Origin of the sequence: uncultured Sphingopyxis sp. (assembly GCF_900078365.1) — a bacterium.
GTDB lineage: Bacteria > Pseudomonadota > Alphaproteobacteria > Sphingomonadales > Sphingomonadaceae > Sphingopyxis.
In genome coordinates this window covers 2,557,886-2,614,744 of sequence record NZ_LT598653.1, presented here as the reverse complement: position 1 = coordinate 2,614,744, position 56,859 = coordinate 2,557,886, and the positions used below count along the sequence as shown (strand labels likewise).

Genomic DNA, 56,859 nt, shown 5'->3' with positions numbered 1-56,859 from the left:
TCGCCGAGCGCCGCGCCGAAGGCCTCGGCAATGCGTCGGCGGCGCGCGAGCTTTCCGCGCTGCGCGGGTTTCTGCGCTTCGTCGGCGGATCGAACGCGAGCGTGCCGCAGATGCGCGGGCCGCGCGTCAAGAAGGGCCTGCCGCGACCGGTGGCGCCCGCCGAGGCGTTGCAACTGGCGCAGGATGTCGAGGACAATGCGCGCGAGGGCTGGGTCGGCGCGCGCGATTTCGCGCTGCTGCTGCTGCTCTATGGCGCCGGGCTGCGCATCGGCGAAGCGCTGTCGCTGACCGGCGCGGCGCTGCCGCTCGGCGATACGCTGCGCGTCACCGGCAAGCGGGCGAAGACGCGGATCGTACCGATCCTGCCCGCCGTCTCGAAGGCGGTGTCGCGCTATGTTGCGGCTTGCCCCTGGCCGATCGCGAAGGAGACGCCGCTGTTCCTCGGCGCGCGCGGCGGGCCGCTCCAGCCGGGCGTGGTGCGGGCGAGCGTGCGCTCGGCGCGGCGCGCGCTGGGCTTGCCCGAACGCACGACGCCGCACGCGCTGCGCCACAGCTTCGCGACGCACCTGCTCGCGGGCGGTGCCGATCTGCGCAGCCTGCAGGAGTTGCTCGGCCACGCGAGCCTAGCCTCGACGCAAGTCTACACCGCGGTCGATGCCGCGCATTTGCTCGACATTTATCGCAGCGCGCATCCGCGGGCCTGAGGGCCGCTTCGGGGTGGGGAGCCGCCATTCCCCGCTTTCGTCATTCCCGCGAAAGCGGGAACCCAGTGCGCGCATAGGCTGATCCCGCACTGGGTTCCCGCTTTCGCGGGAATGACGAAACAATGAGATACTCAACGGCCGCTACCGGCCGATAGCGGCCGTCTTCGCCGCGGCGAGCGGCCAGTTCACTCCCCCCTTGTCTTCGGCTTCCAGGTGATCACGCGGTAGATATAGAGCGCGACCAGCGAGCCGATCGCGACCAGCGCGACGGGGCCGACAAAGGCGTCGAGGTTGGCGAATTGCTTGCCGAACCAGTTGCCGGCGCCCGCGAGCGCGGCGATCCAGATCGTCGAGCCCGCCGCGGTCCAGATCAGGAATTTGAGCTGGTTCATCCGCACCATACCCGCGGGCAGCGACACCATCGTCCGCGCGACGGGCATGAAGCGCGCGATGAAGACGATCGCGGGGCCATATTTGAGGAACCAGTTGTGCAGCCGCTCGACTTCGTCCCAGTCGAGCGTCAGCCAGCGGCCGTGGCGGTCGATGAAGGGCTTCAATCGTTCATAGCCGATCCAGCGCCCGATCGCGTACCAGATCCAGTTGCCCGCGGTCGTTCCCGCGACCGCGACCGCGACGAGCATCCAGAAATCGAAACGGCCCTGCGCGACGGCGATCCCGCCCAATCCCATGATCACTTCGGACGGGATCGGCGGGAAGACATTTTCGAGGAACATGAGGATGAAAATCCCCGCATAGCCCCAGCTCTGGATCAGGTTCAGGATGAAATCGGTCATGATTCAAAAAAACGCCTCGTCATTGCGAGCGGAGCGAAGCAATCCAGGGGTAGCCTTGTACCACTTTGGATTGCTTCGTCGCTTCGCTCCTCGCAATGACGCTTATCATGGCCTAACTGATGCGTCGCTTGATCGCGTCCCAGATCATGCCCGCCGTATCGCTGTTGTTGAATCGGTCGATCGCGACAATGCCGGTCGGGGAGGTGACGTTGATTTCGGTCAGCCATTCGCCGCCGATCACGTCGATGCCGACGAAGACCAGCCCGCGTTCGCGCAACGCGGGGCCGAGGACGTCGCAAATCTCCTGCTCGCGCGGGGTGAGCTCGGCCGCTTCGGCATAGCCGCCGACCGCGAGGTTCGAGCGGAATTCGCCTTCGCCGGGCTTGCGGTTGATCGCGCCCGCGACCGCGCCGTCGACGAGCACGATGCGCTTGTCGCCCTGGCTGACGCTCGGCAGGAACTGCTGGACCATGAAGGGTTCGGGCCAAACCTGCCCGAACAACTCGACGAGGGCGCCCAGATTGCCGCCGTCGGCGTCGATCTTGAACACTGCCTTGCCGCCGTTGCCGTGGAGCGGCTTGATCACCACCGCGCCATATCGCGCCTGAAAATCCTTCACCGCGTCGAGTTCGCGCGTCACCATCGTCGGCGGCATGAATTCGGGGAAGTCGAGCACGAAGACCTTTTCGGGGGCGTTGCGGACCGAGACGGGATCGTTGACCACCAACGTCTCGTGCCGGATGCGCTCGAGCAGCCAGGTGCCGGTGAGATAGCCGAGGTCGAAGGGCGGGTCCTGCCGCATCAGCACGGCGTCGACGTCGCGGCCGAGGTCGAGCAGCACTTCGTCGCCGAACTTGTAATGCGCGCCGGCCTCGCGCTGCGCCTCGACGATGCGATGCGCTTTGGTCGTCAGCCGCCCGGCTTCCCACGTCAGGCCGCGAACGTCATAATGATAGAGCTCGTAGCCGCGTTCGAGCGCCTTCAGGATCAACGCAAAGCTGCTGTCGCCCCCGATGTTGATATTGTCCATCGGGTCCATTTGTACCGCGGCGCGCAGGGTCATTCGTCTATCCTTCTCAAGCCCCTCCCCTTCAGGGAAGGGGTTGGGGTGGGGTCTGTCGAGGTAGCGCAAGGCCGATGGCCCCCACCCCGCTCGACTAAAGTCCCGGCTGGCGCCGGGCCAAGTCTCGCTGCCCCTCCCCTGAAGGGGAGGGGTTTGAATATTTAGACACCCTCACGGTTGCCAAACATGGACCAGATGGCGCGGCAGGCGGCGCGGCGCAAGGAGCATCACGTCGATCCGGATGTCGTCGCGCGGGCCCGCGAAGCGCGGGGCGAGCATTTCGGCGGCCGCGGCGACGCGGCGGAGGCGGTACGGATCGATCGCGAGGTCGAGGTCTTCGGGCCGGTCGCGCCATTTGACCTCGACGAAGGCGATCATGCGTCCGCGCCGCGCGACCAGGTCGACTTCGCCGACGGGGACGCGGAGGCGCTCGCCCAAAATGCGCCAGCCGTGGAGGCGGAGCCACCAGGCGGCGCGGCGTTCGGCCTTGCGCCCGCGCGCTTCGGCGGCGGCGCGGTTCAAGCCTGCTCTTTCAGCACGAGCGCGCGGGCGTAGATGTCGTGCCGGTCGAGGCCGAAGCGTTTGGCGACCGCCTTCGCCGCCTGCGCGACGGGTTTGTCCCTCATCGCGTCGCGGATCGCGGCGTCGAGCGTGGCGTCATCGGCCTCCTCGGCGACTGCTTCGCCCGGCGGGCCGACGATGACGACGATTTCGCCCTTGGGCGGCGCGTCCTCGTAGCGCGCGGCGAGGGCGCTCAGCGTGCCGGTGACGCATTCCTCGAACATCTTGCTGATCTCGCGTGCGACCGCCGCCTCGCGGTCGCCGAGCCCCTCGGCGAGCGCGGCGAGCGTCGCGGCGAGGCGCGGGCCGCTTTCGTAGAAGACCAGAGTTGCGCGCAGGCCCGCAAATTCGGCGATCGTGTCGGCGCGCGCCTTCGCCTTGTTCGGCAGGAAGCCCGCGAAGAGGAAGCGGTCGCTCGGCAGGCCCGACAGAGTGATGCCGGCGATCGCGGCGCAGGGGCCGGGCAGGGTGGTGACATGGCGCCCGGCGGCGCGCGCGGCGCGTACCAGCTTGTATCCCGGGTCCGAAATCAGCGGGGTGCCGGCGTCCGACACCAAAACGACAACTTCCTGTTCCATGCGCGCAACCAGCGCGGCGCGTATGCGTTCGTCGCTGTGATCATGATAGGGGGTCATCGGCACACGCAAACCCAGATGCGACAGCAGCTTCGCGGTCACGCGCGTATCCTCGGCGGCGATCACGTCGGCGCGGGCCAGGGTCCTGGCCGCGCGCGCGCCGATGTCGCCGAGGTTGCCGATGGGCGTCGCGACGATATAGAGACCGGGCAAGGGAGAATTTGAGATGTTCGAATCTGGCATGACGCCGAAAATGGCAGAAACTGCCCCAGACTGCCATGATGGCGCGCGCCAAAATAATGCGCCGCCGCGCCGCCAGATGCTGCGCGGGCTCGGCGTCATGGCGATGGCGGGCTTCCTCGCGGCGTGCCAGGTCGTGCCGAAGTCCGGCGGCCCGGCGACCCCGCCGCCGCCGGCGAACCCCGATGACAATGTCGGCCCCGGCCTGCCGACCGACACCGACCGCCACCGCGTCGCGCTGCTCGTGCCGAAGACGGGCGCCAACGCCGATGTCGGCACCGCGATCGCCAATGCGACGACGCTCGCGCTGCTCGATACGCGCACCGAGCGCGTGCGCATCACGACTTACGACACCGCGCTCGGCGCCGCCGCGGCGGCGCGGCAGGCGGTCGCCGACGGCAACAAGCTGATCCTCGGGCCGCTGCTCAGCGAGGACGTCTCGGCGGTCGCGCCGATCGCGCGCGCCGCGAAGGTGCCGGTGCTGAGCTTCTCGAACGACAGCAGCGTCGCGGGCAACGGCGTCTTCATCATGGGCTTCGTCCCCGGCCAGTCGGTCGAGCGCATCGTCGCCTTTGCGCGCGCGAAGGGGCATCAGCGCTTCGGCGCGCTCGTGCCCAAGAATGTCTATGGCGATCGATCGGCCGCGGCCTTCCGCGCCGCGGTCGCCGAAGCGGGCGGCACGCTCGTCGCCGTCGAAAGCTATGACCGCAGCGCGACCGCGCTGTCGGGCGCGGCGCGGCGGCTCGCCAATGCGGGCGCGATCGACGCGGTGCTGATCGCCGACAGCGGCGGCAATGCGATCCGCGCCGTCCCGGTGATCAAGGAAGCGGGGGGCAAGCAGATTCTCGGCACCGAGCTGTGGAACACCGACGCGGCGCTGGGCAGCAACGCCGCGATGCGCGGCGCCTGGTTCGCCAGCGTCTCCGACGGGCTTTATAGCCAGCTCGCGACCAAATATCGCACCCGTTTCGGCCGGCCGCCGTACCGGCTCGCCAGCCTTGGCTATGATTCGGTGCTGCTGACGGTGCGCATCGCGCGCGACTGGAAGCCGGGGAGCAATTTCCCGACGAGCCGCCTGCTCGCCGCCGACGGTTTCGGCGGGATCGACGGCATCTTCCGCTTCAGCAACCGCGGCATCGCCGAGCGCGCGCTCGAGGTCAGCGAAATCGGCGCCGGCGGCTTTCGCGTGATCGACCCCGCGCCCACCAAATGGTGAGTCGCGGTTGACAGTGGCAGACCGGCCACAGTTGGCCGAAAAGCGGTATCGGAAAAACGCGGCGGTCTTTACGCCCGCCGCGCGATCACTATATGACAATCGCGCGTGTTCCGGCGTCGATGCCGCACGCCTTTTTTAGACGTTTCAGGAGATACAGCTATACCACCGCCCATGACCCGTCGCCCGATGGCACCGCTGCCGCCCAAGAACGGCCCGCGTTACAATGAATTCATCGCCTCTCCCAAAGTCCGCGTGATCGACGAGGAAGGCGAAAATCTGGGCGTCATGCTAACGGCCGAGGCGATCGAGCAGGCGGCCGAGGTCGGGCTCGACCTGGTCGAAGTATCTCCCAACGCCGATCCGCCGGTGTGCAAGTTCCTCGACGTCGGCAAGTTCAAATATGAGGCGCAGAAAAAGGCGAACCTCGCGCGCAAGAGCCAGAAGACGCAGGAAATCAAAGAGATCAAGATGCGTCCGAACATCGACGATCATGATTTCGACGTGAAGATGAAGAAGGTCTTCGACTTCCTCGAGGAAGGCGACAAGGTCAAGATGACCATGCGCTTCCGCGGCCGCGAGATGAGCCACACCCAGCTCGGCCTCAACGTGCTCCAGCGCGTCGCCGAGATGACCGCCGAGGTCGCGAAGGTCGAGGCGCATCCGCGCACCGAGGGCCGCCAGATGCTGATGGTGCTCGCGCCGAAGTAAGCCATTCGATCCTCCCTGCGGCGTAGCCGTGGGGAGGGGGACCGCCCGCGTAGCGGGTGGTGGAGGGACTGCGTTACAGCCCCTCCGTCAGCGCTTCGCGCTGCCACCTTCCCATCGCTTCGCGACAGGGAGGATTTAGGAACCGATATGAAATTCGAGGGCGGTCGTTCCAGCGGGACGGCCGCCCGCTTCGTATCGGTGCTCGGTCATTCGGGCCCGGCCGTCCGCTGAGATCAGGGCGAGTGTCGAGGCGCGCGTGCCATAGATATCGCCGCGCAGGAACAGCGCGGGGTCGTCCTCGGCCATCAGCATGTCAAGCAGGCTGGCGGGATCGGCGCCCGCCGCAACGACGGTTTCGAGCGCGGCGCGCAGCCGCTCGGCGCGCGGGCAGGGGGCGTCGACGGGCTCGTTGGCGAGCGCGTGGACGCCGGGCTCCAGCGGCACGATCAGCGGCACCGGCCGGTTGGTCAGCAGCCGCGCCGCGCCGCCGTCGACCGCGAACAGGTTGAAGGCGTTGAAGCGCGGCAGGTCCTCGGCCGACGGGTCGGCGAAGCGCCCTTCGCCGCGCAAAAGGTCGGAGACGAGCGCGCCGCGCGAGTCTTTCGCGGGGTCGGGCATCGCGCCGCGGACGTTGGTGACGACGACGGTGCGGCCGCTCGGGCCATGGACGCCGAGCCACGTTCCGCCGGCCTGCAGGTCGCGCCCCGCGACGATGCCGCTGCCGTCCTCCCACGCGTGGAGCGGCGCGGCGGCGCGTGCGTGAAACTCGTCGCGGTTGCCGATGAGGATGAGCGGCCAGTCGGCATGGACGCGATGGGCAAGGGCAACGACACACATGCCGCCGCATATCGGGGTTGCCTGCCGCCTTGCCAAGCCTGTTGCGGCGGTTTTCCACTGTATTGTATGGATAAATCACCTCATTGCCGGAGCGGGCAAAGAATGATAGCTTTCCATGATCTTCTGAAGGGGGAGATGATATGAACGAAGCTGTGAAAACGCCGTGGCACCTGTGGGCCGTCGGCATCCTGTCGTTCCTGTGGCACTGCATACCGGTCTCCGACTATATCGGTTTCAAGACCAAGGCGGCCTGGTATATCGAAGGCGCGGGGCTGAAGCCCGAGCAGATCGCGTGGGTCGAGGCCTATCCGGTCTGGGCCGATCTGGGCTGGGCGCTCGGCGTATGGGGCGCGATGGCAGGATCGCTGCTGTTGCTGCTGCGCAGCCGCCATGCGGTGACCGCGTTCCTCGTGTCGCTGATCGGCCTGGCGATCATGAGCATCTATCAGGTCGGGATGCAGGCGAGCGAATATCAGGCGCTCTTCGGCGAGGGCGTGCTGATGTTCCTGGGCCTGATCTGGATCATCGCGATCGCGCTGTTTCTTTACGCGCGGACGATGGCGGCAAAGGGCGTGCTGCGGTAGATATGTCGGCTTTGGGATAGGGAGCTGCCATTGCGATCCATCAAGCCCCTCCCCTTCAGGGGAGGGGTTGGGGTGGGGGCCATCGGCCTTGCGCTAGGCCGATAGCCCCCACCCCACTGCGACTAGGCAGCAAGCTGCCAAGTCTTCGTTGCCCCTCCCCTGAAGGGGAGGGGCTTGACTAGGAGAGGTCCGCAATCGGTCGCTAGCGACCTTTCCTACCGGCCTCTGATGAACGCCCGCACATCGGCCGACAATTTATGCCGGTCCTCGTCGCGGATATACATCATGTGGCCCGCTTCATAATAGGTATAGTGGATGCGGTCCTGCGGGATGCCGGTGCGCGACAGTGCATATTCGGCGGCGAAAAAGGGCGTCGCGAAATCATAATAGCCCTGCGCGACCAGGACTTTGAGTCCGCTATTCTCGCGGAGCGCTTGCCCGATATAGGGCGCGACATTCATATAGGCATTGCTGTCGCGTCCGCCGATCCGCCAGTCCCACTGGCCGCCGATCCGCCCGATAGACTGATATTCACGGGTCGTCTGAAAGCCCAGCGTGTCGCGGCTCCAGCTGTTGATCGCGGCGGTATAGCCCGCGTCGATGCCATAGAAGCTCGGATCATTGTCGGGGCTTTCGCCCGCGCTGTCATAATCCTTGCCCGTATAGCGGCTGTCGAGGCGGCCGACGGTGAGGCCGCGGTCGCGCAGCAGTTCCTTGTAGAAACGGCTCGGCGTGACGCGCAGGTCGGCGCTTTCGAGATAGGTTTCCGAAAGCCCGGTGAAACGCGACAGTTCGCGGCGGATTTGAGCGCGTTCCTCGCCCTGCAGTTTCTGGCCCTTGAGCAGCGCTGTGGCATAGGGACCGATGGCCCATTGCCGCGCCTCCTCGACGAATTGCTCGACCGACGGCGCGGTCGCCTTGCCGTGATAGAGGGCGGTCGCGGCCATCGAGGGCAGGTTGGTGATCGGCGACAGCTCGTTGCCCGGCGTGTCGGCGCCCGCCGCGAAATCGAGCACGGCCGAGATCAGGATGATGCCGTTCAAGGCGACGTCGTTGTACGTCTCGTTCATCAGCTGGTTGGCGACCGCGGCCGAGCGCGTCGTGCCATAGCTTTCGCCGCCGAGATATTTGGGGCTGTTCCAGCGGCCGTTTTCGTTCAGCCAGCGGCGGATCACCTCGGCGACGAGCTTCGCGTCCTGCGTGACGCCGTAATAATCCTTGGGGTCGGCCTTGCCGATCAGGTGCGAAAAGCCCGTGCCCGGCGGGTCGATGAAGACGACGTCGGTCACGTCGAGCAGCGCGTCGGGGTTGTCGACGATCGGATAGGGCGGGGCGCCGTCGTCGGTGCCGTTGCCGGGGATCGCGACGCGCTTCGGCCCGAAGGCGCCCATCATCAACCAGACGGTGCCCGATCCGGGGCCGCCGTTGAACAGGAAGGTGATCGGCCGGTTCGGGTCGCGCGGTTCCTTGATGTAAGAGGTGGTGACGACCGCGACCTCGGGCACGCCATCCTTGTTCTTGATGATCGTCTCGCCGATCGTTGCGGCATAGTTGATGCGCTGGCCGCCGAAGGTGCCGCTGAGCTTGGTGGTGCGGACCTGCGGTTCGTAGTCGGCAGGCTTTTCGGCCTTGGCCTTGTCGTCCGGCTTGTCCTCGGCATGGAGCGCGGCGGGCGCGGCGAAGGCAAGCGCCAAGGCGATGAGTGAAAGACCCGATTTCATAGATATATCTCCCCGATTGCGGGGCGACCCTATGCAGCGCGCGCGAGGGCGGCAAGGTTGCTCGTCGGTTACAGAGGGGCTTCGGTCGAAGCGCGCGCCTATTTCCGGAGCAGGCGCGGGTTCGCTTTGCCGAACCAGTATTTCCCGTCCTTTGGCGCCGACCAAGGATTGATGGCTTCCCAGCGCTTGCCGGAAAAAGTCGCCTCGTCGGGATTCGCTTCAAGCGCCTGCTTGGCTTTGTGCCGCAATACACGCGCGGCTTTTGCCTTCCACTCAGCGTCGGATTGTGCTGTGGTATGGCCTGTTATCGGCGTTTTTCGGCGAGAGCGAGACATGGCGGCACTTATCGCGCCGCGTAAATTGCCGGGCGATAGCGGGGCTCGGGGATCGGAAAACCCTTCTCCCGCGCAACCTCAAGCCAACCCTCGATCGCGTCGCGGATATTGGAGACAGCCTGCTCGCGCGTATCGCCATGCGCCGAACAAGGCCGCAGATCGGGGACATCGGCGATCCAGCATTTGTCCTCGCCGGACCAGAACAGGTTGATGTGGTAATGGGGCTCGTTCACTCGTCGATATATAGGCCATAGGTCTCGATGAGTTCAAGCAGTTCGCGGACCTGGTAGCGCTTGGCGTCTTTCGCTTCGGGCTGGACAGGAAAGGAGCGCGGCACTTTCGGGTGGACATACTGCCGGTGACTACCCGTCGTTCGCTCCCATTCAAATCCGAAGGCGCGCAGCAGGCGCTCGAAGTCGCGGAACGCCACCGTGCGGTTCGACGACTGGAGAAGCAGAACGTATAGTTTTGCGGGTTTGACCATCTACCGATCCTTGGACGAAAATCGGCGAACTAGATAACGTCATATTTGGGACATGTCACAAGATTGGATGTAAAAATAATGAAATAAAAATCTTGACTCGCCGAGCAGCGCGCAATTCCATGTTTTTGAAATTTATTGTATATTTTACATATGCTTAATTATTAGCGTCCCCACTTCGTCTTGCTCTGCTTCCCGAACCGCCCCTTGCGTGTCCCAGGCTTGCCCTCGTTCGAGCGCCCGACCCGCGGCGCGACCTGTTCGTCGGGGGGCAGGCCAAGCTCGTCGGCCTCCAGCTTGCGGATTTCGTCGCGCAGGCGGCCGGCTTCCTCGAACTCGAGGTCGGCGGCGGCGTCGCGCATCTTCTTTTCGAGCTCGGCGATATAGGCGCGCAGGTTGTGGCCGACCATGTGCGCGGGCTTGTCCTCGCCAATGTCGATCGTCACCCCGTCCTTCGACGCGACATGCGCGATGATGTCGCCGATGTTGCGCTTGATCGTCGTCGGGGTGATGCCATGCTCTTCGTTATACGCCTGCTGCTTCGCGCGGCGGCGGTCGGTTTCGCGCATCGCACGTTCCATGCTGCCGGTGATGCGGTCGGCGTAGAGGATGACGCGGCCGTCGACGTTGCGTGCGGCGCGGCCGATCGTCTGGACGAGGCTCGTTTCGCTGCGCAGGAAGCCTTCCTTGTCGGCATCGAGGATCGCGACGAGCCCGCATTCGGGAATGTCGAGCCCTTCGCGCAGCAGGTTGATCCCGACGAGCACGTCGAACACCCCGAGCCTGAGGTCGCGGATGATCTCGATGCGCTCCAATGTCTCGACATCCGAGTGCATGTAGCGGACCTTGAGCCCCGCTTCGTGGAGGAACTCGGTGAGATCCTCGGCCATGCGCTTGGTGAGCGTGGTGACGAGCGTGCGGTAGCCCGCGGCGGCGGTCTTTTTCGCCTCGGCGATGAGGTCGTCGACCTGCTCCTCGACCGGCTTGATCTCGACCGGCGGGTCGATGAGGCCGGTGGGGCGGATCACCTGTTCGGCGAAGACGCCCTGCGTGCGGTCCATCTCCCACGTGCCGGGGGTCGCCGAGACGCTGACCGTCTGCGGGCGCATCATATCCCATTCGGCGAAGCGCAAGGGCCGGTTGTCGATGCAGCTCGGCAGGCGGAAGCCATATTCGGCGAGCGTGATCTTGCGGCGATGGTCACCCTTCGACATCGCGCCGATCTGCGGGATCGTCTGGTGGCTCTCGTCGACGAAGAGCAGCGCGTTGTCGGGGAGATATTCGAACAGCGTCGGCGGCGGTTCGCCGGGGAGGCGGCCGGTGAGGAAGCGGCTGTAATTCTCGATCCCCGCGCAGCTGCCCGTCGCGGCGATCATCTCGAGGTCGAAATTGGTGCGCTGTTCGAGCCGCTGCGCCTCGAGCAGCCGGCCCTCGGCCTCGAGCTCCTTGAGGCGCTCGGCGAGTTCGTGGCGGATCGCCTCGCTCGCCTGCTTCAATGTCGGGCCGGGCGTCACATAGTGCGAGTTCGCAAAGACGCGGACATAGTTGAGGTTCGCGATCTTCTTGCCCGTGAGCGGGTCGAACTCCGTGATCTCCTCGATCTCGTCGCCGAAGAAGCTGACGCGCCACGCCATATCCTCATAATGCGAGGGGAAGATTTCGAGGCTGTCGCCGCGCACGCGGAAATTGCCGCGCGCGAAGGCCTGGTCGTTGCGCTTGTATTGCAGCGCGACGAGCTTTCTTATGATCTCGCGGCTGTCGGCGACCTGGCCCTTCTTCAGGTCGAAGATCATCGCCGAATAAGTCTCGACCGAACCGATGCCGTAGAGGCACGACACCGAGGCGACGATGATCACGTCGTCGCGTTCGAGCAGCGCGCGCGTCGCCGAGTGGCGCATCCGGTCGATCGCCTCGTTTACGCTCGACTCTTTCTCGATGTAGGTATCGCTGCGCGGGACATAGGCCTCGGGCTGGTAATAATCGTAATAGCTGACGAAATATTCGACCGCATTGTTCGGGAAAAAGCTCTTGAACTCGCCATAAAGCTGCGCCGCGAGGATCTTGTTCGGGGCGAGGATCAGCGCGGGGCGCTGCAGCTCGTCGATCACCTTCGCCATGGTGAAGGTCTTGCCCGATCCGGTGACGCCGAGCAGCACCTGATCGCGCTCGCCGGCGAGCGCCGTGTCGACCAGCTCCTTGATCGCGGTCGGCTGGTCGCCCGCTGGCTGATAATCGCTGACCAGTTCGAATCTTTTGCCGCCTTCGACCTTGTCGGGACGGGCGGGGCGGTGCGGGACATAGCCTTCGGCGGTGTCGATTTCGTCGAGCGAGGTGCGAATCTGGATTGCCATCGCTGCCAATATGGTATCGATTGCGCCCAACGACAAACATAATGGCTCGCAACCAAATGACCGCATCTGGGTTCCCCCATTTGCCCAACAGGAGGACATATTTTATGAAGAAATTTCTGACGGTCGCGGCCATCGGCGCGCTGGTCGCAGTTGCGGGTTGCAGCGGCGGAAAAACCGAGAACCAGAATGCCGGCGGCACGGTAAAGCGTGAAGCCGGTAACTGGAAGACCGACGTCAAGCTGGTGAAGTTCGAGGTTCCCGGCCTGCCGGAGGGCGCGAAGGACGCCATGTCGCAGCAACTCGCCTCGGCGAGCGGCATGGACCAGTGCTTCACGCAGGAACAGGTCGACAAGGAAGACATCGCATCCGAACTCGCCAAGGGGCCGAACGGCGGCGGCGAATGCACCTGGTCGAAAAAGGATGTCGCGGGCGGCAAGATCGACGTCGCCGGCACCTGCACCGCCAACGGCCAGACGGTCGAAATGGCGATGGCCGGAACGATGGAAGCCAAGAAGACCGACGTCACCATCACGACCAAGGGCAAGGTTCCGACCGGCGGCGATATGGAAATGGTCATGCAGATGACCAGCACCCATACCGGCCCGTGCAAGGCCGCGGCGACGACCTGAACCGCCCGCACATCTTTCGGTGAACGACAGGGGGCGTCAGTGGAAACTGGCGCCCCTTTTTTTGGGGCCGATCGCGAGACGGCGTCCGGATGCCGGCCGCGCCTTTTCGCATCGGTGGTGCCGCAAATCCAACGTCGCGCCCCGCTGCCGATGGGCGCGGGGCGAGCAGGAGAGAGAGGGAGGAGAGGAAAGTCGACTTGCCGGGCGACAGAACAGGTGGGGCTGTCGGGTCGCCCGGCGAAGTCTTGAAATGAAGCCTGAGGGGGATCGAAAGATGCCAGGGACCAGCTCGCACCCTTCGCCTTTCGGCTTCACACCGCATCATCGTAGGGATGACGCGACGCTGGAAAGGATGCCAGAGTTTCCCCTGTGCGGCAGTTACAAGGGGTCACATGGCGCAATGTTGCCGGTTGATAACCAATCCTTAACCTGATTTCGCGTTTTTCCTCGCGGATTGGCGCGGTGATTTTCTTCTGATATGGACCAAGGTTGCCGTGTTACCGTTACGTCAAAGTAACAACGGGTGGCCGCATGGGCCGATTGGCGTATCTACCGCACCGCCCGTCAGGGGTATTCGAGGGGTAGCATGGACCAGGCGAAAGCGAACGAGATACAGGATCCGGCCGAGGTCGACCGGATCATCGCCGCGGAGCTCGAGGCATTGCTCGATTCCCCGATGTTCACCCGTTCGCCGGTGCTGTCGCGGCTGCTGCAATTTCTCGTCGAGCACCGCCTGCGCGGCGGCCGGAGTTCGCCCAAGGCCTATGCGATCGCCACCGAGGCGCTGGGGCGCAGCGAAGATTTCGATCCCGCCGTCGACAGCTATCCGCGCGTCATGGTCGGACGGCTGCGCAGCCTGCTCGACCGCTATTATGCCGACACTCCCTGGATCCACCGCCTGCGCGTGCCGCAGGGCAGCTACGAGGTCGTGGTCCAATATCGCTCGGCGCCGCCGTCGGCGCGATCGGCGGACGATCCGGCGGAGGAAGGTGACGTCAAGGCCGCAACCGCTCCGGCGACGCCCGTCCATCGGCGCGCGCCATCGCGGCCCGGCGATCGCGGTTCGCGGTTCGGCCGGTGGATCGTCGTGCTCATCCTCCTCGCCCTCGCGCTTTTTACCTTGTGGACGCTTCGCGAAGGTCCGGGCCGTCTCTTCGCCGGCGATCCCGTGCCCGTTCCGCTGCTCGAAGTCAGCCCGCCGGTGGCGGGCAATCTGCCGCAGTCGCGGGCGCTGGCGCGCGCGCTCGACGGCAAGCTGCGTGACGGCTTGCGCCGTTTCGATATGGTCGACCTGCTGAGCGCGAAAGCGCCGGGCGGCGCGGCGGCGCGCACCGGGGATTATCGGCTCGACACCTCGCTGGTGCGCACGGTCGAAGGCGACACCGATGTCACCCTCGTCCTCAACCGCGTCGCCGACCAGCGCGCGATCTGGTCTCAGCAGATGCGCCTGACCAGCGACGAAACCCCCGAATTCACCGCGATCGAACCGCTGATCGCCCAGCTCGCCGGCGATTATGGCGTGATCGTGCGCGACCAGGTCCAGCGCCAGCCCGACAATTATGCGGCGGGTTTTCCCTGCCTCGCGCAGTTCAACCGGATGCGCCAGATGCGCAATGCGGCGACGGCGAAGCGGGTCGACACCTGCCTGCGCGCGACGATCGAGGCGAACCCGCGCGATCCGGTCGCGCTCACCGCGCTGTCGCTCGTGCGCTATGCCGACTGGCAGTCGCAGCGGCTGACGCCCGAGGGCCGCGAGGCGCTCGGCGAAGCACGCGCGATCGCGCTGCGCTCCTATGAAAGCAGCCCCAATTCGGCGCCGGGTCTGTTTGCGATGGCGCGCGCCAATTTCTATGCGGGCAATTGCGCCGGCGGCAATGCGATGGGCGAGGCGGCGCTCGCGCTCAACCCCTATGATGCCGACATGTCGGGCTTTCTCGGCCTGTTCAAGCTGGTGTGCGGGCAGGCGGAGGAAGGCGAGGCGCTGCTCCGCCGGTCGCTGCAGCTCGACTCCTCCTATCCCGGGGTTCCGGCGGTCACGCTCGCCTTTGTCCTGTCGCAGCGCGGCGAACAGGCGGAGGCGCAGCGGATCCTCGACCATATGCCGTCGCCGAGCAATCTGGAGCCGCAATATATGATGGTGCGCGCGGTCGTGCTCGCGCGGCAGGGCGACCCGGCCGCGGCGCGCGCGCAGTGGCGGCGCCTGCTCGCCTATACGCGCCAGCCCGCGGATGCGTCGCCCGAAACCGTGCTCGGCCGCTTCATGATCACCCCCGCGGTGATCGAGCGCGCCGCGGCGGCGCTGCGCGATTCCGGCGTCGTGCCCGCCGGGGCCTGACCCTGCGAGAGGCGAAACGCGGCGAACGGTTCGGTTCGGCCTTGAACGCGGCGGCGCGGCCCCCTATTTCCCGATCCAGGCGCCGAGGGGGCAGAAAGGGACGCATTCGGCTTATCACTGCACAAGAAGGACTGGCGGACGCCAGCCCTCTTGCCAGTCCCGCCCACGGGCTCTAGGGCAATTTTTAACATTCACGAACAGGTCAGAAAAAAGGAACTGTGCATGAGCGATTCGGCCGAAAAGGTTAAAAAGATCGTCGTCGAACATCTGGGCGTCGAAGCCGACAAGGTCACCGAGGAAGCGAGCTTCATCGACGATCTGGGCGCCGACAGCCTCGACATCGTCGAACTGGTGATGGCGTTCGAGGAAGAATTCGGCGTCGAAATCCCCGACGATGCGGCGGAAAAGATCGCCACCGTCAAGGACGCGATCGACTATATCGAAGCGAACAAGGGCTAAATCCCTGCGGTCCGGCCACGCCGGCGCCGCCTACGCGTTTCCGGCTTCCCGGTCCCGAGCGCTCGCGCGCAGTGGCCGGGAAGCTTTTTTTATGGATATAGCTCTGCACAGCGCTAAATCCGTCATCCCGGCGAAGGCCGGGATCTCACTGTTTCGGTAGTGGCAGGTCGAGAGGGCGAGGCCCCGGCCTTCGCCGGGGCGACGATAGAAATTGCATGACGCGGCGCCCCGCGGGGGCGGGGGCCGATGAAAGGAATGATTATGCGCCGGGTTGTGGTGACGGGTCTGGGTTTGGTGACGCCGCTGGGCGGTGATGTCGAGACCAGCTGGAAAAATCTGATCGCGGGCAAATCGGGCGCGGGCACGATCACCCATTTCGACGCGTCGGACCAGAAATGCACGATCGCGTGCGAGGTGAAGAGCCCGGGCCATGAATATGGTTTCGACCCCGGCAAGCGCGTCGACCACAAGGTGCAGCGCCAGGTCGACCCCTTCATCGTCTTCGGCATCGACGCCGCCGGGCAGGCGCTCGAAGACGCCGGCCTCATCGATATGACCGAGGAGCAGAAGGTGCGCGCCGGCTGTTCGATCGGCTCGGGCATCGGCGGCCTGCCGGGCATCGAAAGCGAAAGCCTGCTGCTCGCCGAAAAGGGTCCCGGCCGCGTTTCGCCGCACTTCGTCCACGGCCGCCTGATCAACCTGATCTCGGGCCAGCTGTCCATCCGCTTCGGCATGAAGGGGCCCAGCCACGCGGTCGTGTCCGCCTGCTCGACCGGCGCGCATTCGATCGGCGACGCGGCGCGGATGATCCGCGACGACGACGCCGACATCATGCTCGCGGGCGGCGCCGAGGCGACGATCTGTCCGATCGGCATCGCGGGCTTCGCGCAGGCGCGCGCGCTCAACATGAGCTACAACGACCGCCCCGAACAGGCGAGCCGCCCCTATGACAAGGACCGCGACGGCTTCGTGATGGGCGAGGGCGCGGGCGTCGTCGTGCTCGAGGAATATGAGCATGCCAAGGCACGCGGCGCCAAGATTTATGCCGAGGTCGTCGGTTACGGCCTCTCGGGCGACGCCTATCACGTCACCGCGCCCGACCCCGAGATGGACGGCGCGTACCGCTCGATGGCGGCGGCGCTCAAGAAGGCGGGCATGACCCCCGCCGACATCGACTATATCAACGCGCACGGCACGTCGACGATGGCCGACACGATCGAGCTCGGGGCGGTGAAGCGCCTGTTCGGCGACGCGATGTCCAATGTCTCGATGAGCTCGACCAAGTCGGCGATCGGCCATCTGCTCGGCGGCGCGGGCGCGGTCGAGACGATCTTCTGCATCCTCGCGATCCGCGACCAGGTCGTCCCCCCGACGCTCAACCTCGACAATCCCGACGAGGGCACCGAAGGCGCCGATCTCGTCCCCAAGGTCGCGAAAAAGCGCAAGGTGAAGGCCGCGCTCAACAACAGCTTCGGTTTCGGCGGCACCAACGCCAGCCTGATCGTCAAGGCGGTCGACTGATCCTGATCCTCCCTGTCGCGCAGCGATGGGGAGGGGGACCGTCGCCGCAGGCGATGGTGGAGGGGCCGCGCCGGTGCGTAATAGCCCCTCCGTCAGCGCTTCGCGCTGCCACCTCCCCATCGCTGCGCGACGGGGAGGATTAAACCCTCTTTCCTACATTGCGCCGCCATGCTCTATCGCCTTGTCGTCGGCTTCGGCTTAAAGCGACAAAGGAGACAATTTAGGTCCGCACGACCGTATCTTTTGTCTCTTTAAGGCGCCGAATAGGGAGAATATCGTGCATCCGTTCCGCTGGCTGACGATCGCGATCTTTGCGTTGCTGCTCGCCGCCTGCTCGCCCGGCGCGCCGAAGGATGCCGAGGTCGTGATCCCGCAAGGCGCGAGCATCGCGAAGGCGGGCGAGATTCTCGAGGAGGCCGGCATCGTCCCGGCGTCGAGTTTCCGCAATCAGGCGCGCTTCTTCGGCTCGGACGAGCCGATCAAGCCGGGCGAATATAAAATCGAAAAGGGGATGGACGCGGGCGACATCCTCGCGCTGTTCCAGTCGGGCAAGACGATCCAGCGGCTCGTGATGATCCCCGAAGGCATGCCTTCGATCATGGTGTGGGAACGGCTGATGGCCGAGCCGCGCCTCAAAGGCGAAATCCCCGTGCCCGCCGAGGGCAGCATCCTCCCCGACAGCTACGCCTTCACCACCGGCGAGACCCGCGCCGCGGTCGTGAAGCGGATGCAGGCGGCGATGGACAAGGCGTTCGCCGAGCTTTGGGCCAAGCGCACCCCGCGCACCGCGGTCAAGAACCGCAACGAAGCGATCACGCTCGCCTCGATCGTCGAGAAGGAAACCGCCGTCGCGGCCGAGCGCCGCACCGTCGCGGGCGTCTATACCAATCGCCTCGGCGTCGGGATGCGGCTCCAGGCCGATCCGACGATCATCTATCCGGTTACCAAGGGCAAGCCGCTCGGCCGCCGCATCCTGCGCTCCGAAATCCAGGCGGTGAACGGCTACAACACGTACAGCATGGCCGGGCTGCCCAAGGGGCCGATCGCGAACCCCGGCAAGGCGTCGATCGCCGCCGTGCTGGACCCCGAGGCGAACGACTATCTTTTCTTCGTCGCGCAGGGCGACGGCAGCCATGTGTTTGCGCGGACGCTGTCCGAGCATAATGCGAACGTCCAGAAATGGTATGCGCTCCGCCGCGAGCGCGGGGAGATGGAATAGGATCACCGCGCCCTGATCGTCGCCCCCGCGAAGGCGGGGGCCGCTATCGATGTAGCGCAAGATTTCTAGCGGCCCCCGCCTTCGCGGGGGCGACGGGAGAAGGCATATGACCGCCAAACTCTTCATCCACGGCGTTCCCGACAGCCCGGCGATCTGGCGGCCCTTGCTCGCCGCGCTCGACCTTGGCGATACCCCGGTCGCGGCCCCCGCGCTGCCCGGTTTCACCGCGCCGCTGTCCGCGGGCTTTGCCGCGACCAAGGAGGCCTATGCCGACTGGGCGATTGGTCAGGCCGAGAAGTTGGTCGCCGCGCACGGCCCGATCGACATCGTCGGCCACGACTGGGGCGCGCTGATCGCCCAGCGCGTCGCGATGCTGCGCCCAGACCTGATCCATAGCTGGGCGATCTCCAATGCGGTGATCGACCCCGACTATCGCGGCCACCGCATCGCGCGCATCTGGAACACGCCCGTGCTCGGCGAGTTCTTCATGGCGCTGAGTCGGCCCGGCAAGCTCGCCGCCGGTCTCGCGGCGCAGGGCATGCCCGCCGACATCGCGCGCGAGGAGGCCGAACAGTGGCGGAACAAGGACAAACGCCGCGCGATCCTCAAACTCTATCGTTCGGCCAGGGGGCTGAGCTTCGCGCACGACTGGGCGCTCGACATTCCGAAACTGCCCGCGAACGGCGCGCTGATCTGGGGCGAGGACGATCCCTATGTCGAGCTGTCGGTCGCGCAGCGCTACGCCGCGAACACGGGCACGCCGCTGACGGTGATCGAAGGGGCGGGGCATTGGGCGATCGCCGAGCGCCCCGCCGAGGCCGCCGCCGCGCTCCACGCCTTCTGGAACGGCTTGTAAAGCGTGGATAATATTATTTCATCGGTTTGAACGATTATTGTGACGCAATAAATCGATTGGATCGCCGGCCCGATCCGGCGCATCGAATGGACATCGAGAAAGGGCGTCCTGTGGACGACGGCAAACCTCCCCCTCAATTGCCTCGCCCATCCCTTTCCGAAGCAGATGGCCCGGGCTTCCCCCCTCCCTACCGGACCATTGGCGCCGCACCCATCGTCGTGACCGCGATGATGGGTGCGGCCGACCAGCGCCATTTCGACGCGCTGCGCACCGCGCATTTCCCGCCCGAACGCAATTATCTTCCGGCGCATATCACTCTCTTTCGCCAACTGCCGCCGTCGTGCCTCGACGAACTCGGCCGCCTGTTTTGCAGGATCGCCGCCGACACGCCGCCGCCCGCGGCGGTGCTGCGCGAGGTCTATTCGCTGGGGCAGGGGGTCGCCTTCCGCATCGAGAGCCCCGAATTGCTCGCGATCCGCGCGCGTATCGCCGACCATTTCGCGGGGATGCTGACCGCGCAGGACCGGGGAGTGCCGCGGCTCCACATCACGGTGCAGAACAAGGTCGCCGCCGCCAAGGCGCGCGCGCTGCTCGCGGCGCTGGCGTCCGAATTCCGCCCGCGCCAGCTCGCGATCACCGGACTCGCTGCGCATCGCTATCGCGGCGGGCCGTGGGATCCCGCCTTCACGCGCAGTTTTCGCGCCTCGCGCAGATGATATTGACCGGCGCGGCGAGCCTGCCTATAGGCGCGGCTCGCCCGAAGCGGCGGCCTTTCGGGGCGGAGTAGCTCAGCAGGTTAGAGCAGCGGAATCATAATCCGCGTGTCGGGGGTTCGAGTCCCTCCTCCGCTACCAATTCACCGACCTTCATCGATTCGTCCGGCGATACGCGGGGGGAACCCGGGCCGGCGGCAACGGCATTGCTTTTCCGTGTCGGAAAATGCGACCTCGTTCGTCTAGGAAAGCAAAGGGCAATTCGGGAGCGCCATGTCGAGCCTCGCTGAGATGATGGCAAAAGCCAGACGGGCGGTGATGCGGCGCGGCGTTCCCGCGGCGGATGCGGACGAGCTTGTCCATGACGCTTTCATCAAGGTCGAGCAATATGAACGGGCCCATGCGGCGGAATCGAAGGAGGCGTTGCTGGTGACGGCGGCGGTCAATCTGTCGATCGACCGGGCGCGCAAGAACCGGCGCGCGCCGTTCGCTGCGCATGACAATGTCCAGGCGATCGCCGACGGCGCACCCGATCCGGGACAGATCGTCGAGGAGCGTGCGCGGCTTGCCCATGCCGCGCGCGGGCTCGACCAGTTGCCCGAACGCACGCGGCGCATCCTGCTGAAGCGCCGGCTCGACAATCTGCCCTTCGCAGAAATCGCCCGCTCGGAGAATATGTCGGTCGCGGCGGTCGAAAAGCAGGTTGCGCGCGCGACGCTGCAACTGATGAAGTGGATGGAGCAATGGTGAGCGGACAGAGCCCATCCGAACGGACGGCCGCCGAAGCGGCCGCTTGGCTCGCGCGCCTCGAATCGACGGGGCGGACCGAAGCCACCGAGGCGGGGCTGCGCGCCTGGCTCGACGCCGACGCGAGCCATCGCGGCGCGTTCGAGAAGGCGATGGACCTGTGGGCGATCCTGCCCGGCGCCGCCGCGCTGCGCGATGGTGGTGAAAGCGGGGCCGATCCGCTGCCTCGCGTTCGCGGCAGGATAGGTGCGCGGTCGCTGGCGCTGGTCGCCTCGTTGCTGATCGTCGTGCTCGGTTCGGGATGGTGGCTGACGCAGCAGCCGACCGGCTATGCGACGGCGATCGGCGAGCAAAAGGTCGCGACGCTGGAGGATGGCACACGGATCGCGCTCAACACCGATACGCACCTCAGCGTCCGTTATGAGGAGGCGGCGCGCAATGTCGTCATGGACGATGGCGAGGCGATGTTCGAGGTCGCCCGCAATCCGGCGCGCCCCTTCGTCGTCACCGCCGGGAACAAGAGCATCACCGCGATCGGCACGAGTTTCATCGTGCGCAAGGCGGGAAATGCCGTCACCGTGACGCTGATTTCCGGAAAGGTCCGGGTCGATACTTATGCGTCGCCGGCCGCCGCGCGCCCTGTTCAATCGACGATGCTGACGCCGGGCGAGCGGTTCGCCGCCGCGGCCGATGCCGCCGCGATGGTGACGCCCGTCTCGTCGGAGGCCGCGACGGCGTGGCGGCGCGGGCAGGTGATATTCAACGATACGCCGCTGTCGGCGGCGATCGCCGAACTCAACCGCTATGGCGGGCCGCAGATCGATATAGCCGATCCCCGGCTGGGCGCGTTGACGGTGTCGGGCGTCTTCGCCACCAACGACACGGCGGAATTTGCCGATGCGGTCGCCGCGCTCCACGGCCTGAACGTGGGTCGCGATGCGGGCCGGATCCGCCTTGGTCGCTAGCGCCCCTGACCCTGAGGCATCGCGGGGCATCGGTTAAATCGATGAAAACCGTAATAATATTTCGCTGTCTGCCACGCACGAAAATTTTATTTCTTTCCGATGTCGGTTTTGCGGCAATCGCGCGTCTGCTTGAATAGGGCGGATAGTAAGCAACATCCCGCCCATCCGGGGGATCCTTGATGATTTCGAAAGTCACGCTCGCGGCCTGCGCCGCAACGATTGCCATCGTCTCCAACACCGCCGTGGCGCGGACGCAGGCCGAATATGATCTCGACCTGTCGGAACAGCCGCTCGGCCGTTCGCTTCGTGCCGTCGCGGCGAAGACCGGCACCAATATCGTCTTCGTGGGCTCGGTCGTGCGCGGCAAAAGGGCGCCGTCGCTGCGCGGCCGCTATACGGCGGGTGGGGCGTATCGCGCGCTGCTTCAGGGGTCGGGGCTGATCCTTCGCGAAACCTCGGCTGGTTCCTATGTCGTGACTCGCCCCACGGGCGGCGCGCCTTCCACCGCCTCCGATCGCCCGGCGGCCGAGGGTGCGGGGTCGATTTCGGGCCGCGTCGCCCAGTCCGACGGCAATCGCAACATTTCCGGCGCGCTGGTGCGGATCGAGGAAACGGGGCAGGTCGCGACCGCCGACGATCTCGGCAATTTCCGTTTCGCGCGCGTTCCGACCGGGACTTACACGCTGACGGTCTCGTTCCTCGGTTTCATCGAGCAATCGACGCGGGTTGACGTCGTCAGGGGCGAGCAGACCAACGCCGAATTCTGGATGGACGAAGGCAGCAACGCGGCCGGTGAAATCGTCGTCTATGGCTCGCGCAGCGCGCGCGCCAACGCGCTCAACCTCCAGCGCACGGCCGAGAACAGCTCCGACGTCGTCTCGGTCGACGATCTCGGCAATTTCACCGGCACGACGATCTCGGAAGCACTGCGCCGCGTGCCGGGGGTCTCGTTCCAGCGCGACGGGCTGACCGGCGACGGCACCAATATCATGATCCGCGGGCTCGACCCCGACATGAATGCGGTCAAGCTCAACGGGCTGAACCTGCCGGTCGGCAACGGCGTCGGCCGCTCGGCGGACCTGTCGAACCTGCTCGCCGACTCGGTCAGCAAGATCACGATCAGCAAGAGTCTGCTGCCGAGCCAGGACAGTGCCGGCACCGGCGGGCTGGTCGAGATCGAGACGCTGTCGCCGCTCAACCGGCCGCGGCGCTATGCCAATCTGCTGATCGAAGGGGGCAAGAGCGGCAAGAGTTTCAGCGACGATGTGCTGGTGTCGGGAACGATCGCCGGCAAGTTCGGCGCCGAGGAGAATTTCGGCCTCAGCGCGTCGGTGCAATATCGCAAGTCGAGCAACCGTTCGATCAGTTACGGTCACAATCTGCGCTATGGCGAGTTCCTGCCGCCCGACGCCGATGGCAATCCGACGCTCGAACAATATGATGCGGTCGATCCGCTCGCGACCTTTCCTTTCCTGCCCGATGCGACGCGCGCCTTTCCGCTCGGCCTCGGCACCAGTTTCAACCATGTCGAGACCGAAAATATCGCCGCGACGCTGTCGGCCGAGTGGAAGGTCGGCGACCATAGCAATCTGAAATTCGACTATCAGCACAGCGAAGCGCGCCGCACGACGACGCAGCTCAATGAAAGCTTCGGCGTCGACCTCGACTATGTCGCGACGCCGACCAGCGGCAATCGCACCGCACTGGTCCTCGATCTCGCCCCGGGGAACGAGGCGCTCGAGCATACGCAAAACTATGTCTATGACCGGGGTGCCCGGAACATCACCGATACCTACAGTCTCGGCGGAAGCACCAAGGCGGGGCGTTTCGAGTTCGAATATCTGCTGGGCTATGCGCATGGCAGCGAGCGCCATCCATCGAATTTCGGCCTGCAACTCCGCATGCCCGCCGCCGATGCGCGCGCCGAATATTTTCTCGCCCAGGCGACCGATCCGACGCTCGGCTATATCGTCACGCCGTTCGGTCCGCGCGGCGGCAAGGGGCTGCAACTGCCGCTCTTGACCGAGGCGGGATGGGATTTCGTCAACGACACATCGAATTTCACGATCGACGCGGCGAGCGGACAGGTCGACGTCACGCGCGGCAAGAACGATCGCTACACCGCCGAATATAGCGCGAAATTCAACGCCGGCTGGGGGCCGCTGACCTATATCGAGGCGGGCGTGCAATTCGAGCGCGTCGAATTCCAGAGCCGGCTCCAGCGCTCGCAATTCGGCGGCAACGTCCCCATCAGTGCGCTGCCGCTCGAACTCGTCCCCAACGATCTGTCGCGCATCGGCGTCACCGGCTCGCGCTTCGTCGTGATCAGCGAGGAATCGCTCAAGGATTTCGTCGACAATGTGAACGACTATGTCGGCGGCACGAGCGGGTTGCAGCTCACGCCGATCGTGCTGCCCAACGATATCAACCGCGAACGCACGCTCGAACAGAATCTCGCGGGCTATGTCCAGTCGCGCCTCGACATCGGCAAGCTGGAAATCATCGGCGGCGTGCGCCTCAACCGCACGCGGCTCGAGGCCGATAATCTGGTCTTCCCGACCTATATCGGGCCGATCGATCCGTCGAACGGCGGCGGTTTCGGCATCGACCTCAAATTCCAGAACGATTTCACCCGGCTGGCGAGCCAGAAGGCGACGACGACCGACTGGCTGCCGCGCATCCTGTTCAACTATCGCGCGAGCGACAATCTGATCTTCCGCGGCGGTTATTTCCTCTCGGTCGCGCGGCCGCAGATCGGCCAACTGTCGGCTCAGACGCGGATCAGCTTCATCAACATCCCGATTCCGGGACCGGAGGGGTTGAAGCCGGTGCTGACGATCAACACCGGCAATCCCGACCTCAAGCCCGCGACGACGCATAATTTCGACCTCAGCGTCGAATATTATGACCAGGACATCGGGGTGCTGAAGCTGTCGGGATTCTACAAGCGGATCAAGAATCTGCTGCAGGCCAACGCGACGAACGGTCCTGCGCAGCTCGCTGCGGTGCCGCTGCCCGATCACATCTATTTCCAGGGTCCGCCCTATTTCGACCCCGCTCATCCCGAAAATTACTTCATCACCGGATCGACGCCGTCGAACAGCGACCGGATGGCGACGATCTGGGGGATCGAGGCGCAGGCCGAGCGGCGGTTCAATTTCCTGCCCGGCGCGCTTTCGGGTCTCGGCATCTATGCCAATTATACCTTCACCAAGAGCAAGCGCGGGCAGATCTACAACTGGCCCTATGGCGCTCCCGGCGAGGAAGTTTATGAATTCTCGGGCATCCCGTTCAACAACCAGCCGAAACATTCGGGCACCGTCGCGCTGACCTACAACAAATACGGCATCGACGCGACGCTGGCCTATGGCTTCCAGTCGCGCATGCTCAACAATTTCCTTCCGCGCGGCCTGTCCGTCTATCATGAGGGCGTCCGCACGCTCGACTTCCGCTTCGAATATTGGATGCAGCCAAGTTTCGGCAAACTGCGCCTCTATGTCGAGGGCGAGGATCTGCTGAAGGGCACGGACAGTCCCGACCTGCTCGGCTCGGTTGGCGGGGTCGGCGATACGCCGCGTTTCTACAGCGGTGCGACCTATCTCGGCGGCCGCCGCGTCAAGGCCGGCGTCGCCGTCACTTTCTGACGCCTGTTTCCCCTTCCGGCCGGCCGTTCTTGTCCCGGAGCGGCCGGCCGGATTTCCCCCGAAGATGCGACAGGAGCTTCTCCTCATGATCCGTACCAGCCTTTTGCTGTCGGCCGCGGCCGCGGCGCTTTCGCTCGTTCAGCCCGCGCAAGCCGACGAGGTGCTGCCCTTCGAGCGGTTCACGCTGCCCAATGGCCTGCGCGTCGTGGTCCACGAGGATCGCAGCACGCCGAAGGTCGCGGTCGCCGTCTGGTATCATGTCGGATCGGCCAACGAGCCGGCGGGCAAGTCGGGTTTCGCGCATCTTTACGAGCATCTGATGTTCAACGGGTCCGAACATCGCGACGACGAATGGTTTCCGCCGCTTCAGGAAATCGGCGCTTCGGCGGTGAACGGCGCGACCTCCTTCGACCAGACCTATTATTACGAGGTTGTCCCGACCGGCGGGCTCGAACGCGCGCTGTGGATGGAATCGGACCGCATGGGTCATCTGCTCGGCGCGATCACGCAGGCCAAGCTCGACGAGCAGCGCGGCGTCGTCCAGAACGAGAAAAGGCAGCGCGAAAGCCAGCCCTATGCAAAGATGGACGACGTCACCGCGCGGGCGCTGTTCCCGGCGGGGCACCCCTATCATCACCCGATCATCGGATCGATGGACGATCTGAACGCCGCGTCGCTCGATGATGTGAAGGACTGGTTCGGTCAATATTATGGCGCCGCCAATGCGGTGCTGTCGCTGTCGGGCGATGTCGATGCGAAAGAGGCGCGGGCGCTCGCCGAGAAATATTTCGGCAGCGTGCCCGCGGGCCCGCCGGTCAGCCGCACGGCCGTGTGGGTACCGAGCCTTTCCGAAGACAAGCGCGACACGATGCTCGACAATGTGCCGCAGGCGGCGGTGTCGTGGAGCTGGGCGGCGCCCGGGCGCGGGACGCCGCAGTCCTCGACGCTGCGCGCCGCCGCAAGCGCGCTCGGCAGCGGCAAGACGTCGCGGCTCTACAAGGCACTGGTTCTCGACCAGCCGCTCGCGACCTCGGTATCGGTCAACTACCAGCCGATGGCGGTCGCAGGGATCTTCTCGATCGATGCGCGGCTGAAACCCGGCGTTGATCCGAAGGACGCCGAGGCCGTGATCGAGCGGGCGATCGACGATTTTCTCGCGACCGGCCCGACCGCCGACGAGCTGAAGCGGGCGAAGGTGACCAACTACGGCAACAATATCCGCGCGCTGGAATCGGTCTATGTCCGCGCGATGGCGCTGGCCGACGGGCTGATCTTCGCGAACAATCCGGCCGAATATGCCGAGGACAACAAGCGGTTCGACGCCGTCACCGGCGCCGCGGTGCTCGCCGACGCCAAGGATTGGCTGACCCGCGGCGCGCACAAGCTGACGGTGCTTCCCTATGCGGCGCACACGGTGATGGCCGATGGCGCCGATCGCAGCAAGCTGCCCGACCTTGCGGCCTCGCCCGGCCTGACCCTGCCGGTCGCGCAGGAGGCGCGGCTCTCGAACGGCATCCGCCTCGTCTTTTCGCCGCGCCGCAAAGTGCCGACGGTCGACATGGCGATCGTGTTCGATGCGGGGACGGCGGCGGACGCGCCCGACCAGAAGGGGCTCGGCGGTTTCGCGCTGCAACTGATGGGCGACGGCCCGTCCGGGTTGACGGCGCAGCAATTCGAGGAGAAGCAGGCCTCGCTCGGAGCCCGGCTCTATGCGAGTTCGGGCAGCGACACGACCAGTTTTCTTCTTTCGTCGCTCAGCCGTGAACTGCCCGCGACGATTGCGTTGTGGGCGAGCTATATTCGTACCCCGGGCTTCCGTGCCGAGGATCTGGAGCGTGCTCGCACGCTCAGCCTGTCGGGTATTTCGCAATCGCTCGCCGAACCGACCGCGATCGCGCAGCGGACGTTCACCAACGTCCTTTACGGCGCGGCGCATCCCTATGGCGCGCAGCTTGCCGGACGGGCGGAGACGCTGAGCGCCTTCACCCGCGCCGATGTCGCCGGCTGGCACGCGCGCTGGGTGCGCCCGGACAATGCCGTCATCTACGCAAGCGGCGATACGACGATCGAGGAGCTGACGGCGCTGCTCGAAAAAGGGTTCGGCAGCTGGGAGGCTCCGGCCGGAGCCAAGGGCAGCAAGTCGGTGCCCGCAATCCCCTTCGCCACCGCGAGCCGGGTGGTGCTGGTCGACAAGCCGGGCGCACTCCAGTCGGTCATCCGCGTCGGCCAGTTGCTGCCTGACGGTCTCGATCCGCGGAACTTCGACTATGACGCCGCGAACGGCATATTGGGTGGCAGCTTCACCGCGCGGCTCAACATGAACCTGCGCGAGGCCAAGGGCTGGACCTATGGAGCGAGCAGCTTCGTCAACGAGCAGCGCGGGCCGCAGAATTTCGGGGTGGCGACCAGCGTCCAGACCGACAAGACGGCGGAGGCGCTGGCGGAGGTCGACAAGGAAATCCGCGCGATCCGAGGCGAGCGCCCCGCGACGCAAGCCGAGCTCGACAGGATGGTGAAGGGCAATGTGCTGGCGCTGCCGGGGCAGTTCGAAACCAACCAGGCGTTCGTCAACTATCTGCAATATGTGTCGCTCTACGACAAACCCTATGACTATCTGGCGACCCTGCCGGCCAGATATGGCGCGCTGACGCCGGCCGCGATTACGAAGGCGGCGGACGAGATGCTGCGCCCCGATGCGATGAGCTGGGTGATCGTCGGCGACCTGTCGAAGATCGAGGCGAAGATTCGTGCGCTGGGGCTCGGCGCGGTCGAAGTGTGGGACGCCGAGGGACGAAAATTGCGCTGATCCCTATTGCCCCTGGGCGGCGCGGGAGGCGTTCGCGGGCAACGCGGACGCGCTGCTGGCGAGCGCCACCGCGGGGCCGACCAGAATGAGCGTCGGCGCGTCCGCCGCGAAGGATTTGGTCGCGAGGTCGAGCAAATCTAGCCTGGTGACGAGCCGCCGTTCGCCGGGGCTGCTGACCGCGCACGCGATCATCACCGGCATTTCGCCCGGCATTCCGGCCCGCATCAGACCGCGGCGGATTTCGCCCGCGGCTTCGCGGCCCATGTAGAAGGCGAGGGTCGATCCGCCGCGCGCCAGCGAAGACCAGTCGATGTCGAGCGCGGCGCCGCGGCGGCTGTGCGCCGTCACGAAGCGAACGTCGCGCGCGACGCCGCGCAGCGAAAGCGACATGCCCGCCGACGCGGCGGCGGCGCTCGCGGCGGTGATGCCGGGACAGATGCGGACGGGAAAGCCCGCCTCCTTGAGTGCGTCGGTCTCTTCGGTTGCGCGGGCGAACAGCGTCGGATCGCCGCCTTTTAGCCGGACCACGCGCTTGCCCGCTCGCGCAGCCGCGACGAGGAGGGCGTCGATCGTCGCCTGATCCTTCGAGTGGCGCCCCGATCGTTTGCCGACGCTGACGCGCTCGATGCGCGCGGGAATGAGGTCGAGGACGCCGCTCCCGACCAGCGCGTCGTAAAAGACGATGTCGGCGGCATCGATCAGGCGCACCGCCTTCATCGTCAGCAAGTCCGGGTCGCCCGGGCCGGCGCCCACCAGCCAGACGGTGCCGGGCGCAAAATCGTCAGGCTGCATTGCTGGTCTCCTCGGTCAATATGCGGGCGAGCGCGGGGCGGCACGACCCGCAGTTGGTGCCGGCGCCCAATGCGCCGCCGATCGCGGCGACGTCGGCGAGGCTCCGGTCGCGGATCGCGGCAACAATCGTTTTCAGCCCGACGTCGAAGCAGACGCAGATGATCGGACCGCGGTCGACCTGTGCGCCGGGTGCGCGGCCGGCGAGCAAGGTCGGCGCGACGCCCGGCGCGGCGAGCTGCGCGATCAACCAGTCGCGCGGCGGGAGTTCGCCGGTTTCGGTGACGAAGAGCGCACCGGCGAGGCAGTCGTTCGCGACGATGGCGATGCGGCGCGTTCCGCGCGCGGCATCCTGCGCTTCGATACGCTCGCCTTTAGGGAGTAGCGCCTCGATGCTCTTGAGGTCGCCATTGCCCGCGACCTCCCACATCACGCCCGAAGGCACCGCGACGCGCGTTGCCCAGAGGCAGCGCGGCGTTTCGGGCAGTTCGCGCGCGAGCAGCAGGAAGCCGCGCCATTTGGGCGTGACCGCGGCGATTGAGGCGGGGGTGCGCTTGAAGCCCGGCTGGCCCGATACCGGATCGACGAGCGGGCGGGGAAGCAGGCCCGTCCGCCCGCCGCTCGAGGTGCGGTCGGTCCAGTGGATCGGGACGAACAGCTCGCCGGGGCGCTGGCCCGCGTGAAAGGCGACGCGGTAGAGGCTGTCGCCTTGCGGTGTTTCCACGCGCGCGAGGCCGCCGTCGGTCAGACCGAGCCGCGCGCCGTCGTCGGGGTGGACTTCGACGAGCGGCTCCTCGCGGTGACGCGCGAGCTTGGGCGCGAGACCCGTGCGCGTCATGCTGTGCCACTGGTCGCGATAGCGGCCGGTGTTAAGCGTCAACGGCCATTTGGCGAGCGGTTCGGGCAGGGGCTTTTGCGTCACCGGCACCAACCGCGCGCGGCCGTCTTCGGTCGAAAAGCGCCCGTCGGCGAAGGGGTGCTTGCCGCCCCAGCGAAAAGGCTCCATCGCGTCATAGGCGGCGTTGCCGCCGAGCGCCGCGCGGGGCAGCGCGAACAGCCGCGCGCCGCCATTGTCGTAGTTCGACAGGCGGCAATGCTCGCGCCAGATGTCGGCGGGACGATCATAGGAAAAGGCGGTCTTCCACCCCATGCGCCGCGCGACCTCCTTGATGATCCACCAGTCGGGCATCGCTTCGCTCGGCAACGAAAACAGCGCGCGCTGGCGGCTGATCGTCCGGTCGCTGTTGGTGACCGTGCCGTCCTTCTCGCCCCAGGCGGCGGCGGGCAGGCGGACATGCGCGAAGGTGCCAGTGTCGGTTTTCTCGATCACGTCGCTGACGACGACGAAAGGGCAGGTCTTCAGCGCCTCGCGCACCGCATTGGCGTCGGGCATCGAGACGGCGGGGTTGGTCGCCATCACCCACAGCGCCTTGATGCGCCCCTCGCCGAGGCTGCGGAACAGGTCGACGGCCTTGAGGCCGGGCTTTTCGGCTATCGTCGGCGACGCCCAGAAGCGCTGGACACGCGCGCGGTTTTCGGGCGCGAAATCCATGTGCGCGGCGAGCGTCGAGGCGAGTCCGCCGACCTCGCGCCCGCCCATCGCGTTGGGCTGGCCGGTGATCGAAAAGGGCGCGGCGCCGGGCTTGCCGATGCGGCCGGTCGCGAGGTGGACATTGGTGATCGCATTGACCTGATCGGTGCCCGCGGTCGACTGGTTGATCCCCTGGCTGAACAGGGTGACGGTGCGTGAGGTCGCCGCGAACAGTTCGTAGAAATGCCTGAGGTCGGCAGCGGGGACGTCGCAGATGCGCGCCACCGACCACAGGTCATTTCCCTCTCCAAGCTGGTTCCAGAAATCTTCCGGCACCGCGACATGCGCGGCGAGATAGTCTTCGTCGACGATGCCCGCTTCGCGGCAATGGTGGAGCAGGCCGGTCATCAGCGCGACGTCGCTGCCCGGGCGGATCGCGAGGTGCAGGTCGGCTTCCTCGGCGGTCTCGGTGCGGCGCGGGTCGATGACGACGAGCTTCGCCCCTGCCTCGCAGCGCGTGCGGATGCGCTGATAGACGATCGGGTGGCACCAGGCGGTGTTGCTGCCGACGAGGACGATCAGGTCGGCGGCGTCGAGATCGTCATAGGTCGCGGGCACGACATCCTCGCCGAACGCGCGCATATGGCCGGCGACCGCGCTCGACATGCAAAGCCTTGAATTGGTGTCGATGTTCGCGCTGCCGATGAAGCCCTTCATCAGCTTGTTCGCGACATAATAATCCTCGGTGAGCAATTGCCCCGAGACGTAGAAGGCGACGCTATTCGGGCCGTGGCGGGCGATGGTTTCCTTGAACCGCTTGGCGACGAGGTCGAGCGCCTTGTCCCAGCTTGTGCGCTTGCTGCCGATCATCGGATGGAGGAGGCGGCCTTGGAGGCCGACGGTCTCGCCAAGATGCGTGCCCTTCGAGCAGAGGCGGCCGCGGTTCGCGGGATGATCGGGGTCGCCGGCAATCTCGACCGTGCGTTCGCCCGTCACCGTCGCGCGGATGCCGCAGCCTACGCCGCAATAGGCGCAGGTGGTGCGGATGGCGGTCATGAAAGCCGCCATCCCTTTTCCGGATTGCCGTGCCCCCGCGAAGGCGGGGGCCCATCTCCTACCCGGTCGGCACGACACCAACGGCGATTGGAAGATGATAGCGCAGGAGATGGGCCCCCGCCTTCGCGGGGGCGCAGGGATGGGAGAGCGGAAGTCACGCCGCCGCTTTCAGCGTGCTCGCGCGGCAGATCAGCACGCGGCCGCCGTCGATCTTGACCGGCACCGTCGGGGTGCAGCCCTTGTCCTCGCCGAGCGCCTCGCCGGTCGACAGGCTGATCCGCCAATTGTGCAGCGGACAGGCGACTGCGCCGTCGTGGACGATCCCCTGGCTGAGCCGCCCATGCTTGTGCGGACAGCGGTCGAGCAAAGCGAAGACCTTGCCCTCGGCGGTGCGGAAGAGTGCGATGTCGTCGCCGCCCTCGACCTGCACGGTGCGGCTGCCGCGCACCGGGATCTGGTCGACCCAGCCGATGTCGAGCCATTCTGCGGTGGTCATGCGATTTCCTTCTGCGGAATGAAGCGCGCCATCGGCGCGTGATGTTCGGCCTCGGCGCCTTCGGCGCGCTGCGCCCATGGATCGTCCTGACTGAAGCTTTGCGAGATGAGGAAGCGCGCGCGCAGCGCCTCGCGACCGGCGGCGTCCTCGACGATGCGCGCCTTGATATGGTCGAGCCCGACGCGTTCGATCCACGGCGCGGTGCGCTCGAGATAACGCGCTTCCTCGCGGTAGAGCTGGATGAAGGCGGCGCAAGTATCCATCGCCTCCTGCTCGGTCGCGACCTTGCACAAGAGGTCGGTGGCGCGGACGTGGATGCCGCCGTTGCCGCCGACATGGAGTTCGTAGCCGCTGTCGACGCACACGACGCCGAAATCCTTGATCGTCGCTTCGGCGCAGTTGCGCGGGCAGCCCGACACCGCGATCTTGAACTTGTGCGGCATCCAGCTGCCCCAGCTCATCCGTTCGAGCTTGACGCCGAGCCCGGTCGAATCCTGCGTACCGAAGCGGCACCATTCGGACCCGACGCAGGTCTTCACGGTGCGCAGCGCCTTGCCATAGGCGTGGCCCGAAACCATGCCCGCGGCATTGAGGTCGGCCCAGACCGCGGGCAGGTCTTCCTTCTTGATCCCGAAGATGTCGAGCCGCTGGCCGCCGGTGACCTTGACCATCGGCGCGTTGTACTTTTCGACCACATCGGCGATCGCGCGCAGCTCGGTCGGGTTGGTCAGCCCGCCCCACATGCGCGGGACGACCGAATAAGTGCCGTCTTTCTGGATATTGGCGTGCAGCCGCTCGTTGACGAAACGGCTCTGCTGGTCGTCGACATAGTCGCCGGGCAGCGCGCAGAGCAGATAATAATTGAGCGCCGGGCGGCACGAGGAGCAGCCGTCGGGGGTGGTCCAGTGCAATTTCTGCATCACCTCGGGGATCGAGCGCATGTCTTGCGCGACGATCTCGCGGCGGACGTCGTCGTGGCCGAAACTGGTGCATTTGCACATCGTCTTGGGGCCGCTCTGCACATCGTCGCCGAGCGTCAGCGCGAGCAGATTTTCGACGAGCCCGGTGCAGCTGCCGCAGCTTGCCGACGCCTTGCAGGTGCCGCGCACCGCGTCGAGGCTGTGCGCGCCCTTGGCGATGCAGGAGACGACCTGCCCCTTGGTGACGCCGTTGCAGCCGCAGATTTCCGCATCGTCGGAAAGCGCCGCAACGGCTGCCTTAGGGTCCGCCGCGCCGCCTCCCGCGGCGAAGGCCTGGCCGAAGATCAGCAGGTCGCGAAGGTCCGAGACGTCCTCCTGCTTCTTGAGCAGGTCGAAATACCAGTTGCCGTCGGCGGTGTCGCCATAGAGCACCGCGCCGACGATGCGGTCGTCCTTGACGATCACGCGCTTGTAGACGCCGCGGCTTGCGTCGCGCAGCACGATGTCTTCGCAGCCGTCGCCGCCCGAGAAATCGCCCGCCGAAAAGACGTCGATCCCCGACACCTTGAGCTTGGTCGAGGTCACCGATCCGCGATAGCCGCTCGGTTTTTCGACCAGCCCGTCGGCGAGGCTCCGGCACATGTCCCACAACGGCGCGACGAGGCCATAGACCTGCCCGTCATGCTCGACGCATTCGCCGACCGCGAGGATCGCCGGGTCGCTCGTCACCATATGGTCGTCGACCCGGATGCCGCGACCGACTGCCAGCCCCGCGTCGCGCGCGAGCCCGGTCGCGGGGCGGATGCCGACCGCCATCACGACGAGGCTGGCGGGGATGAGCGTGCCGTCCTTGAGCTTCACGCCCTCGACCTTGCCGTCGCCGACGATTTCGGCGGTGTCGGCGCCGGTCAGGATCGTCTGGCCGCGCGCTTCCAATGCCTGCTTGAGCAGCCATCCCGCCGCTTCGTCGAGCTGGCGCTCCATCAGCGTCGGCATCAGGTGGAGAACGGTGACCGTCATGCCGCGCAAGGACAGCCCGTGCGCGGCCTCGAGCCCGAGCAGCCCGCCTCCGATCACCACCGCGCTGCCGCCCTTTTCGGCGGCGGTGAGCATCGTGCCGACATCGTCCATGTCGCGAAAGGCGATGACGCCGGGCAGATCCTTGCCGGGCACTGGAATGATGAAGGGGTCGGAGCCGGTCGCGATCAGCAGCCTGTCATAGCGTTCGCCGACCCCGCCGCGCGTCGTTACCGTCTTCGCGGCGCGGTCGATCGCGACCACCGGATCGCCCGCGACCAGCGCGATGCCATTGTCCGCATACCAGCCCGCATCGTTGATCACGATGTCGTCGAAGGCTTTCTCGCCCGCGAGCACGGGGGAAAGCATGATGCGGTTGTAATTGACGCGCGGCTCGGCGCCGAAGATCGTGATGCGGAAACGGTCGGGGTCACGCGCGAGCAGTTCCTCGACCGCGCGGCATCCCGCCATGCCGTTGCCGATGACGACGAGATGTTCGCGCGTGTCGGCGTCGGGGGAGAGGGGGCTATGTTCCATCATCGAATCCAGTCGAATATTCGGGGAGAGGTTCAGATTCGCACGCCGTCGGCGGCGGCCCACGACCGGCGCCACTGGCCCTTGACGAAGGCGAGCGCGACGAGTGCCGCGACAGCAAGGCCGGCGAAGAGGTGAAAGGCGGGCGCGAAGCTGCCGCTCCACTGTTTCGCGAAGCCGAGCGAGGAGGCGAGGGCGAAGCCGCCGACCCCGCCCGCCATGCCGACCAGCCCCGTCATCACGCCGATCTCGGCGGCAAAGCGTTGCGGGACGAGCTGGAACACCGATCCGTTGCCGACCCCGAACGCGAGCATCGCGATCACGAACAGCCCCATCGCGGCGGACAGGGTCGCGGCCTGCGGTACACCGGCGAGCGCCAGCGCCGCGACGACGAAGACGCTCATCAGCGCGCGCACCCCGCCGATGCGGTCGGCGAGCGCGCCGCCCATCGGCCGCACCAGCGACCCGGCAAAAACACAGGCGGCGGTGCAGGCGCCCGCCGTCACCGGGTTCAGGTGGAACTGGTCGGTGAAATAGATCGGCAGCGAGGCGGCGAGCCCGACGAAGCCGCCGAAGGTCACCGAGTAGAAAGCCATGAGCCACCAGGCGTCGGCGGTCCTCAGCGGCTGGAAATAGTCGGCCAGCCGCTTCGGCGCGGGCGCGTTCGGCGCGTCCTTCGCCATGACGAGATAGAGGAGGAAGACGATCGTCAGCGGGATGCAAGCGAGCCCGAGCGCGGCGTTCCAGCCGAACAGCCTGGCGAGGCCGGGGGCGAATAGCGCCGCGAGCACGGTGCCCGAATTGCCCATGCCGGCGAGCCCCATCGCCTTGCCCTGATGCTCCGGCGGATACCAGCGGCTCGCGAGCGGCAGCGCGATCGCGAAGCTCGCCCCCGCGAAGCCGAGGATGACGCCGAGTGCGAGCGTGCCTGCGAAGCTGCTCACGCCCGTCAGCCACGCTGCGGACAGGCCCGCGATGACGATGACCTGACTGATCGCGCCCGCGCGTTTCGGCCCGATGCGATCGACGAGCAGGCCGGCCGCGATACGCAGAACGGCGCCCGCGAGCGTCGGCACCGCGACCATCAGGCCCGTTTGGGCCGGGGTGAGCCCCAGATCGTCTGCGATCGCGGGTGCGAGCGGGCTGAGGATGACCCACACCATGAAGGCGAGATCGAAATAGAGAAAGGCGGCCACGAGCGTCGGCCAGTGGCCGCTCGCCCGGAAACTCGATTTGGGCACCGCGGCGCCCGTTGCTGTCGTCATCGTCCGTCCCTTTGCGCGACGGGCAATAAAAAAGCCGCCAGGACGGCGGCCATGCGGGCGCATCCTGACGGCTTCATTGCCTGTTGGAATGTCGGGGAAAAGCTCCCCGTCCGCTTGCGGTTCGGCCCCCTCGTTGGAGCCGTCGCCGCTTTATCCTGCCCCGGCAGCCTTGCCGAGTGGTTCTAAGCTGCCTGATTCGCGAATTGGTCGCAAGCGTTTATTTCGCAGGTGCAGCAAAAATATAATTCATGGAAGATCAGCGAGATAGCCGACGATGTCCTCAGGGTCGAAGGCGCGGCCGTCGAAAAAGCGGTCGCTGCCGAGCATGAGCCGCCCCTGCACCGACCCCGCGCCGATCGGGGCGTCGAGCCCGCCTTCGAGCTTCGAGCTGGCACCCGGAAGCGGCGCGCCGGAGCCGGCCAGCGCGGCGCGGTAGATGTCGGGGCGGAAGACGCCAGCCGCGACCTCGGCGTCGGCGGACGAAAAGGCGGCGCCGTCCCAACGCAGCATCTGCGAATAGAGCCACGCCGCCTGGCTGCGCCACGGAAAATTGGCCGCCTCGCGATATTGGAACATGAAATCGGGATAATCGACGGGATCGCCGCCCGGAACGACGCGGATGCGGTCGGTGATCGCGCGCAGCACGGCGTCCTGCGGCGCGTCGAGATATTCGGCGCGCGCTAATATGTCGGCGCTGTCCCCGGCGGTGCCGGGCTCGACGAAATGGGCGGCGGCGGCGTGCAGCGCGCGGACCAGCGCCTCGACCGCATCGCGACGCTCCTTGGCGACGGCTTCGCGCAGCGCGAGCACCTTCTCGACCCCCCGGCGCCAGATTTGCGCGGTCGCGAGCGGGATCTGGCCGACGCCGCGATCGACGGCGATCGAATTCCACGGTTCGCCGACGCAGATGCCATCGACCTCGCCCGCCGCCAGCGCGTCGGCGGCGAAAGGGGGGCTGGTGACGACGATCTCGACATCGGCGTCGGGGCGGATGCCGACCCCCGCGAGCCAGTAGCGCAGCATGTAATTATGGCTCGAATAGCGATGAACGACGCCGAAGCGCAGCGGTTTGCCCGCCGCCTTGCGCGCCGCCGCGACCTCGCGCAGCGCCGCGCCGACCACGACTGGGTCGCCGAGCTCGTTCCCCAGCCCGGCTGCGCGGGCGAGGGCGGTCGAAAAGGTCACGGCATTGCCGTTCAGCCCGAGAACGAAGGGCACGGCCATCGGCACCGCGGGCCGGTCGCGGCCGAGTGCGGTCGCGATCGCAAGGGGGGCGATCATGTGCGCCGCGTCGGTGTGGCCGTAGAGCAGCCGGTCGCGCACCGTCGCCCAGGTCATGTCGCGGACGAGCTCGATCTCGACACCCTCGCGCGCGGCGAAGCCCAGTTCGTGCGCCAGGATCGGCAAGGCGGCGTCGACCAGCGGCAGGAAACCGATGCGGAAGCGTTCGGCACTCATTCCATGTCTCCCATCAGCGCCTCGCTGGTCACGATCGCCTCCGCGATTTCGGAAATGCGGCGGTTGGTGCGCATCGCCTGGCCGCGCAGCAACGCATAGGCCGCGGGCTCGTCGACCTGGCGGCGCCTCATCAATATCGCCTTGGCCTTGTCGATGACCGCGCGCTCGGCGAGCGCGTTCTTCGCCTCGTCGAGTTCGCGCTGGAGGCGCGAAAAGGCCTGGAACCGCCGCACTGCCAGGTCGATCACCGGCTTGATCCGCTGTTTCGACAAGCCATCGACGACATAGGCCGATACGCCCGCGTCGATCGCCGCCCCGGTCGCCTCGGCGTCGCTCTGGTCGACGAACATCGCGATCGGCCGCGCCAGCGCGCGCGACATGGCGAAATAATCCTCGAGCAAATCGCGGCTGGGGTTTTCGAGGTTGATCAGGACGACTTCGGGCTGCGCCGCCTCGATCTGGCGGGCGAGCGCGCCGGCGGGATCGATCAGCACCAGATCGTCGAGTCCCGCCTCGCGCAAGCCATCGGAGATGATCGCCGCGCGCGTCGTGCTGGTATCGATGATCGCGATCCTCATGATCCGCGCCCTTACGCGGGGTTGTTCGAATCTTCCAGCACCATCCTGTATGGAGCATCGAAACAATGGTCAGGCGGCTCGATCGGGCATTTTCATGGCTTGCGCATTGGTCCGGCCTTGTCCAACGACGGGCGCCTATGACCGGTCCCGTCGCCAAGAGCCCCGCCAGCGGGAAGATCGACCTGCTCGCGCTTGGCGCGCTGTTCCTGTCGCTCGTGTCGGTGACGGGCGGCGCGGCGCTGGCAAAGAGCCTGTTTCCGCTGGTGGGGCCCGCGGGGACCACGGCGCTACGCCTGATCTTCGGCGCAGTCCTGCTGTCGGTGGTGCTCCGCCCGTGGCGGCTGAACTATCGCGACGGGTGGCGGTCGATTCTCGCTTACGGCGTCGTGCTCGGCGCGATGAATCTCAGCTTTTACAACGCGCTGAGCTATATTCCGCTTGGCATCGCGATCGCGATCGAATTCATCGGCCCGCTGAGCGTCGCGGTGCTCACCTCGCGCCGCCGCGCCGACTTTCTGTGGATCGGGATCGCGGTGTTCGGCCTGCTGCTTCTGCTGCCCATCCGCGAGGGCACAGCGCATCTCGACTGGCGCGGCGTCGCGCTGGCGCTGTTCGCGGGCCTCTGCTGGGCCGCCTATATATTGCTCGGCAAGCGTGCGGGCGCGCAGCACGGACCCGCCGCCGCGGCAGGCGGCACGATTGTCGCGGCCGTCGTCGCGGCGCCGGTCGGCATCATCCATGCCGGTGCGGAACTGCTCCGCCCGGAGATATTGGCGACGGGCCTGATCGTCGGCCTCGTTTCGAGCGCGATTCCCTATGGATTCGAGATGGTGGCGCTGCGCCGCCTGCCGCCGAACAGCTTCGGAACGCTGCTCAGCGCCGAACCCGCGGTCGGCGCGCTGATGGGTTTTTTCCTGCTCGGCGAACTGCTGACTTTCACGCAATGGATGGCGATCGGCCTGATCGTCATATCCTCGATCGGCACCGCGAAGCGCGGAGGCGGCTATGCGACCGCCGAGCCGCCCTTCGACGGCGAATAGCCCGAAGACTCTGCGCCGACGCCGCCCAGGCCGCCCGAAGTCGTCCTTTTCGGCTTTCAAGATCGCTTGCCGCGATCGGATTCATGGCATATGATTAGCATACTAAGTAAATGCCATGCGATGAGGATTCCGATGCCGGGAATATGTGCGAAATATCGACCGAACCCCATTGTGGGGACGCTGTGACCGGCCCGCGCACGCTCTACGACAAGATTTGGGACGCGCACGTCGTCGCCGAGGATGATGGCGAGACGTTGCTCTATATCGACCTGCACCTGCTGCACGAGGTGACCTCGCCGCAGGCTTTTGCGGGCCTTGCGACGGCGGGACGGGCGGTTCGGCGTCCCGAGCGCGTGCTCGCGCTGTCCGATCATAATGTCCCGACGGCGGGACAGGCGGCGGGCCCCGCCGGGGTGGCCGATGTCGAGGCGCGCGCTCAGCTCGAGGCACTGGTCGAGAATACGCGCCGTTTCGGAATCGAGAATTTCCCGATGGGCGACCCGCGTGGCGGGATCGTCCATGTCGTCGGGCCCGAGCAGGGGCGTTCGCAGCCCGGGATGACGATCGTCTGCGGCGACAGCCACACCTCGACGCACGGCGCGTTCGGGGCGCTCGCCTTCGGGATCGGGACGTCGGAGGTCGAGCATGTGCTGGCGACCCAGACGATCCGCCAGCGCCGCTCGCGCAACATGCGGGTGCGCGTCGACGGCGTGCTGGCGCCCCACGTCCATGCCAAGGATCTCGCGCTTCATTTGCTCGGGATGATCGGCGTCGATGGCGCGGGGGGGCATGTCATCGAATATGCGGGGGAGGCCGTGCGCGCGCTGTCGATGGAAGGCCGGATGACATTGTGCAACCTCAGTATCGAGATGGGCGCGCGCGCCGGGCTGGTTGCGCCCGATGCGACGACGCTCGCCTATCTGAAGAACCGTCCGGCGGCGCCGCGTGGCAAAGCATGGGAGGCGGCCGCGGCGCGCTGGGCGAAGCTCGCAAGCGACCCCGGCGCGGCCTTCGACCGCGAGCTGCACTTCGATGCGCGCGACGTGCGGCCGATGGTGAGTTGGGGGACCAACCCGTCGCAGGTCGTCGCGATCGACGGCCTCATTCCTGATCCTGCAACGCTGGGCGATCCTGATGCGCGCGCCGCCGCCGAGCGCGCGCTCGCCTATATGGACCTTGCCCTCGGCGCGCCGATCGCCGGGCAGCGGCTCGACCGCATATTCATCGGCAGCTGCACCAACAGCCGGATCGAGGATCTGCGCGTCGCCGCCGCCGTCGTGCGCGGCCGCCATGTCGCGCCGCACGTCCGCGCGATGGTCGTGCCGGGATCGGGGCTGGTCAAACGGCAGGCCGAGGAAGAGGGCATCGCCGAGGCGCTGCGCGCCGCGGGGTTCGACTGGCGCGAACCGGGCTGTTCGATGTGCGTCGGCATGAACGCCGACCGGCTCCGCCCCGGCGAACGCTGCGCCGCGACCTCGAACCGCAATTTCGAGAACCGCCAGGGACGCGGCGGACGCACGCATCTGATGAGCCCGGCTTTGGCGGCGGCGAGCGCGATAGCAGGCTGCATCGCCGCACCCGATATGCTGGCTTAGGTCGCGGCCTCGAACCGCGCGATCGCCTCCGCGTGGCGCAGCGTGCGGTCGATGTCGTCGAGCCCCTCCATCAAGATGCGGCGGTCGTCGGGGTCGATCTCGAACGCGATCGTCTCGCCCGATGCGAGGCGGATGCGCTGCGCTTCGAGGTCGACCTCGACCGGCGCATATTGCGCGGCTTCGATCGCGCCGCGGAGCCGGGCGCAGATTTCATCGGGCAAGCGGATCAACAGCAGGCCATTCTTGCGCGCATTGCCTGCGAAGATGTCGCCGAAGGTTGGCGCGATGACGCAACGGATGCCGAAATCGGCGAGCGCCCACACCGCATGTTCGCGCGACGAGCCGCAGCCGAAATTGCGATCGGCGACCAATATCCGCGCATCGCGGCAGGCGGGCCGGTTGAGGACGAAATCCTCGCGTTCGCGTCCGTCCGTGTCATAGCGCAATGCGCGGAACAGGTGCCGGCCGAGTCCCGAACGCGTCAGCGCCTTCATATATTCGGCTGGGATGATCATGTCGGTATCGACATTGGCGAGCGGCAAGGGCGCCGCGGCCGCTTTCACCCGAATGAATTTTTGCACACCGCCTCCACTAGCTTAGCATACTAAGTATATTGGTCGGCGAATCTTGTCCAACCTTATCGCGGGGTTGTGACGGCGATGACGTGCCGGGCGACGAGGAAGGCGGTTGCCGCGCGAAGCTTCGCGTCCTAAGATTTGCGCTTGCGCGGACCGGTGCCGTCATCGGGATCGCGACAGGGGAGCAGGGTTTTGGTCAAGAAAACAAAGGATTATCGGCATCCGGCCGAATATTATACCGATCCTGAAAACAGCATCGGCTATCTGGCGCGCGTCGTCTTCCGTTCCTTTTCGCGGCTGCTCGAGCGCCGCACGCTGACGCACGATGTTTCGGCGGGGCAGTGGCGTTTCCTGCGCCAGCTCTGGCGCGAGGACGGCATCACCCAGCGCGAACTGAGCGAACGCGTCGGCATGCGCGAGCCGACCACCGTGGTCGCGCTGAAGGGGCTCGAAAAGGCGGGGCTGATCACGCGCAAGAAGACCGCCGACGACCGGCGCAAGACTTTCATCCATCTGACCCCGCACGCCAAGAAGCTCGAACTGATTCTCGCGCCGATGAACGCCGAAATCCACGAGATCGCCACCAAGGGCATGAGCGACGAGGAGGTCGAGGTGCTGCAGGGGCTGATGCGCCGCGTGATCGACAATCTCGCCGACGAAACGCGCAAGCTCGCGGTGCTTTCGGACATCAAGGCCTGACCGCTTGATCTTGCCGCGACCGGACAATAAGTTAGTATACTAATCATATTGTCCGGGAGGGAAAATGACCAGCATCGCCGTTATCGTCGGGAGCATTCGCGAAGGGTCCTATAACCGCGCTTTGGGCGAACTTGCCGCCGCCAGCCTCGAAGCGCAGGGCGCAAGCGTCACGCGGGTCGATCTCGCGGCGTTCGACCTGCCGCTCTATTCGGCCGCGCTCGAAGCCGATGCCTTTCCGCCCGATGTGCAGCGGCTCAAAACGCTGTTCGCCGCGCAGGACGGGCTTTTGTTCGTGTCGCCCGAATATAATGGCTCGCTGACGCCGCTGCTCAAAAATGCGATCGACTGGGCGTCGCGGCCCACCGGCGACGAGGGGCTGGTCGCGCTCTCCGCCTATCGCGGCAAGGCGGCGGCGATCATGTCGGCATCGATCAGTCCGTTCGGCGGGCTGCGCGGGTTGATGCACCTGCGCCAGATCTTGTCGACGATCCAGATGCTCGTCATCCCCGAACAGGTGCTGGTGCCGAACGCGCACGCCGCCTTTGCCGAGGACGGTAGTCTGAAGGAGCCGTTGCCCGCGTCGCTGGTCGATATGACCGCCGCGCGGCTGGTCGCTGTCGCGAAGGCGCTGTCGGCCTAGCGGCGCGGGGCGGCGACGGGGCGGTCGATATTGTCGCCCCAGTCCGCCTCGAGCGCCGCGAGCAGCGCGTCGAACTTGTCCTGCCCCAGCCGGTCGGCGATCTGCGCGGTGAGCGCGTCCATCGAACGCTGTGCATCCTTGCGCATGCGCGCGCCGAGGTCGGTCAGCGACACGATCATGTGACGGCGGTCGTCGGGATCGACGTCGAGCTGGACGATGCCGAGCTTGACCATCTGGTTGATCGTGCTGTGGATCGCCTGCCGCGACACGCCGAGGTTGCGGGCGATGTCCGACGGGCGCACGATGCCGCTGACGATGTTGGTCATCACCATCGACTGCGGCCGGTTGACGTCGGGCCAGCCATGATCGTGAAGCCGCGCCTGCAGCCCTTCGTCGAGCCAGCAAAAGCGTTGGAAAAGCGCGATGATAAGCTGGTTCGTCCGCATATGGCGCTAAGTTGTTCCCCCGTTTGCCGGCGGGGTGCCGGCGTCGTCACGCTAGAAGAGCGATGCCCGCGAAGCAAGCCGGGCGGCGTTGCAAAGGCAAAATACTTAGTATACTACCTATTGCAGCAACGAGGGAGAGTGCCGCATGGACGGGTTGATGCAGAATGTGCCGCTGACGGTCGACCGGATCATCGACCATGCGGCGAACTGGCACGGCGCGCGGGAGATTGTGTCGCGCGATGCCGATGGGCGCGTCACCCGTTCGACCTATGCCGACATCCATACCGATGCGAAGCGCGTGTCGAACGCGCTCGCCGCCGAGGGGATCGGGCCGGGCGACCGCGTCGCGACGATGGCGTGGAACGGAGCGCGGCACCTTGCGGCGTGGTATGGCGCGGCGGGCATGGGCGCGGTGCTCCATACGCTCAACCCGCGGCTCTTCCCCGAACAGATCGCCTATATCGCGAATCATGCGGGCGACCGGTTGCTGATCGCCGATCCGGCGACCGTGGACCTTGTCGAACAATTGCTGCCGCAAGTGCCGTCGATCGAGAAAGTGATCTTCTTTGGCGACCGCGCCTCGCTGCCCCAAACCAGCTTTCCGGCGGTCGCATTCGACGACTGGATCGCGGGCCATAGCGACGAATATGATTGGGGCGGTTTCGATGAGAATGCCGCGTGCGGGCTCTGCTACACGAGCGGGACGACGGGCAATCCGAAGGGTGTGCTCTATTCGCACCGCTCCAACTATATCCACGCGCTGATGACCCTTCAGCGCGATGCGCTCGCCTTGTCGGCGCGCGACACCGTGCTTCTCGTCGTGCCGATGTATCACGCCAACGCTTGGGGCGTCGTCTATTCGGCGCCCGCGGTGGGCGCGAAACTCGTGCTGCCGGGGCAGCGGATGGACGGCGAATCGATCTATAATCTGATCGAGCAGGAAGGCGTCACCTATTCGGCGGCTGTGCCGACCGTCTGGCAGATGCTGCTCCAGTATATGCAGGAGAATGGCAAGCGTTTCACGACGCTGGAGCGCGTGACGATCGGCGGCTCGGCGTGCCCCGAATCGATCATCCGCACCTTCCGCGACGATTATGGCGTCGACGTCATCCAGGGCTGGGGCATGACCGAAACCTCGCCGCTCGGCACGGTGTCGGTGCCCAATGCGTCGGTCGCGGCGAAACCCGAGCCCGAGCAGATGGCGTACAAGCTCAAGCAGGGGCGGTTGCTCTGCGGGCTGGAGATGAAGCTGGTCGACGACGCGGACAATCGCCTGCCGCACGACGGCAAGACCCCGGGCCGGCTGATGATCAAGGGGGCGACGATCGCGGGCGCCTATTATGGCGGCGAGGGCGGCGACGTGCTCGATGCCGAGGGCTTTTTCGACACTGGTGACGTCAGCACGATCGATGCCGAAGGCTATATGCAGATCACCGACCGCGCGAAGGACGTCGTCAAATCGGGCGGCGAATGGATCAGCTCGATCGAGATCGAGAATATCGCGATGGGGCACGACGCGGTCGCCAACGCCGCCGTGGTCGGCGTCGCGCATCCGAAATGGGACGAGCGGCCGATCCTGCTCTGTCAGCTCAAAGACGGAGCGAGCGCGTCCGCGGACGATCTCAAGGCTTATCTCGACGGCAAGATCGCGCGCTGGTGGATGCCCGACGACGTGCTGTTCGTCGACGAAATCCCGCTCGGCCCCACGGGCAAGATCGACAAGAAGGCGATCCGCGCCGGGCTGGAGGGCTATGAGCTGCCCTTCGACGTGAGCCGTTAATATGTTCCTCATTTTCGTCATCCCGGATCAAGTCGGGGATGACGATGGTGAGATATAACCAGCAGGAGAGAGATTAATGGACCCGAACGGGATCGAAGGATTGGACGCGCAATTTATCGGGCGTGTGTCGCCGACCGCGCCGCGCATTCAGGCGGGCGGGCATCCGTGCCAGGGCATATACTGGACCGAGGCGGGCAAGCGGCCGAAGGTCGCGATCATCGCGACGCATTACAACGTCGATTTCTCCGAACATTATATCGCGCCCTATTTCGCGCGGCAGGGTTTCGGCTTCCTCGGCTGGAACACGCGTTATCGCGGCTTCGAGGATCAGTTCCTGCTCGAACATGCGGTGCTGGACATCGGCGTTGGCATGAAGTGGCTGAAAGAGGAAGCCGGCGTCGAGCAGATCGTGATCCTCGGCAATTCGGGCGGCGGCTCCTTGATGGGCGCCTATCAGGCCGAGGCGATTGCGCCAACGCTGACCGACCGGCTGCCTTCGGCGGGGCAGGATGCGCTCGCGCAGCTCGTCAAGGGCGACCTCTATATCAGCTTCAACGCGCATCAGGGGCGTCCCGAGGTGCTGACCGACTGGATGGACGCATCGGTGATCGACGAGAATGATCCCGTGGCGACCGACCCCGAACTCGACCCGTTCAACCCCGACAACGGCCCGCCCTATTCGGACGCGTTCATCGCGAAATATCGCGCCGCGCAGCGCGCGCGCAATCAGCGGATCACCGACTGGGCGAAGGCCGAGCTCGCGCGGCTCAACGCGGCAGGCATTCCCGACCGCATCTTCCCGATGTTCCGCTGCTGGGGCGATATCCGCTGCGTCGATCCGGCGATCGACCCGTCGGACCGCAAGCCCAACTGGTGCTATCGCGGCGACCCGGCGATCGCCAACCGCACGCCGAGCATCGGGCGCGCCAACACGATCAAGACCTGGCTCAATATGTGGAGCCTCGAGACCTCGCCGTGCCAGGGCCAACCGCACCTCGCCAAGCATGACACGCCCGCGCTCGTCGTGCAGGGAACGGCCGACACCGGCGTTTTTCCGAGCGACGCGCGCAAGATCTTCGATTTCCTCGGGAGCAGCGACAAGAAGCTCGAATTGATCCCCGGGGCGCATTATTTCGAAGACTCGATCGAGGAGCGCCAGAATGCCGCCGACCTCGTCGGTGCATGGATCCGGGAGAAGCTGTAACGTGACGGCCGACGCCGACATTGCCGAGGGGTTGCGCGGCGCCGGATTGGTGGGCGAGAGCGATGTCGTCCTCGAACCGCTGACCGGCGGCGTGTCGTGCGACGTGTGGAAGGTCGAGACCCCGTCGGGCCCGATCGTCGTCAAGCGCCCGCTGCCGCAGCTTCGCGTCGCCGCCGAATGGCACGCGCCGGTCGAGCGCGGAACGAGCGAGGTACGCTGGCTGCGGCGCGCGCGAGGCGTTGATCCGCGCATCGCGCCCGAGGTGCTCGTCGAACTGTCCGGTCATGCCTTTGCGATGCGCTTCCTCCCCGGCTGTCCGGTTTGGAAGGATGAGTTGATGGCGGGCCGCGTCGACCCGGCCTTCGCCGCGCAGGTCGGAACCGGCATCGCCGCGGTCCACGCTGCGACCGCCTATAACGACGCCGACCGCGCCGCCTTTCCCAACGACGAGATGTTCCGCGCGCTGCGCGTCGATCCTTTCCTGCTCCATGTCGCACGGCAGGATAGCGAGTTGGCGCCCGCGCTGACTGCGCTGGCCGACGATCTGTCGTCGCGCAAGATTGCGCTCGTCCACGGGGACGTCAGCCCCAAGAATATCCTCGTCAGCGCCGATGGTCCGGTGTTCCTCGACGCCGAATGCGCCGTCTATGGCGACCCCGCCTTCGACCTCGCCTTTTGCACGACGCATCTGCTGCTGAAGGCCGTGTGGTCGGGCGATGCGCGGCTGAGCGGGGCCGCGACCGCACTTGTCGCGGCCTATCGTGGCGGCATCGACTGGGAGGATGCCGACGGCCTGCTACTCCGCGCCGGCAAGCTCACCGCCGCGCTGCTCCTCGCGCGCGTCGAGGGCAAGTCGCCCGCACCCTATCTCACCGACCCCGAACACAAGCGCATCGTGCGCGATCAGGCGCGCGCGCTGATCCCCGCGCCGCAACCGATCGACGCGCTCGTAGCCAATTGGAAAAGGAAGTTTGCATGACCTCGCGTATTGCCTCCGTCACCGGCCGCCAGCTTTGGGATTCGCGCGGCCGGCCTACCGTCGAGGCCGAGGTCATGCTCGAATCGGGCGCGGTCGGGCGGGCGATCGCGCCTGCGGGGGCCTCGCGCGGCGCGCATGAAGCCATCGACCTGCGCGACGGCGGCACCGCGTTCGGCGGCTTTGGCGTCAATCGCGCGGTCGCGGGGATCGGTTCGGACATCGCGGATGCGATCGGGGGCATGGATGCGCGCGAGCAGGCTGCCGTCGACGCGGCGCTTTGCGACCTCGACGGCACACCGAACAAGGCGCGGCTCGGCGCGAATGCGGTCGTTGCGGTATCGATGGCGGTGCTCCACGCCGCCGCGGCGGACGCGCGCGAACCGCTCTGGCGCTATCTGGCGGGCGACCGCAAGGTGCGCGTTCCGCTACCCGAGATCCAGATTTTCGGCGGCGGGGCGCACGCGGGGCGGCGCACCGATGTGCAGGATTTCATGGTGATGTGCCCGAAGGCGGGCAGCTTCCGCCGCGCGCTCGAGATCACCGATGACGTCTATCGCGCCGCCGGCAAGCTGATGGAAGCGAAAGGGCCGCTGTCGGGTGTCGCCGACGAAGGCGGCTGGTGGCCCAATTTCGCGTCGAACGAGGATGCGCTCGATACGCTGACTAGGGCAATCGAGGCGAGCGGGCACCGCGCGGGCGAGGATGTCTTCATCTCGCTCGACATCGCGGCGAACGAGCTTGGCGACGCATCAGGCTACAGCCTCGCGCTCGATGACGGACGTCTATCGGGCGAGGAGATGGCGGCGCGCATCGTCGAATGGGCGGGACGCTATCCGATCCTGTCGATCGAGGATCCGGCGGGGCAGGACGACTGGACGACGATGGCGGCGGTCACCGCGGCGCTCGGCGAGCGCGTCCAGATCATCGGCGACGATGTGCTCGTCACCAGCGCCGAACGCGTCGCACGCGCGGGTGAGGCGGCGGTGTGCAACGCGGCGCTGATCAAGGTCAATCAGGTCGGAACCGTCACCGAGGCGAAAGCCGCGCTCGACGCGGCGGTTGCGCGCGGCTGGGGCGCGATCGTCTCGGCGCGCTCGGGCGAAAGCGAGGATGTCACCATCGCCCACCTCGCGACGGGCTGGGACGCGGGGCAGTTGAAGGTCGGCAGCTTCACGCGTTCCGAACGCATGGCGAAGTGGAACGAAATGCTGCGGATCGAGGAGGCGATGGGCGCCGATGCCGAATTTGCGGGCTTCTCGGCCTTCGCCGGGTCGATCGGCCGGGTCGCGGCATGATCGTCCTCCACGCCCGCCCCAGCCCGGGTTTCCGCGAAGCCGTCGATGCGATCCTCGGCCCCGGGGTCGTCGTGCATGTCGATGAGGCCGCGCCGCTCGACGCGGTGGCGGGCGAAATCACCGCGCTGCTCCACGTCCTCACTCCCGTCACCCCGGATTTCATCGCTTCGGCGCCGAAGCTCAAACTGATCCAGAAGCTGGGCGTCGGCGTGAACACGATCGCGCTCGATGCGGCCCGCGAGCATGGCGTCGCGGTGTGCAACATGCCCGGCACCAACAGCCGGGCGGTCGCCGAAATGGCGCTGTCGCTGATGATGGCGGTGCTGCGCCGGACCAGCTTCTTCGACGCGCGGACGCGGGCGGGGGAAGGGTGGACCGCCGATCCGTCGGAGCTTGACAGTGTGGGCGAAATCGGCGGGCGCACCGTCGGCCTCGTGGGTTTCGGCAATTCCGCGCAGTTGCTCGCTCCGGTACTCGCGGCACTGGGGGCGAAGGTTGCCTATACCGCGCGCAGTCCGCGCGACGTGCCCTATGAATTCTGGCCGCTCGACCGGCTGCTCGCGGAATGCGACATCGTTTCGCTGCACATCCCGCTCACCGAAGAGACGCGTGCATCGATCGATCCCTTCGCGATGAAGAAGGGTGCGGTGCTGGTGAACACCGCGCGCGGCGAATTGGTCGACGAAACAAAATTGGTTGAGGCGCTGGCCTCCGGCCATCTGCGCGGCGCCGGCCTCGACGTCTTTGCCGAGGAGCCGCTGCCGCACGGCAACCCGCTGCTCGGCCTGCCCAATACGGTGCTCGCCCCGCATATCGCGTGGCTCACCCCCGAAACGCTCGTGCGCAGCCTGACGGTGGCGCACGAGAATTGCCGCCGGCTCGTCGCGGGCGATCAACTTCTTCATCAGGTGGTCTAATGTCGCTCCCTATTGTCCTGATAACCGGCCAGCTTTTGACCGATGCCGTCTGGCAGCCCTTGCTCGATGCGTGGCCCGACCGCGAAGTCATCGTCGCCGATAATCGCAGCGACGACAGGATCGAGGGTTTTGCGCAGCGCCTGCTCGACAAGGCGCCACCGAAATTCGTGCTGATCGGTCATGCGATGGGCGGCTTCGTCGCCTTTGAGGTCATGCGTCGCGCCCCCGAACGTGTCGCCAAGCTCGCGCTCATCTCGACGCTCGCTTCGGCCGACGGCCCGGCGCAGACCGCCCGGCGGCAGGGCTATATCGACCTCGTCGAAAGCGGCAATTTCGATCAGGTGGTCGAGGAGCGTATCCCGATCCTGTTTCCCGAAGAAAAGCGCGGCGATGCGCGGTTGCTCAGTATCGCGCGGCAGATGGCCGCCGATACCGGCGCCGAGACCTTTCTCGCGCAGCAGCGCGCGATCATGGCGCGCATCGACAGCCGCCCGCGGCTCGGCGAGATCGCAGTGCCGGTGCTGCTGATCTGGGGCGAGAAGGACGGCATCACCAGCCGCGCGCATCATGACGAGATGGCGGAGGCGATCCCGGGGGCGCGGCTCGAGGTCGTGCCGGGGACGGGACATTTGCCGATGGTCGAGGCGCCCGAGACGGTGGTGCCGTTGTTGGCGGATTTTATGGACGCCTGACCTCCCCTCCCGCAAGCGGGAGGGGCAGCGAGACTTACGAGCTTGCTCGTTAGTCGCAGCGGGGTGGGCTGAACGCAGCGTCGCTGCCCACCCCCAACCCCTCCGCCTGCGGGAGGGGAGAAGAGCTATTTGAGCTCCGCCCGCACCATCGCCGCGCCATCGACCATCGCCTTCAGCTTCGCTTGGCTATGTTCGCGGCTGTGATATTTCATCCCGCAGTCGGGCGCGACCCACAGCCGTTCGGCGTCGACGTAACGTAGCGCCTCGCGGATGCGCCCCGCGACGACCTCGGGCGTTTCGACCTCGGGGATCGACAGGTCGAGCACGCCGTACATGATCGTCTTGGTCGGCAGCTCGGCGAGGATCGCGGGGTCGAGCCCCGGCTGCGCGGCCTCGATCGAAATCACGTCGATCGCCGAGGCTTCGAGCTCGGCAAGGAAGTCATAAGCCTTCGGTTTCGGCCCCGTCGCGCCCGCGCCATGATGGACCATCGCATAGCCGAAGCAGATGTGCAGCGCGGTCGTGCCGCCGACGCCGTCGAGTGCGCGGTTGATCGCCTCGATCGCATAGCTGTTCGCCTCGGCGGCGCGCGCCTGCAGATAGGGTTCGTCGAGCTGGACGACGTCGACTCCCGCCGCGAACAGGTCCTTCACCTCGGCATTGACCGCGTCGGCATAATCCATCGCGAGCGCGCGCGCGTCGGGATAATAGCCATTCTCCGCCTGCTGCGTCATCGTGAAGGGGCCGGGCAGGGTGAGCTTCACCGGTTTCGTCGAATGACGGCGCAGGAAAGCGGCATCCTGCGCCTCGATCGGCGCGACGCGGCGGATCGGGCCCGAGACGAGCGGCACCGGATTCGCGTTGCCGGTGCGGTCGATCGCGGTGCCGTGCTTCTCGCGGTCGATTCCCGACAATGCCGTCGCGAGCCGGTTCGAATAGCTTTCGCGGCGCATTTCGCCGTCGCCGACGATGTCGATGCCGAGTTCTTCCTGATCGCGGATCGCCATCAGCGTCGCGGCTTCCTGTGCATCCGCGAGCCAGGGTTCGGGGATGCGCCACAGCGTCTCGGCGCGGACGCGCGGTGGCAGGCCGGCCTTCAGCGCCAAGCGGTCGATCAGCCAGTCGGGCTGGGGGTAGCTTCCGACGATCGTCGTCGGCAATAAGGGGTGGTCGAACAAGGCCAATCCTCTCGATTTTTGGGCTGGTCAAACATTTGCTTAGTATTCTATCTAATTCAAGTCGAAACGAGCGTGGGAGAGCAAAATGATCGATCTGGAGGCCATCCGGACGCTGGCGGACATTCCGGCGGCGCAGGCGCGCATGCGGGGGCAGGCGACCGCGGTGAAATTCGGAGACCGCGAGACGAGTTTCGCCGAACTCGATGCGCGGTCGAACCGCGTCGCACATGCGCTGGTCGCGGCCGGGGTCGCAGCCGGCGACCGCATATCGGCGCTGACCAAGAACCACGACAGTTGGTATCCGCTCTTCTTCGGAACCGCGCGCGCCCGTGCCTGTTTCGCGCCGATCAACTGCCGCCTCGCGCCCGCCGAGATCGGCTTCATTCTGGGCGATGCCGGGCCGAAACTGCTGTTCGTCGGCGAAGATTTCTTCGACTGCGCGCTCGCCGCGGTGGCCGATCTCGCGGCACCGCCGCGGCTGATCGCCCTCTACGGCGAACACCCGGCGTTCGAGCCCTTCGATGCGTGGTTGGGCGCGGCGTCCGATGCGCCGCTCGCCGATGCGCCGCAACTCGCCGACGATGTGCTCCAGCTCTACACCAGCGGCACGACCGGGCGGCCCAAGGGCGTCGTGCTGACGAACGCCAATTACCGCACCTTCCTCGAGGCCGCGACCGAGGTCGACGGCTTCGCCTATGGCGAGGACGAGACGGTAATGATCGTCATGCCGCTGTTCCACGTCGCGGGCACCAACGTCAGCTTCTCGGGGCTCGCGCAAGGCGGCCGCCTCGTCCTCGTCAAGGATTTCGCGGCGTCCGATGCGGTGCGCATGCTGCGCGAGGAGGATGTCGCGCACGCCTTCCTCGCCCCCGCGATGATCCAGATGATGCTGCTCCAGCCCGATGCGGAGGGAGCGCCCTATCCGCAGCTCAAGTCGATCGCCTATGGAGCATCGCCGATCGCCGAGGATGTGCTGCGCCGCGCGCGCCGGGCCTTCGGCTGCGATTTCGTGCAATTCTATGGCATGACCGAATCCGCCGGCGGCGGCTCCTATCTCTCGCCCGCCGCGCACGATCTGCCGGGCAAGCTCACCTCGTGCGGCAAGCCCTGGCCCGGCGCCGCGATGGCGATCCTCGGCGGCGACGGGCGCGAACTCGGCGAAGGCGAGATCGGCGAGATCGCCATCCGCGGCGGCATCGTGATGAAAGGCTATTGGAACCGCGCCGCGGCGACCGAAGAGACGCTCGCGGGCGGCTGGCTCCACACCGGTGATGTCGGCTATCGCGACGCCGATGGCTTTTATTATGTCCACGACCGGATCAAGGACATGATCGTGTCGGGAGGCGAGAATGTCTATCCGGCCGAGGTCGAAAGCGCGATCATGGGCTGCCCCGGCGTCGCCGACGTCGCGGTGATCGGCGTTCCCGACGACAAATGGGGCGAGAGCGTCAAGGCGCTGATCGTTCCCGCCGCGGGCGCGGCGCTCGACCCGGCCGGGATTGTCGCCTGGGCGCGCGAGCGCATCGCGGCGTACAAGGTGCCGAAAAGCATTGAGTTTATCGACGCGCTGCCGCGCAACCCGTCGGGCAAGGTGCTGCGCCGCGAACTGCGCGCGCCCTATTGGGAAGGCCGCGACCGCGCGGTGGGGTAGAACCTCCGCCTTGCGGTGTGGAACTGCCGTTCCCAACATTCGTCATTCCCGCGAAAGCGGGAACCCAGTGTGGGGTCAGCCGACGCACGCGCTGGGTTCCCGCTTTCGCGGGAATGACGAAGTGTGAGAGCGGAGGCGCAGCAACCGGTCGAACGTAGCAAATTATAAGATTCGCGCAGAGGCGCAGAGAGCGCAAAGAGGGGGGGCATCTCTGCGATCTCTGCGCCTCTGCGCGAATCCTATTCAAAGCCGCCTACCCGGCCATAGCCGCTACCGGTCGAAACCCGCCATTCGCTGCCCCCCCAAAAAAAGAACCCGGCCAAAGGCCGGGTCCAGGAGGAGTTCCCAGTGGTGTCGTCGGGAATATCTATTCGGCGGGCACCGGCGTGCGGCCGACGATGAAGCCTTCGCGCTTCGTGCCGTCGGCCTGCACCGGATCGTGCGCGACGTCGCTTTCGTCGAAGGTCTTGGTCCACGCCGCAAATTCGAGGCAGACGCCGTCGGGGTCGAAGAAATAGACCGAGCGCACGAAGACGCCGGGGTGTAGTTCGGCCGACGATTGCGTCGGGCTGTCGTCGTGGTTCAGCACCGGCGTGACCTCGATGCCCTTCTCGATCAGCCGGTTGTAATATTCGTCGAACTTGTCGGCGCGGACGTTGATCGCGATATGGTTCATCGACCCGTGCGCCGACACGAAGCTGCCCCGCGTCGGCAGCGCGGCGGGCGCCGAAATGCCCGGAACCGCTTCGGGCGCATCAGGGAACCAGAAAAAGGCGAGGCTGTCGCCGTTGCCGATGTCGAAGAAGAAATGCTGGCCGCGCCCGCCGGGAAGGTCGATTGTCTTGGTGAGCGGCATGCCGAGCTTGTCGCGGTAGAATTCGACCGTTCGCGCCATATCCTTGCACACGAGCGCGAGGTGATTGACCCCGCAGAATTCGAACTCGCTATTCGTTGCAGCCATCATCCGTCTCCTTATGCGTTTGCGGTGACGCTGGGGCGGCTTTTCATCCGCTCGTACCAGCCGAGAATATTCGTGTTGGCGGGGGCGATCGGCTGGCCGACCGACGCGCCGAAATCGAGGAATGCGAACAGCATGATGTCGGCGAGGCCGAGGGCGTCGCCCGCGATATATTCGCGCCCGGCGATCTGCGCGTCGAGCCAGCTTATCCCATCCTGCGCGGTCGCTTTCAGCCCTTCGGCCGCTTCGGGCAGGCAGCGCAGCCGCGCTTCGAACAAGGGCAGCCCTTCGGCGAAGCGGAAGCCGTTGGTCAGCGGCTCGCAAATCTTGAGGTCGATGCGCCGCGTCCACATGCGCGTGTTGGCGCGTTCTTCGGCCGTCGAACCGATCAGCGTGGGCTCGGGGTATTTCTCGTCGAGATATTCGCAGATCGCGGTGATCTCGCAAAGGGTGCTGCCGTCGTCGAGTTCGAGCGCGGGCGTCTGTCCGGCCGGGTTCACATCGACATTATAGGGCGCACACCGGTTCTCGCCGCCGCGCAGGTCGACGGTGACCTCGGGGATCTCGATACCCTTTTCGGCCATGAACAGCTTCACGACGCGCGGGTTGGGGCCGACGCTATTATAGAATTTCATTCTGTCCTCTCACGCGAGTCTTATCATTTTTCGACATAATCGTCAATTAAGTTGACGATTGGCAAGGTGGCAACCCGGGGCGCGGCCAGCGGACGCGATAGAGCGTGCCGGTGGTCGACGCCGTGATCCAGGCGTCGCGGCGATCGGCGCCGCCGAAGGCGATATTGGTGATGCCGACGTCGGGGAGCGGGACGAACTCCGATCCGCCGCCATCGGGGTCGAATATCGTGACCCCGCCCTCGACCATCGTCCCGACGCAGATGCGTCCGCTTTCCTCGATCGCGAGGCTGTCGAGCAGGCGAAAGGCGGGCGGCGTGCCGACGAAGCGGCCCGGCGCCCACGGCGGCGGCGGCGCAAGTTCGCCGGGTGCGACGATGTCCATCGCCCAGACACGCGCGGTCATCGTCTCGCTGACATGGAGCGTCCGGCCGTCGGGCGACAGGCCGATACCGTTCGGGCCCATCATGTCGGCGCGCTGGCGGCTGATCCGCGATCCGTCGGCGGCGGCATAATAGATGGCGCCATGGTCGCGGCCGCTGGCGCGAACCTGCCCGTGATCGGTGAACCAGAAACCGCCGCTTGCATCGAAGACGATGTCGTTGGGGCCTTTCAGCCGCTCGCCCTCGAAACTGTCGTAAAGCGTCGTCACCGCGCCGGTCGTCAGGTCGACGCGCTGGATCGACCCGCACGCGGCTTCGTTCGCCGCATGGCCGGGGAAGAGGAGGGGACCCGCCTCGATCCACTCGAATCCGCCATTGTTGCACACATAGGCGGCGCCATCTGGCCCGATCGCAAGCCCGTTCGGACCGCCGCCGAGTTCGGCGACGACTGAAAGCTCGCCATCGGGGGCGACGCGCGTCAGCGTCCCGCGCGCGATTTCGACGAGCAGCACCGAGCCATCGGGCATCGGCACCGGGCCTTCGGGGAAGCGAAGGCCTGTCGCGACGACCTCGGGCGGGCCGTAACCGCTCATCCGTTTGCCGGCCGCGGGGCGCTGAGGAAGTCGGCGGCGCTGAAGCCTTCGGGTGCCGCGATCTCGACGATCGGGTCTTCGCGCGCGTCATATTCCATGCGCAGCGCGCGCGTGATCACCGCGTGCATGTCATAGAGACAAGTGATGTAGGTGAATTCGAAAATCTGCTCGTCGTTCCAGAAGGTCTTGAGCTTGTCGAATATCTCGAGCGGAACGCGGCCCCCAGCCTGGCTCAGGCAGTCGGCATAGGCGAGCACCGCGCGCTCCTGCTCGTCATAGCAGTCGGCGACCTGCCAGTGCGCGATGGCGGCAATCTTCTCCTCGCTGACGCCGAGGCCGCGGAGCGACTTGCAGTGCTGCGAAAAGACGAACTGGCTGCCCTTGACCCAGCCCGCGCGGGTCTGACCGAGCTCGCGGAGCACCGGGTCGATCGTGCGCGCCGGGTTGCGGTAGACGGCGAAGCCCTTGACCGCATGCTCGAAAATATCGGGCGAGAGCGCGAACACCGTCCACCAGTCGCCGGGCGTGCCGGTCGCGGTGCCTGGCTCGGCGACGGGATCGCGGTCGCCGAACAGGCGGTTGTAATAGGCAAGGACGGTCTCGTCGGTGACTTCGGAGCGGGGGACCTGGCGCAGGACGGGCATCGGTGACTCCTCAGGTGTTCGCAAATTTGCGGAATTCGGCGACATGCGCGCTGTCGAAATATTCGTCGAGCCGCGTGATCTTGCCATCGACAACCTTGCACACGATCGCGCAGGGGAGGCGGACGGCGCCGTCATCGTGGACGCGCTTGCCCTTCAATACATGCTGCTGGACGAAGCCGCCGGGGAAGGTGGTGAGGCGGCGCTCGGCATATTCGCGGTCCTTGATCCGCGCGACCATGCCGGTCAGCGTCTGCGCGGTCTGCGCGGGGGTGACGATCAGTTCGTCGGTGTTGTGCCAGATCTCGGCATCGGGGGTGAAACTGTTCACCATCGTCTCGATGTCGCCCGCCTCGATCGCATCGAAGAAACGCTGCGCCATCGCGCGAATATCGTCCTGCTCCGCCATGTCTCTCTCCTTAAACCTTGGCGCCGAACATGCGGCCGCCGTTGGTCGCGATCAGCCCGTCGATGTCATCGCCCCTATAGGCGGGATCGGCCGAGGGGCCGAAGGACGACAGCATATCCTGCGTCACCAGTTCGGCCATCGCCTTCCACTCGGGATGGGTAAAAATCCAATATTCGCCGGCTTCGATCGCCTGCACCACGCGCGCGCCGATCCTGTCGGGCGACATGCCGCCCGCAAGCACGCCCTGCATCGCTTGGCTTGTCGCCGCGGCCTTGCCGACCTCGACCTCGACCGGGCGCAGTTCCCGCGTTGTCTCGACGATCCGCGTCGCCGACATGCCGGGCATCAGGACCGAAATATCGACGCAGGTCTCGGCGAGTTCGTTGCGCAACGCCATCGCGATGCCCAGCGTCGCATATTTGGAGCTGATATAGGCCACCGAAATCGGCGGCGGCACGATCGCGACCATCGATGAGGTGATGACGAGGTGGCTCGGCTCGCCCGAGGCCTTCATCTCGCCTAGGAAGGTGCGGCAGGCATAGAGATGCGCGTGCGCGTTGACGGCGTAGTTCCAGCGCCAGACGTCGGTGTCATATTGCTCGAACGGCCCCGATCCGCCGCCGACCCCGGCGTTGCTGAACAGGATGCGGACGGGGCCGAAGTCGCGCGCCTTCGCGCCCGCTTCGGCCCAGCTCTCTTCGCTGGTCACGTCGAGCTGGAAGCCCAGCGCTCTGCCGCCCGCACTACGCAGCGAGGCGGCGGCTGCTTCCGTCCCGGCGCCGTCGATGTCGGCGAGGATCACCGCGGCGCCTTTGGCGACGAGCGCCTTGGCGGTGGCGAG

52 protein-coding genes and 1 tRNA gene (2 of these 53 only partly in view) are annotated in these 56,859 nt (G+C 66.2%); 27 read left to right on the top strand and 26 right to left on the bottom strand.

Translation table 11 applies throughout. The annotated features are described in order from the left end of the window. A protein-coding gene (locus QZL87_RS12080; protein ID WP_295326868.1) for a tyrosine recombinase XerC crosses the window boundary here: on the top strand, window positions 1–704 show its 3' portion. It extends 187 nt beyond the left edge of the window; only the last 704 of its 891 coding nucleotides appear in the window; its start codon lies off the left edge, out of view; its stop codon occupies window positions 702–704. Between the two features lie 185 nt (window positions 705–889). Here QZL87_RS12080 and QZL87_RS12075 read toward each other — a convergent pair whose 3' ends face one another. The 4 genes from QZL87_RS12075 to rsmI form a co-directional block, all read right to left on the bottom strand. Further along, window positions 890–1,498 carry a DedA family protein gene (locus tag QZL87_RS12075; RefSeq protein WP_295319686.1) on the bottom strand — a complete coding sequence of 203 codons (609 nt, stop codon included), beginning with the start codon at window positions 1,496–1,498 and terminating at the stop codon, window positions 890–892. 112 nt (window positions 1,499–1,610) lie between these two features. Continuing rightward, window positions 1,611–2,561, bottom strand: a complete 951-nt coding sequence (gene gshB, locus QZL87_RS12070) for a glutathione synthase (protein ID WP_295319683.1) — start codon at window positions 2,559–2,561, stop codon at window positions 1,611–1,613. A 171-nt stretch (window positions 2,562–2,732) separates the two neighbouring features. Further along, the gene (locus QZL87_RS12065) at window positions 2,733–3,083 is read right to left on the bottom strand and encodes a YraN family protein (protein WP_295319682.1); all 351 of its coding nucleotides are present in this window, start codon (window positions 3,081–3,083) and stop codon (window positions 2,733–2,735) included. Next, window positions 3,080–3,940: a 16S rRNA (cytidine(1402)-2'-O)-methyltransferase gene (gene rsmI, locus QZL87_RS12060; RefSeq protein ID WP_295319679.1), complete on the bottom strand. Its 861-nt coding sequence runs from the start codon at window positions 3,938–3,940 to the stop codon at window positions 3,080–3,082. The genes QZL87_RS12065 and rsmI overlap by 4 nt, the downstream gene beginning before the upstream one ends. A gap of 10 nt (window positions 3,941–3,950) precedes the next feature. Between rsmI and QZL87_RS12055 the strand changes: the two genes are divergently transcribed. Together QZL87_RS12055 and infC are read left to right on the top strand one after the other, a co-directional pair. Then, the gene (locus tag QZL87_RS12055; protein WP_362987300.1) at window positions 3,951–5,153 is read left to right on the top strand and encodes a penicillin-binding protein activator; all 1,203 of its coding nucleotides are present in this window, start codon (window positions 3,951–3,953) and stop codon (window positions 5,151–5,153) included. A 171-nt stretch (window positions 5,154–5,324) separates the two neighbouring features. Then, the gene (gene infC / locus QZL87_RS12050) at window positions 5,325–5,861 is read left to right on the top strand and encodes a translation initiation factor IF-3 (protein WP_295319676.1); all 537 of its coding nucleotides are present in this window, start codon (window positions 5,325–5,327) and stop codon (window positions 5,859–5,861) included. Window positions 5,862–5,996: 135 nt separating this feature from the next. On the opposite strand, the gene QZL87_RS12045 is transcribed toward infC, so the two are convergent. Next, on the bottom strand, window positions 5,997–6,698 hold the full coding sequence (locus tag QZL87_RS12045) for an NRDE family protein (protein WP_295319674.1): 702 nt from the start codon (window positions 6,696–6,698) through the stop codon (window positions 5,997–5,999). A gap of 140 nt (window positions 6,699–6,838) precedes the next feature. On the opposite strand from QZL87_RS12045, the gene QZL87_RS12040 reads away from it, so the two are divergent. Further along, window positions 6,839–7,282: a hypothetical protein gene (locus tag QZL87_RS12040; protein WP_295319671.1), complete on the top strand. Its 444-nt coding sequence runs from the start codon at window positions 6,839–6,841 to the stop codon at window positions 7,280–7,282. A gap of 215 nt (window positions 7,283–7,497) precedes the next feature. Here QZL87_RS12040 and QZL87_RS12035 read toward each other — a convergent pair whose 3' ends face one another. The 5 genes from QZL87_RS12035 to uvrB all read right to left on the bottom strand — a co-directional run bounded on the left by QZL87_RS12035 (window position 7,498) and on the right by uvrB (window position 12,170). Beyond that, window positions 7,498–9,003 carry a peptidase S10 gene (locus QZL87_RS12035; protein WP_295319668.1) on the bottom strand — a complete coding sequence of 502 codons (1,506 nt, stop codon included), beginning with the start codon at window positions 9,001–9,003 and terminating at the stop codon, window positions 7,498–7,500. Between the two features lie 98 nt (window positions 9,004–9,101). Continuing rightward, complete coding sequence (locus QZL87_RS12030) at window positions 9,102–9,338, bottom strand: hypothetical protein (protein ID WP_295319665.1); 237 nt, start codon at window positions 9,336–9,338, stop codon at window positions 9,102–9,104. Window positions 9,339–9,346: 8 nt separating this feature from the next. Further along, window positions 9,347–9,571: a type II toxin-antitoxin system HicB family antitoxin gene (locus tag QZL87_RS12025; protein ID WP_295319662.1), complete on the bottom strand. Its 225-nt coding sequence runs from the start codon at window positions 9,569–9,571 to the stop codon at window positions 9,347–9,349. After that, on the bottom strand, window positions 9,568–9,822 hold the full coding sequence (locus QZL87_RS12020) for a type II toxin-antitoxin system HicA family toxin (RefSeq protein ID WP_295319660.1): 255 nt from the start codon (window positions 9,820–9,822) through the stop codon (window positions 9,568–9,570). Before QZL87_RS12020 ends, QZL87_RS12025 begins: the two co-directional genes overlap by 4 nt. Before the next feature lie 161 nt (window positions 9,823–9,983). Further along, a complete protein-coding gene (gene uvrB, locus QZL87_RS12015) occupies window positions 9,984–12,170 on the bottom strand; it encodes an excinuclease ABC subunit UvrB (protein WP_295319657.1) in 2,187 nt (728 codons plus the stop codon). 104 nt (window positions 12,171–12,274) lie between these two features. On the opposite strand from uvrB, the gene QZL87_RS12010 reads away from it, so the two are divergent. The 12 genes from QZL87_RS12010 (at window position 12,275) to QZL87_RS11955 (ending at window position 28,064) form a co-directional block, all read left to right on the top strand. Then, the gene (locus QZL87_RS12010) at window positions 12,275–12,799 is read left to right on the top strand and encodes a DUF3617 domain-containing protein (RefSeq protein WP_295319655.1); all 525 of its coding nucleotides are present in this window, start codon (window positions 12,275–12,277) and stop codon (window positions 12,797–12,799) included. A gap of 586 nt (window positions 12,800–13,385) precedes the next feature. Next, a complete protein-coding gene (locus QZL87_RS12005) occupies window positions 13,386–15,134 on the top strand; it encodes a tetratricopeptide repeat protein (RefSeq protein ID WP_295319652.1) in 1,749 nt (582 codons plus the stop codon). Window positions 15,135–15,356: 222 nt separating this feature from the next. Continuing rightward, window positions 15,357–15,593, top strand: coding sequence for an acyl carrier protein (locus tag QZL87_RS12000; RefSeq protein WP_003039428.1), 237 nt, complete (start codon window positions 15,357–15,359; stop codon window positions 15,591–15,593). A 261-nt stretch (window positions 15,594–15,854) separates the two neighbouring features. Beyond that, complete coding sequence (gene fabF / locus QZL87_RS11995) at window positions 15,855–17,114, top strand: beta-ketoacyl-ACP synthase II (RefSeq protein ID WP_295319649.1); 1,260 nt, start codon at window positions 15,855–15,857, stop codon at window positions 17,112–17,114. A 301-nt stretch (window positions 17,115–17,415) separates the two neighbouring features. After that, complete coding sequence (mltG, locus tag QZL87_RS11990; RefSeq protein WP_295326864.1) at window positions 17,416–18,333, top strand: endolytic transglycosylase MltG; 918 nt, start codon at window positions 17,416–17,418, stop codon at window positions 18,331–18,333. 106 nt (window positions 18,334–18,439) lie between these two features. Continuing rightward, window positions 18,440–19,189, top strand: coding sequence for an alpha/beta hydrolase (locus tag QZL87_RS11985; protein ID WP_295319647.1), 750 nt, complete (start codon window positions 18,440–18,442; stop codon window positions 19,187–19,189). Window positions 19,190–19,416: 227 nt separating this feature from the next. After that, entirely contained in the window at window positions 19,417–19,905 is a 489-nt protein-coding gene (locus QZL87_RS11980; protein ID WP_295326862.1) for a 2'-5' RNA ligase family protein, read from the top strand. A 61-nt stretch (window positions 19,906–19,966) separates the two neighbouring features. Then, window positions 19,967–20,043: transfer RNA gene (locus QZL87_RS11975), tRNA-Met, on the top strand. Window positions 20,044–20,196: 153 nt separating this feature from the next. Continuing rightward, entirely contained in the window at window positions 20,197–20,652 is a 456-nt protein-coding gene (locus QZL87_RS11970; protein WP_295319644.1) for a sigma-70 family RNA polymerase sigma factor, read from the top strand. Continuing rightward, complete coding sequence (locus tag QZL87_RS11965; protein WP_295319642.1) at window positions 20,649–21,614, top strand: FecR family protein; 966 nt, start codon at window positions 20,649–20,651, stop codon at window positions 21,612–21,614. Before QZL87_RS11970 ends, QZL87_RS11965 begins: the two co-directional genes overlap by 4 nt. Before the next feature lie 179 nt (window positions 21,615–21,793). Further along, window positions 21,794–25,258, top strand: coding sequence for a TonB-dependent receptor (locus QZL87_RS11960; RefSeq protein ID WP_295319639.1), 3,465 nt, complete (start codon window positions 21,794–21,796; stop codon window positions 25,256–25,258). An 85-nt stretch (window positions 25,259–25,343) separates the two neighbouring features. Next, window positions 25,344–28,064, top strand: a complete 2,721-nt coding sequence (locus tag QZL87_RS11955) for a pitrilysin family protein (protein WP_295319637.1) — start codon at window positions 25,344–25,346, stop codon at window positions 28,062–28,064. Between the two features lie 3 nt (window positions 28,065–28,067). Here QZL87_RS11955 and cobA read toward each other — a convergent pair whose 3' ends face one another. The 7 genes from cobA to QZL87_RS11920 all read right to left on the bottom strand — a co-directional run bounded on the left by cobA (window position 28,068) and on the right by QZL87_RS11920 (window position 37,708). Then, on the bottom strand, window positions 28,068–28,856 hold the full coding sequence (cobA, locus tag QZL87_RS11950; RefSeq protein ID WP_295319635.1) for a uroporphyrinogen-III C-methyltransferase: 789 nt from the start codon (window positions 28,854–28,856) through the stop codon (window positions 28,068–28,070). Then, window positions 28,846–31,440: a nitrate reductase gene (locus QZL87_RS11945; protein ID WP_295319632.1), complete on the bottom strand. Its 2,595-nt coding sequence runs from the start codon at window positions 31,438–31,440 to the stop codon at window positions 28,846–28,848. The genes cobA and QZL87_RS11945 overlap by 11 nt, the downstream gene beginning before the upstream one ends. Window positions 31,441–31,594: 154 nt before the next feature. Then, on the bottom strand, window positions 31,595–31,936 hold the full coding sequence (gene nirD, locus QZL87_RS11940) for a nitrite reductase small subunit NirD (RefSeq protein WP_295319629.1): 342 nt from the start codon (window positions 31,934–31,936) through the stop codon (window positions 31,595–31,597). Then, window positions 31,933–34,410 (bottom strand): nitrite reductase large subunit NirB, encoded by a 2,478-nt coding sequence (gene nirB / locus QZL87_RS11935; RefSeq protein ID WP_295319627.1) that lies wholly within the window; start codon window positions 34,408–34,410, stop codon window positions 31,933–31,935. The genes nirD and nirB overlap by 4 nt, the downstream gene beginning before the upstream one ends. Before the next feature lie 32 nt (window positions 34,411–34,442). Beyond that, window positions 34,443–35,672: a nitrate/nitrite transporter gene (locus QZL87_RS11930; protein ID WP_295319625.1), complete on the bottom strand. Its 1,230-nt coding sequence runs from the start codon at window positions 35,670–35,672 to the stop codon at window positions 34,443–34,445. Window positions 35,673–35,918: 246 nt separating this feature from the next. Then, the gene (locus tag QZL87_RS11925) at window positions 35,919–37,130 is read right to left on the bottom strand and encodes a CmpA/NrtA family ABC transporter substrate-binding protein (RefSeq protein ID WP_295319623.1); all 1,212 of its coding nucleotides are present in this window, start codon (window positions 37,128–37,130) and stop codon (window positions 35,919–35,921) included. Beyond that, window positions 37,127–37,708: an ANTAR domain-containing protein gene (locus QZL87_RS11920; RefSeq protein WP_295319620.1), complete on the bottom strand. Its 582-nt coding sequence runs from the start codon at window positions 37,706–37,708 to the stop codon at window positions 37,127–37,129. The genes QZL87_RS11925 and QZL87_RS11920 overlap by 4 nt, the downstream gene beginning before the upstream one ends. A 137-nt stretch (window positions 37,709–37,845) precedes the next feature. Here QZL87_RS11920 and QZL87_RS11915 point away from each other — a divergent pair, with 137 nt between their 5' ends. Continuing rightward, entirely contained in the window at window positions 37,846–38,748 is a 903-nt protein-coding gene (locus QZL87_RS11915) for a DMT family transporter (protein ID WP_295319617.1), read from the top strand. Window positions 38,749–38,930: 182 nt separating this feature from the next. Beyond that, window positions 38,931–40,343 (top strand): 3-isopropylmalate dehydratase large subunit, encoded by a 1,413-nt coding sequence (leuC, locus tag QZL87_RS11910; protein WP_295319615.1) that lies wholly within the window; start codon window positions 38,931–38,933, stop codon window positions 40,341–40,343. On the opposite strand, the gene leuD is transcribed toward leuC, so the two are convergent. After that, entirely contained in the window at window positions 40,340–40,924 is a 585-nt protein-coding gene (gene leuD / locus QZL87_RS11905) for a 3-isopropylmalate dehydratase small subunit (protein WP_295319613.1), read from the bottom strand. The two genes, leuC and leuD, sit on opposite strands and share 4 nt — an antisense overlap. A 189-nt stretch (window positions 40,925–41,113) precedes the next feature. Between leuD and QZL87_RS11900 the strand changes: the two genes are divergently transcribed. Together QZL87_RS11900 and QZL87_RS11895 are read left to right on the top strand one after the other, a co-directional pair. Beyond that, a complete protein-coding gene (locus QZL87_RS11900; protein WP_037553978.1) occupies window positions 41,114–41,620 on the top strand; it encodes a MarR family transcriptional regulator in 507 nt (168 codons plus the stop codon). 64 nt (window positions 41,621–41,684) lie between these two features. Then, entirely contained in the window at window positions 41,685–42,260 is a 576-nt protein-coding gene (locus tag QZL87_RS11895) for an NAD(P)H-dependent oxidoreductase (protein WP_295319612.1), read from the top strand. On the opposite strand, the gene QZL87_RS11890 is transcribed toward QZL87_RS11895, so the two are convergent. Then, window positions 42,257–42,706: a MarR family winged helix-turn-helix transcriptional regulator gene (locus QZL87_RS11890; RefSeq protein ID WP_295319610.1), complete on the bottom strand. Its 450-nt coding sequence runs from the start codon at window positions 42,704–42,706 to the stop codon at window positions 42,257–42,259. The genes QZL87_RS11895 and QZL87_RS11890 overlap by 4 nt on opposite strands. 145 nt (window positions 42,707–42,851) lie before the next feature. Here QZL87_RS11890 and QZL87_RS11885 point away from each other — a divergent pair, with 145 nt between their 5' ends. The 6 genes from QZL87_RS11885 (at window position 42,852) to QZL87_RS11860 (ending at window position 49,573) form a co-directional block, all read left to right on the top strand. Continuing rightward, window positions 42,852–44,486 carry a long-chain-fatty-acid--CoA ligase gene (locus QZL87_RS11885; RefSeq protein ID WP_295319609.1) on the top strand — a complete coding sequence of 545 codons (1,635 nt, stop codon included), beginning with the start codon at window positions 42,852–42,854 and terminating at the stop codon, window positions 44,484–44,486. A 76-nt stretch (window positions 44,487–44,562) separates the two neighbouring features. After that, on the top strand, window positions 44,563–45,690 hold the full coding sequence (locus tag QZL87_RS11880; RefSeq protein WP_295319608.1) for an alpha/beta hydrolase: 1,128 nt from the start codon (window positions 44,563–44,565) through the stop codon (window positions 45,688–45,690). Between the two features lies 1 nt (window position 45,691). After that, on the top strand, window positions 45,692–46,669 hold the full coding sequence (locus QZL87_RS11875; protein ID WP_295319606.1) for an aminoglycoside phosphotransferase family protein: 978 nt from the start codon (window positions 45,692–45,694) through the stop codon (window positions 46,667–46,669). Next, the gene (gene eno, locus QZL87_RS11870) at window positions 46,666–47,964 is read left to right on the top strand and encodes a phosphopyruvate hydratase (protein WP_295319603.1); all 1,299 of its coding nucleotides are present in this window, start codon (window positions 46,666–46,668) and stop codon (window positions 47,962–47,964) included. Before QZL87_RS11875 ends, eno begins: the two co-directional genes overlap by 4 nt. After that, on the top strand, window positions 47,961–48,881 hold the full coding sequence (locus QZL87_RS11865) for an NAD(P)-dependent oxidoreductase (protein WP_295319602.1): 921 nt from the start codon (window positions 47,961–47,963) through the stop codon (window positions 48,879–48,881). The genes eno and QZL87_RS11865 overlap by 4 nt, the downstream gene beginning before the upstream one ends. Further along, entirely contained in the window at window positions 48,881–49,573 is a 693-nt protein-coding gene (locus QZL87_RS11860) for an alpha/beta fold hydrolase (RefSeq protein ID WP_295319600.1), read from the top strand. The genes QZL87_RS11865 and QZL87_RS11860 overlap by 1 nt, the downstream gene beginning before the upstream one ends. A gap of 125 nt (window positions 49,574–49,698) precedes the next feature. On the opposite strand, the gene QZL87_RS11855 is transcribed toward QZL87_RS11860, so the two are convergent. Next, entirely contained in the window at window positions 49,699–50,751 is a 1,053-nt protein-coding gene (locus QZL87_RS11855; protein WP_295319598.1) for a 5-methyltetrahydropteroyltriglutamate--homocysteine methyltransferase, read from the bottom strand. A gap of 85 nt (window positions 50,752–50,836) precedes the next feature. Between QZL87_RS11855 and QZL87_RS11850 the strand changes: the two genes are divergently transcribed. Then, entirely contained in the window at window positions 50,837–52,402 is a 1,566-nt protein-coding gene (locus tag QZL87_RS11850; RefSeq protein WP_295319596.1) for a long-chain-fatty-acid--CoA ligase, read from the top strand. A 367-nt stretch (window positions 52,403–52,769) separates the two neighbouring features. Here QZL87_RS11850 and QZL87_RS11845 read toward each other — a convergent pair whose 3' ends face one another. The 6 genes in view from QZL87_RS11845 to QZL87_RS11820 are tightly spaced (at most 46 nt apart) and all read right to left on the bottom strand, a layout consistent with a single transcriptional unit that may run on beyond the window. Further along, window positions 52,770–53,363 carry a VOC family protein gene (locus QZL87_RS11845; RefSeq protein ID WP_295319594.1) on the bottom strand — a complete coding sequence of 198 codons (594 nt, stop codon included), beginning with the start codon at window positions 53,361–53,363 and terminating at the stop codon, window positions 52,770–52,772. Window positions 53,364–53,374: 11 nt separating this feature from the next. After that, window positions 53,375–53,995, bottom strand: coding sequence for a glutathione S-transferase (locus QZL87_RS11840; protein ID WP_295319592.1), 621 nt, complete (start codon window positions 53,993–53,995; stop codon window positions 53,375–53,377). Between the two features lie 46 nt (window positions 53,996–54,041). Further along, window positions 54,042–54,968: an SMP-30/gluconolactonase/LRE family protein gene (locus QZL87_RS11835; RefSeq protein WP_295319590.1), complete on the bottom strand. Its 927-nt coding sequence runs from the start codon at window positions 54,966–54,968 to the stop codon at window positions 54,042–54,044. Then, window positions 54,965–55,612 carry a carboxymuconolactone decarboxylase family protein gene (locus QZL87_RS11830; protein ID WP_295319588.1) on the bottom strand — a complete coding sequence of 216 codons (648 nt, stop codon included), beginning with the start codon at window positions 55,610–55,612 and terminating at the stop codon, window positions 54,965–54,967. Before QZL87_RS11830 ends, QZL87_RS11835 begins: the two co-directional genes overlap by 4 nt. Window positions 55,613–55,622: 10 nt before the next feature. Next, window positions 55,623–56,018: a nuclear transport factor 2 family protein gene (locus QZL87_RS11825; protein WP_295319586.1), complete on the bottom strand. Its 396-nt coding sequence runs from the start codon at window positions 56,016–56,018 to the stop codon at window positions 55,623–55,625. A 10-nt stretch (window positions 56,019–56,028) separates the two neighbouring features. Then, window positions 56,029–56,859, bottom strand: partial view of an SDR family NAD(P)-dependent oxidoreductase gene (locus QZL87_RS11820; protein ID WP_295319584.1) — the 3' portion only. It continues 57 nt past the right edge of the window; the window shows 831 of its 888 coding nt (coding positions 58–888); its start codon lies beyond the right edge, outside the window; the stop codon is at window positions 56,029–56,031.

Bases quoted from the DNA above. Each gene is read 5' to 3' on its own strand.
- QZL87_RS12030 (WP_295319665.1), bottom strand. From the start codon at position 9,338: ATGTCTCGCTCTCGCCGAAAAACGCCGATAACAGGCCATACCACAGCA.
- QZL87_RS11835 (WP_295319590.1), bottom strand. From the start codon at position 54,968: ATGAGCGGTTACGGCCCGCCCGAGGTCGTCGCGACAGGCCTTCGCTTC.
- QZL87_RS12045 (WP_295319674.1), bottom strand. From the start codon at position 6,698: ATGTGTGTCGTTGCCCTTGCCCATCGCGTCCATGCCGACTGGCCGCTC.
- QZL87_RS11930 (WP_295319625.1), bottom strand. From the start codon at position 35,672: ATGACGACAGCAACGGGCGCCGCGGTGCCCAAATCGAGTTTCCGGGCG.
- QZL87_RS11895 (WP_295319612.1), top strand. From the start codon at position 41,685: ATGACCAGCATCGCCGTTATCGTCGGGAGCATTCGCGAAGGGTCCTAT.
- QZL87_RS11980 (WP_295326862.1), top strand. From the start codon at position 19,417: ATGATGGGTGCGGCCGACCAGCGCCATTTCGACGCGCTGCGCACCGCG.
- QZL87_RS11955 (WP_295319637.1), top strand. From the start codon at position 25,344: ATGATCCGTACCAGCCTTTTGCTGTCGGCCGCGGCCGCGGCGCTTTCG.
- QZL87_RS11825 (WP_295319586.1), bottom strand. From the start codon at position 56,018: ATGGCGGAGCAGGACGATATTCGCGCGATGGCGCAGCGTTTCTTCGAT.
- QZL87_RS11850 (WP_295319596.1), top strand. From the start codon at position 50,837: ATGATCGATCTGGAGGCCATCCGGACGCTGGCGGACATTCCGGCGGCG.
- rsmI (WP_295319679.1), bottom strand. From the start codon at position 3,940: ATGCCAGATTCGAACATCTCAAATTCTCCCTTGCCCGGTCTCTATATC.
- QZL87_RS11915 (WP_295319617.1), top strand. From the start codon at position 37,846: ATGACCGGTCCCGTCGCCAAGAGCCCCGCCAGCGGGAAGATCGACCTG.
- QZL87_RS12010 (WP_295319655.1), top strand. From the start codon at position 12,275: ATGAAGAAATTTCTGACGGTCGCGGCCATCGGCGCGCTGGTCGCAGTT.
- eno (WP_295319603.1), top strand. From the start codon at position 46,666: ATGACCTCGCGTATTGCCTCCGTCACCGGCCGCCAGCTTTGGGATTCG.
- infC (WP_295319676.1), top strand. From the start codon at position 5,325: ATGACCCGTCGCCCGATGGCACCGCTGCCGCCCAAGAACGGCCCGCGT.
- QZL87_RS11960 (WP_295319639.1), top strand. From the start codon at position 21,794: ATGATTTCGAAAGTCACGCTCGCGGCCTGCGCCGCAACGATTGCCATC.
- QZL87_RS11860 (WP_295319600.1), top strand. From the start codon at position 48,881: ATGTCGCTCCCTATTGTCCTGATAACCGGCCAGCTTTTGACCGATGCC.
- nirD (WP_295319629.1), bottom strand. From the start codon at position 31,936: ATGACCACCGCAGAATGGCTCGACATCGGCTGGGTCGACCAGATCCCG.
- QZL87_RS12000 (WP_003039428.1), top strand. From the start codon at position 15,357: ATGAGCGATTCGGCCGAAAAGGTTAAAAAGATCGTCGTCGAACATCTG.
- QZL87_RS12040 (WP_295319671.1), top strand. From the start codon at position 6,839: ATGAACGAAGCTGTGAAAACGCCGTGGCACCTGTGGGCCGTCGGCATC.
- QZL87_RS12075 (WP_295319686.1), bottom strand. From the start codon at position 1,498: ATGACCGATTTCATCCTGAACCTGATCCAGAGCTGGGGCTATGCGGGG.
- nirB (WP_295319627.1), bottom strand. From the start codon at position 34,410: ATGGAACATAGCCCCCTCTCCCCCGACGCCGACACGCGCGAACATCTC.
- QZL87_RS11920 (WP_295319620.1), bottom strand. From the start codon at position 37,708: ATGAGGATCGCGATCATCGATACCAGCACGACGCGCGCGGCGATCATC.
- QZL87_RS11840 (WP_295319592.1), bottom strand. From the start codon at position 53,995: ATGAAATTCTATAATAGCGTCGGCCCCAACCCGCGCGTCGTGAAGCTG.
- QZL87_RS11865 (WP_295319602.1), top strand. From the start codon at position 47,961: ATGATCGTCCTCCACGCCCGCCCCAGCCCGGGTTTCCGCGAAGCCGTC.
- QZL87_RS11885 (WP_295319609.1), top strand. From the start codon at position 42,852: ATGGACGGGTTGATGCAGAATGTGCCGCTGACGGTCGACCGGATCATC.
- QZL87_RS12035 (WP_295319668.1), bottom strand. From the start codon at position 9,003: ATGAAATCGGGTCTTTCACTCATCGCCTTGGCGCTTGCCTTCGCCGCG.
- QZL87_RS12005 (WP_295319652.1), top strand. From the start codon at position 13,386: ATGGACCAGGCGAAAGCGAACGAGATACAGGATCCGGCCGAGGTCGAC.
- QZL87_RS11890 (WP_295319610.1), bottom strand. From the start codon at position 42,706: ATGCGGACGAACCAGCTTATCATCGCGCTTTTCCAACGCTTTTGCTGG.
- QZL87_RS11830 (WP_295319588.1), bottom strand. From the start codon at position 55,612: ATGCCCGTCCTGCGCCAGGTCCCCCGCTCCGAAGTCACCGACGAGACC.
- QZL87_RS12055 (WP_362987300.1), top strand. From the start codon at position 3,951: ATGGCAGAAACTGCCCCAGACTGCCATGATGGCGCGCGCCAAAATAAT.
- fabF (WP_295319649.1), top strand. From the start codon at position 15,855: ATGCGCCGGGTTGTGGTGACGGGTCTGGGTTTGGTGACGCCGCTGGGC.
- QZL87_RS11945 (WP_295319632.1), bottom strand. From the start codon at position 31,440: ATGACCGCCATCCGCACCACCTGCGCCTATTGCGGCGTAGGCTGCGGC.
- QZL87_RS11970 (WP_295319644.1), top strand. From the start codon at position 20,197: ATGGCAAAAGCCAGACGGGCGGTGATGCGGCGCGGCGTTCCCGCGGCG.
- QZL87_RS11845 (WP_295319594.1), bottom strand. From the start codon at position 53,363: ATGGCTGCAACGAATAGCGAGTTCGAATTCTGCGGGGTCAATCACCTC.
- QZL87_RS12020 (WP_295319660.1), bottom strand. From the start codon at position 9,822: ATGGTCAAACCCGCAAAACTATACGTTCTGCTTCTCCAGTCGTCGAAC.
- QZL87_RS11925 (WP_295319623.1), bottom strand. From the start codon at position 37,130: ATGAGTGCCGAACGCTTCCGCATCGGTTTCCTGCCGCTGGTCGACGCC.
- cobA (WP_295319635.1), bottom strand. From the start codon at position 28,856: ATGCAGCCTGACGATTTTGCGCCCGGCACCGTCTGGCTGGTGGGCGCC.
- gshB (WP_295319683.1), bottom strand. From the start codon at position 2,561: ATGACCCTGCGCGCCGCGGTACAAATGGACCCGATGGACAATATCAAC.
- QZL87_RS11985 (WP_295319647.1), top strand. From the start codon at position 18,440: ATGACCGCCAAACTCTTCATCCACGGCGTTCCCGACAGCCCGGCGATC.
- QZL87_RS11880 (WP_295319608.1), top strand. From the start codon at position 44,563: ATGGACCCGAACGGGATCGAAGGATTGGACGCGCAATTTATCGGGCGT.
- uvrB (WP_295319657.1), bottom strand. From the start codon at position 12,170: ATGGCAATCCAGATTCGCACCTCGCTCGACGAAATCGACACCGCCGAA.